Raw genomic sequence first — 57,671 nt, forward strand, 5'->3', positions numbered from 1 at the left:
CGGGCCGCTGGTGCATCGGTTAGACTGCCAAGTCTACGGCCGAGTAGCCAAGCCCGGAAGGGATAAACGCTGAAGGCATCTAAGCGTGAAGCCCCCCTTAAGATGAGATATCCCATTCGAAAGAAGTAAACCCCCTTGAAGACGACGAGGTAGATAGGGCAGAGGTGGAAGTGCAGTAATGCATGGAGCTGACTGTTACTAATCGGGTGAGGGCTTGACCAAGAATCGCAGGAAGTAATGATCTCAGGGAAATGTCAGCATGTATGTAGTTTTGAAGATATAGTAGAAACCAGCTAGTAGTTAGCTGGTTTTTTTGTGCGCAAAAATAAAAGAAAGTCTGTTATATTGACTGCAAATATGCGAAGAAATCCTGCCGTTAGAAGAATGTAGAAAATTATATAATTGCATTACAGAAAATTATAGAAAGTGGGATTAAAAATATATTGTATTGCAGAAAAAAGCACTTTAAAATTAGTAGCAAAGTTTATAGAATCTAATTTATTTAAAAACATATATGGGAGGGTTTTTCATGAAGATTTATGTAAATGGAAAAGCTGGTCATGACGGAAATGGTACAGAGCAGATGCCATTTCGTCATATCAATGATGCGGCAAAAATTGCACAGCCGGGGGATGAAGTTCTGGTAGCGCCTGGAGTTTACCGGGAATATGTAGATCCGATTCATGCCGGTACAGAAGATGCGAGAATTACTTACAGGAGCGTAGAGCCTCTCGGTGCAGTTATCACTGGTGCAGAACGTATTCAGACATGGGTTCCTTATAAAGAAGATGTATGGGTATGCCGTGTAGCGAACAGTCTTTTTGGCAGCTATAATCCATATACAACTATGGTTTATGGTGACTGGTATTTTGCCAAAGCTGACAAACATACAGGATGTGTATATTTGAATGACCGTGCTCTTTATGAGGCTGGAAGTGTGGAAGAATGCATCAAAGCCGAGGTTTATGAGTGCAGCTGGGTTCCGGAAGAGTCTACTTATAAATGGTATACAGAACAGGATCAGGAGAAAGACGAGACAGTCATTTATGCGAATTTCCATGGAGCAGATCCAAATAAAGAAAATGTAGAGATCAATGTACGCCGTGAGTGCTTTATGCCGTCCAAAACCGGTGTGGGATATATCACAGTCAGTGATTTCGTAGTTACAAAAGCAGCAACTACATGGGCTCCGCCTGCAGCTTATCAGGATGGTATGATCGGACCTCACTGGAGCAAAGGATGGATCATTGAGGACTGCGAAATTTCTAACAGCAAATGTGCAGGTATTTCTCTTGGAAAATATTATGATGCAGAAAACGATCATTATTTTACAAATAAATATGTGAAGAGTCCAACTCAGATGGAAAGAGATGCAGTATGCCGCGGACAGTATCATGGCTGGCTTAAAGAAAAAGTAGGAAGCCACATTATCCGTCGAAACAATATTCATCACTGTGAGCAGGGTGGTATTATCGGCCGTATGGGCGGTGTATTCAGTATTATTGAGGACAACCATATTCATCATATCAACAATATGATGGAACTGGGTGGTGCAGAGATTGCCGGAATTAAGATGCATGCTGCAATTGATGTTATTATGAGAAGAAATCATATTCATCATTGTACAATGGGAATCTGGTGCGACTGGGAAGCTCAGGGTACACGACTCACTCAGAACTTGCTTCATGATAATCAGCGACCGGCATTTGCAAAACAGTTGAAAGGCGGTATGATGTGCCAGGATATCTTTGTTGAAGTAGGTCATGGACCGACTCTTATTGATAACAATATCCTTCTGTCAGACGCCAGCCTGCGTTTTGCTACTCAGGGTGTTGCTATGGTACATAACTTGATCTGCGGTGCTTTAACCTGTGTAGGTGATGGAACCGGATGGCGTTATACACCTTATCATATGCCTCATCGTACAGAGGTCAGAGGATTTATGACAATACTTCATGGAGATGACCGTTTCTATAACAATATTTTTGTTCAGAAATGGCCTTCAGAAGATTTTATCACAATGCATGATTCTGATGATGGATTTGATTCTGAGAACAGAAAAGTTGGAACCTGGATGTTCGATGAGTATCCAACTTATGATGAATGGATCTCACAGTTTGATTTTACAAAACCTGCAGATATGAAGAAACTGGAGCCGGTTCACTTTGACCATTTACCGGTATGGAGTGAGGGAAATGTTTACCTTAATGGTGCAAAGGCATGGAAACATGAGAAAAATGGACTCGTTTCTTCTGAGAATGTGAAGGTAGAATTAACAGAGAAAGACGGAAAATATATTCTGGATACAAATATTTACGAGATTCTTGGAGATTTCTCCGGACGTATGATCAATACAGAAGTTTTAGGAAAAGCTTTTGAGCCGGAAGAATTCTTCGAAAATCCGAATGGAACACCGATAACATTTGACGCTGATTACTTTGGTGGACACAGAGGTGCTAAGGTGATTCCTGGACCTTTTGCAGCGAAAGAAGATGCTGAGAAAAATGTCAATATTTGTGCTTTTTAACCGAATCAAGTAAGGAGCGAAGCGGATGATTTTATCCGTTTGACTTAAATTAAGGAAATAGAGAAGGCCAGCTGGATGTCAGCTGGTCTTTTTTGACGTTTTTTTGATTGTTTGTCTTTAAATGAAAAAATTTATATATTACTACATTTGTAGAAAAAACAGCTTGACACTAATCTTCTACAGATGTAGTATATGATTAACTTCTACAAAAGTAGAAGAAACGGATAAAAATGGAGTTACAATTAATGACGAAAGGGGAATTCTTATGAACAGAAAAAGATTTATTACGGTTGTTGCTTCGTTATCGGTGTTTTGCATGTCCATGACTGGAATGAATGCTGTATGGGCCAGGGATGGAGGGAGTGAGAAGTTTGATCCGCAGCCAGTGAGTTCTGACTGGGAGCAGAAGGATATGAAGGGAACATATGCTTATTTTGTGAGCGGTAAGGACTGGGTTGGTGTTTATAAGTATGATGCAGATGATGATACCCCATTGTTTGCGAAAGCAAGTGATCAGTATGCGGCTTGTTACGAAACGGCTTATTCTGTTGGCAGTGATCTTTATGTGGTGAAGGGATTTGCGAAAGATGTAGATGATATCGGTAAGGTGCGTGAGATGGTGGAGAGTATTTCCTATCCGGGAAATCCGGCATTAGATACACAGGAGGGTTCTGACAATAGTGGAAGTGATCAGGATGATAAGCAGAATGAAGATCAAAATTCAGAGGCAGGAGAAACAGAGACTTCCAATGAGGTAAATGTGGATACAGATGAGGACAGTGGCAATAATATTTATCTTGAGACATTGACACTTGTGAGAGAGGATGGAAGTACTTTTACGATTACTCAGCAAACAAATGGGGATTATTGTTACCGGGATGATGATGGTGTAGGATATACGGACAATGGTGATGAGAGTTATACAGATGAGTATGGAAATACTTATAGGGCTTTAAATGATGCAACACATTACCTGGGAATAACATTGGAGCAGCATACACTGGAGTCTTCTGATGGAAATACGGTTACAGTTACACAGACGACAAATGGAGATTATTATTATCGGGATGATAATGGAACTGGTTTTACTGACAATGGAGACGGAACCTGGACAGATGAAAATGGGAATGATTATATAGAGATAAATTAGCATTGACGGATTATTGTGTGGTTGCTACAATAAAATTATTCCTACAATTGTAGAAGAAATGAGGTGATTTTATTGAAAAAAGCATATCAGCGTTTGCCGGAGTCAGAGTTGGACATTATGCTGGCTTTATGGAACGGGACGCCGCCGATGACCCGGGCGGAGATTGAGAAGCTGGTGAATGTGAAGAAACAGCTGGCTCCGACTACGATCTTGTCACTGCTGACCCGATTAGAGAATAAGAATTTCGTTTCTGTAGAGAAGCAGGGAAAGATGAATCTGTATACTCCTCTGGTATCTCAGGAAGATTATCAGGCAAATGAAAGTAAGAGTGTATTGGAGAAACTTTACGGGAATTCTCTTAAGAAGTTTGTGACTTCTCTTTATCAGGGAAAGAAGATAAGTTCAGAAGAAATACAGGATCTCAGTGATTTTCTGAAGGAGTTGGATGAGAAGGAGGAATAAGTGATGGCGGAATTTGCATTACATATTTTGAAGCTTAATATTATTTCCGCAGTTGTTATTTTTCTTGTGCTGGGTTTATCTGTTTTGTTAAAAAACAGATTTACAGCGAGATGGAAGTATGTGGTCTGGCTGGCTGTTGCAATGAGTCTGCTGGTTCCTGCGCGGTTTCCATCGAATTTTTCCCTTATAAATTTCAAAGTGCCGGGGATTGAGAGCAGTGGGAATGAAAAGATAACTGCAAAGAGAATAATTTCGGCAGATGCAGATTCTGCGAATGTAAATTCTTCTAAGGTAAATTCAGAGGATAGCAGTACTGCAGATTCAAAAATGCAGGATACGGCTGTGACGGGCAAAGCATTCACAGGTGCAGTATTGAAAGATGAAGTGCAGTCTGACTCAGCATCTGCATCATTGTCTGGAAGACATATCGTACCGCTGGCTGCAAAGATTTTTATGATCGTGTGGCTGGCAGGGGCGGTTATAAAGTTACTGGCAGAGATATGTGCATATTGCTTTTCCATGAGAAGCCTGAAACGGATGAGTCTTCCGGTGAATGATCTGATGAAATGGAAAATGTATAGGGATGTGTGTGAACAGAAAGGGATTCGGAGAAGACCTGAACTGATGCAGAATGCAGGACTCAGTACGCCGCTTCTGGCGGGATTATTTAGAACAAAATTATATCTTCCGGCAGTTAGCTATTCTGCGGAAGAATTGAAGCTGGTTTATCATCATGAGCTGACGCATTATTTACATAGGGATTTGTGGTATAAGATGCTTCTGAGAATCTGTGCATCTGTGTACTGGTTTAATCCGGCATTGCTGTTTATGCTGTGGGAGGCTGATAAAGATATCGAGAATCTTTGCGATGCGGAAGTTGTCCGTGTCTGCAGCAGGGCAGAACGTAAACTGTATCGGAAACTTCTGTTGAGAACAGTTGCCATAGATAATCAGGTGCCTTATGTAACGGCAAGCCTGAATGACAGCAGTATGGTTTTTAAAGACAGGATTCTGTATATGCTGAATATGAAGAAACTTCGGAAAAATGTTCTTCCGGGAGTGATCTTGGCGATGGTGCTAGTCGGAGGAAATCTGGCATTTGGCTTTTCAGGAGAAACAATTTCCGGGGCACAGAATACACAGCAGCAGGCACAAAAAGACGGAGATTCATCAGGACAGGATTCCGGAGAAGATGCTAAGAAGCGAGAATTGGTTGATATGGTGGCATCACATGGAACTTCCGATGAGCAGCAGCTGGCAGGAAAGGGAGATAAACTGGAGAATTCAAACAGTGCTGGTTTGGCAGAGAATTCAGGACAGGGTGATGTTGCAGATCAGGAAGGAAATCAGGATCAGACAGGAGTGAATTCTTCTGATGAGACAGGGGAAAATTCTGACGGTCAGAATCCTGATCCGGATAATTCGGGAGGTGGTTATTCGGATACAGATAATAATGGAACCCCTGGAGATGATACTACAAATAAAACGGTTATTAATACATCATCATTGACATTACGAGGAAGTGGCGGCAGTACATTTGAAGTTGAAAGGGTGTTGTATTCTGATTATTCTGTTGAGTATAGAGGATATGATGGTGTTGGATATACTGATAACGGAAATGAAAGTTATACAGATGATTATGGAAATACATATTCTGCTTTAAATGATTCAACTCATTATCTGGGAACAACCTTGGAACAGCATACATTGACTTCTTCTGATGGAAATACAGTTACTGTTACACAGACAACAAATGGAGACTACTATTACAGAGATGATAATGGTACTGGTTTCAGTGATAATGGTGATGGAACCTGGACAGATGAAAATGGGAATACTTATACGGAATGATACCATTAGTTTAACCGAATTAAGTAAGTCTCCCTGCTTCAATTGCGAATATCCGCTTGATTCAAAACAGGTAAGTTCTTTCTTTCAATTGCAAATATCAATTTAAGTCAGGCTCAGAGAAAATCGGCTTGCAAAATTTAAAATAAGCCCTTCACTGTTACTTAACCAGACAGTGAAAGGCTTGTTTTTTTGCTGGACTTTTTCAGCTGAAATTATTTATAGAATAACTCAATAATCTTTAATCCCACTTCAACAGCAATATCCATTCCTTCCACAGTGATATGTTCATAAGGACCATGGAAAGCGTGTCCGCCGGTTCCAAGGTTCGGGCATGGGACGCCCATGAAACTTAAGCGTGCACCGTCTGTACCGCCGCGGATCGGAGTGATAAGTGCAGGTGTTCCACATTCTTTGCAGGCTGCAGTTGCGCAGTTGATCAGTTCCATGCAGGTATCAATAACTTCTTTCATGTTTCGGTACTGTTCTGTAATGGTAAGCTTTACAGTGTCTTTGCCCCACTTTTCATTGAGGATTTTGGTGATGTGTTCCATGGTTTTGATCCTGCAGTCAAAAGATGCTGCATCGTGGTCACGGATAATATAGTCTAACATAGCAGTGGAGACATTGCCGTTCATGGCATCAAGATGGAAAAATCCTTCATATTCTTCAGTATCTCTTGGGGTATCTGCGGATGGGAGCATGGAGTTAAATTCCATGGCAACAAGTGCTGCGTTTACCATTGTATTCTTGGAAGAACCCGGGTGTACGTTTACACCGGTAAATTCTACTACTGCACGGCCTGCATTAAAGTTCTCATACTGGATTTCACCTTCTGTATCGCCGTCAAGAGTATAGGCATAGTCTGCATTGAATTTCTTTACATCAAAATAATCAGTGCCTCCTCCGATTTCTTCATCCGGAGTAAAAGCAACAGAGATTGGGCCGTGGGCAATTGTTCCGTTATTTAAGTGCTCGATCATTGTCATGATCTCTGCAACACCTGCCTTGTCATCTGCACCAAGGATTGTGGTTCCATCGGATGTGATGAGGGTTCTGCCTTTTAATGAAGACAGGTGCGGGAACATTTTCGGAGAAAGTACTCTTCCACTGGTTCCAAGTGTAAGTTCTCCGCCGTCATAATTCGGAGTGACAACCGGAGTAACCGGATGATCGCAGAAGTCAGATACTGTGTCCATGTGAGCGATAAAACCCAGTTTTTTACGGGATTCGTATCCCTCAGTTGCCGGAATATGTCCGTAGACATAGCAATGGTCATCTACGCTGGCATCTTCCACACCCAGGTCCTTTAATTCCTGCACCAACTGTCTGGCGAGGTTAAACTGGTACTGTGTGGATGGAGAAGTTCCAGTTTCTTCACTGCTTGGTGTGAAAACTTTTACATAAGATAATAAGCGTTCGTATGCTTTCATGATAAACCTCCTGGTATCGGGCTGAGCCAGATTTTTTAACTCAGCATTGTATGTTAAGTATAACACGTTATAGGAATTACGTAAAAATATTTCTTGTATTTTGGTTTTGCTCTGTATCTAATTTCTCTTTTTTATCTTTCTGGAAGATATGGAAAATGTATGCTAGAATAAAAATAGTAGTTCATATTAAAAATATTCAGGAAAGGTAACGGGGGAAATGGAGAAAGAAGAAAAGCGTGCAGTTCAGGAGAATGGCACGGAGGAACGAAGCACGGAAGAGAAAAGTCCGCTGAAAGGGAAATTGCAATATTATAGCGGAGAGATTCAGCGGGATGTGACGAATCTTGTGAAGTGGCTGATGCTGGCGGTGCTTGTGGGAGGTATTGTGGGAGCAGCGAGTACGCTGTTTTCTTTTGCACTGAAAGGTGTGACGAATTACAGGAAAGAGAATGGATGGATGTTTTATCTGTTGCCTGTAATGGGTCTGATCATTGTGTTTCTGTATGAGAAATTTGGCAAGGAAGATGGAGGTACGAATCAGGTGCTTTCTACGGTGAGATCGCAGGATGATGTACCGATTCTGTCTGCACCGCTGATCTTTATTTCTACGGCGCTGACACATCTGGCAGGCGGTTCTGCAGGACGTGAGGGTGCGGCGATTCAGCTTGGCGGAAGTATTGCGAATCAGCTTGGACGGTGGATCCATCTGGATGAGGAGGACCGCCATGTGATCGTTATGTGTGGTATGAGTGCGGCATTCTCTGCGCTGTTTGGAACTCCGATGGCAGCGGCTGTGTTTGCATTGGAAGTTGTGAGCGTTGGTGTTATGTATTATACGGCGCTGATGCCGTGTATGATCGCATCATTGATCGCATCTGGATTTGCGGCTGGTATGGGAGTTACGCCGGAGGCTTTTCATGTGGTGGATATTCCGGAACTGACCATTGAAACGGGACTGAAGATGGGAGTTGTTGCTGTTGGATGTGCTGTGATCAGTATTGTGTTCTGCATGGTGCTGAATGGAGTGGCAGGAGCGTATGGAAGATATTTTAAGAATCCGTATGTTCGTGTGGTTGTGGGAGCATGTCTGGTGATTGGAATTACGCTGCTGTTGGGAACTACAGATTATATGGGGGCCGGTGCGGAACTGATTGAGAAAGCAGTAGAAACAGGACAGGCAAGACCACTGGATTTCTTTTGGAAACTGGTGCTGACAGCATTGACCATGCGCGCCGGATTCCGCGGCGGTGAGATTGTGCCATCGTTTTGTATTGGTGCGACATTTGGATGTGTGATGGGAAACTGGCTTGGACTTTCCCCGTCTATCTGTGCAGCATGCGGAATGGCAGCTGTATTCTGTGGCGTGACAAATTGCCCGATTACATCAATTCTCATTGCATTTGAGATGTTTGGATTTAAGGGAGTTTCCTTTTATCTGATCGCAGTTTCTATCAGTTATGCGGCTTCCGGATATTATGGACTGTATAAGGACCAGACGATTGTTTATTCTAAGTATAAGGCTAGATATGTGAATAAGCATACGAGATTTTAAGCTGAACAGACGCAGGGTATTTATTGCATTTGTCAATAAATGCCCTGTTTTTATTGTGTTTTTGAATTTTTGATTATCACCCGAAAAGGGTATAATGGAAGTTACAGTAAACAGAATCTGTAAGAAAAATGTCAGGATAAAGGGGAGGTGAGAAAAGTTGTATTATGTTGGAATTGATATTGGGTCAACTGCATCGAAGACAGTTGTGACTGGTGATAAGGAAATGAAGTTTGTGCTGCCTACGGGATGGAGCAGTAATGAGGGACATCGCGCACTGAAAGATTTCTATGAATTAATGAAACTTGATCCGGCACCGATGAAGGGTGAGAATCTCTATAATGTATTATATGGAACTACTTTCAAATTCGATCGTTCTAAAGTTCCAGCAGAGATTGATGCGTTGACAGCAAAGGTGAAAGAAGAATATGCAGCAGGCAAAAATGAGGGCAGGAAACATCGTATTCTGATCACTGGATGTCCAATGGGTGGCGCTACTATGAAAGTAGTGAAGGCGATTGAAGAAAACGGCGGTGTGGTAGTTGCTTTTGAAAACTGTTCCGGTGCGAAGAGTGTGGACAGACTGATCGATGAGAGTGATCCGGATATCTATGAGGCAATTGCAAGACGTTATCTGAGCATTGGATGTTCTGTTATGACTCCGAATCCGAATCGCTTTGAACTGCTGAATGAGCTGATAGATGAGTATCAGGTGGAAGCTGTTGTGGAGATGACTTTGCAGGCCTGTCATACTTATAATGTGGAGGCAGGTAAAATTGGAAGATTTGTAAGAGAAGAGAAACATATTCCGTATCTGCACGTAGAAACAGATTATTCTCAGTCTGATGTGGGACAGCTTAATACACGAATTGCTGCGTTGATTGAGATGTTGTAAGTTGGTTATGAACAAATGATTAAAAAGCATGTGAACAATCTTTGGATTTAGAAAGAGTTTGCATGCTTTTTTCATTGCAGGAAAAGGGAATAGATGTTAAAGTAAATAATACGGCACAGGGCTGGGGAATAATAAAAGTTATTCCGGAAATGTTTTATTATGGAATTATCAGGGATAAAAATGTATCGAAATATGTAAAGAGAGGAAGGATTTTACTTGGGAAAAAATAACCAAAGTACGCAGGAGATAAACTCGCAGGCGCAGAATCCACTTGGCACAGCGCCAGTGGGCAGTCTGATCGCGAAATTTGCGATTCCTGCGATTATCAGTATGATGGTCAGTGCAATGTACAATATTGTGGACCAGATTTTTATTGGACAGGGCGTGGGTATGCTGGGAAATGCGGCTACAAATGTAGCATTTCCGGTTACGACGATTGCTACTTCACTGGCGCTGTTGCTGGGAATTGGCGGAGCTTCGAATTATAATCTGGAAATGGGAGCCGGTCAGGAGAAGAAAGCGAGCGGAATCGCAGGAACAGCTTTATCATCATTGGTGATCAGCGGTGTGATCCTTGCTGTAATTGTTCTGGTGTTTCTGAAGCCACTTCTGACATTGTTTGGCGCAACAACGGATGTAATGCCGTATGCGGTTGATTATACGGGAATCACGGCAGTAGGGCTTCCGTTTTATATTTTATCTGTGGGTGGAAATCATCTTGTCAGAGCAGACAGAAGTCCTACGTATTCTATGACCTGCATTATGGTCGGCGCGATCATTAATACGATTCTTGATCCACTGTTTATTTTCGGATGCGGATGGGGAATTAAAGGTGCTGCATGGGCGACTGTGATCGGGCAGGTTGTTTCCGGACTTCTGGTTGCTTTGTATTTTGCAAAATTCCGGAAAATGTATCTGTCAGGTGCAATGTTGAAGCCGAAAATGTCATATCTCAGCGCGATTATTTCATTGGGACTTGCATCCTGCATTAATCAGATCGCAATGGCTGTTGTGCAGATTGTGTTGAATAATATCCTGCGTTATTATGGCGGAAATTCTGTTTATGGAAGTGATATTCCGATTGCGTGTGTGGGTGTTATTTCCAAGGTTAATATGGTGTTTATGGCAATCTGCATTGGTATCTCTCAGGGCAGTCAGCCAATCTTGGGGTTCAATTATGGGGCACAGAAATACGACAGAGTTCGACAGACATATCGATATTCGGTGACTGCATGTACAGTAATTGCTACTGTATTCTTTGCATGCTTCCAGCTGTTCCCACACCAGATCGTGAGCATATTTGGAACAGGAAGTGATCTGTATTTCCAGTTTGCGGAACGTTATCTGAAGATCTTTATGTTTATGACATTTGCTAATGGAATTCAGCCGATGTCTTCCGGATTCTTTACTTCTATCGGAATGGCAAAGCTTGGTATCGTCATGTCTCTGACACGACAGGTAATCTTCCTGCTTCCGTTGATCATTATCTTCCCGTTATTTATGGGAATTGACGGTGTCATGTATGCAGGGCCAATTGCAGATGCAGCGGCATTTGTGCTGGCAATTGTGTTTGCGAGAAGAGAGCTGGCGAAGATGCGCAAGATAAAAGTCGCATAAAAATAAAATATATGAGACGAGAGTATGTAAAATTCCTCCACTGGTCTACAGAAATGTAGTTGGTGGGGGAATTTGTTATATTGTTTGCTCCGTGTCTTGTAGAGCTTTTCTGTTTCTGTTTACTGATGATATCTCACAAAACGTATTGCAAAGAATGAAATGAATAGCAATGCTTTCTTAATTATCCTGCTAAAAGTATTGGTGATATGATTGTCACGTTTTTTTATTTGTGGTAAAATTTTTACAGGCAAAAAAAGTGATGGAATTCATGAGATGGAATATGAGGAAAAAGAATTTTTGAGATTATAGCTTGAGAAAAAGATCAAGTTGTTGATATGTGATGTGGAGGGATGGATGTGAAGAAAAAAGATTCTGATTTATATCAGAGTGGCAGTGTAAATTTTAATGATAAACAAAGTGGCCAGTTTATTTACAGTGACTTTTTTCAGTCGTTACCTTATCCAGAGGAGTATCCGGCGTTTATTCAGATTCATACGGAATATCCGATTCAGTCAGTTCCGCTGCACTGGCATTTGGGACCGGAAGTTTTATATAGCAGAAACCAGAAGCTGTCTGTGGTGGTAGAAGGAGAACGATTTACAGTTTCTCCGGGTGAATGTCTTCTGATTAGTAGTGGTTCACTGCATTCCATAGAACCGGAAATTAACGAGAAAGGACAGGATGTGCTGTCAATTGGTTTTAATGGAGCATATCTGGGGAAAATGTATCCGGCGATGAGACGCAGTCATATTTGCTATCTGGAGGGAACACCTGAAAGCAGGATAAAATTGAATGAGCTATGTGAAGAAATTCATCAGATTGTGGAGCAGGATGCGATAGATTATCTGAAGTTGAACTATCTTTTATTTGGAATGTTAATCCTTATGTATACGGAGTTTGTCAGAAGGAGTTCTGATAAAGAGGAAGTAAAAGATAAAAGTCAGGAGAAGGTTAGAGATATTTTATTATACGTTAAGCAGCATTTCAGAGAAGAAATAACAACGCAGAGTGTTGCCTCAGAATTTGGATATAGCCGGGAACATTTCAGCCGTCTGTTTAAAAGATTTGCAGATATCAGTTTTAAACAGTATCTGAGTGAGTATCGTCTGTTTCAGGCAGCAAATGATTTGTATACGACAGATAAAAAAATGGCAGAAGTAGCCCTGGACAACGGTTTTCCAGATGAAAAGGGGTTCTATAGTTCATTTAAAAAGAAATATGGGTTGACACCATTGGAATATAAAAAGCAAAAATATTCAAATGCTTAAGTAACGAATGTTTGATCGTTTACTGGCGGTGGCAGTTAAGATAAGAAACTATAAACAGGTAATATTGCATGACTATAGGGAAAATATAGCCATAATATTATCTGTTTTTGTATTTTAGTGGAATATAAAGTAAGGTTTGTCACATTTTGGAAGAAAAAGAGCACAAATACACTGATATACCATTCTCTTAAAATATACACTATATACATATTCAAAAGGAGGAAGGTATTAAAATGGAAGAAACAAAGAAACTTTCAGCAGGAAAACTGAAATTGTTCCAGATTGCTGTGCTGTCTATTTCACTTCTGACAGCCAGTGTTTCGGTAGGGGGATGTCTTCTGGGAGATTTGGCAAAGGAATTTCCAAATGCACCAGTGTGGTATCTGCAGATGTTTGTAACGTTTCCAGTTATTGGTGGAATCATTGCAAATATTATTGGCGGTGCAATGGCATCGAAAGTAGGAAAGAAAAATTTAAGTCTGATTGGAATTGCATTGTGCCTGATCGGTGGATTTTTTCCAATGTTTGCGCCTACACTGGGGTTGAAAATTGCAATCCGTGTGATCGCAAGCCTTGGGGTTGGACTGATCCAGCCACTGACAGCATCTATTGTTGTAGACTGTTTTGAGGAAAAAACAGCAAATACCCTGATGGGATTGCAGTCTTCCTGTGTAGGACTTGGAGCAAGTATTTTTTCATATACGATGGCAGCGATTATGGTGTATGACTGGCATTTTGCATATTGTGCTTATCTTTATGCAGCTGCGATTTTTGTACTTGTACTGTTTGGTATTCCGGCATTTGTGAATGATATTGGGCGTGAGGAAAAAGGGGATGCCAGTCTACAGAAAACAAAGGTAAAAACAAAATTACCAAAAGCAGCATATGTTGGTTTTGTGCTTCAGTTACTTTACTGTCTTGGATATTGTGCAATTGATAATTGTCTTTCTTTGGCAGCAACAGAGACAGGAGTAATTTCTACTGTATCAGCAACTGCAATTGCAAGCTGGGGTGGAATCGCATCTCTGATCGGCGGTCTGTTCTTTGGAATGGTAAAAAACAAAATTGGAATGAAAGTCGGACCTGTTTCTCTGGTATTAAATATTATTGGATTTGTAATCGTAGGATTTACAAGTACAACTGCATTATGGTACGTTGGTGTTACCATATTAAAAGTTGGATTCTGCTGGTGGATGCCATACATAAATTTCCTTGTAACAGAGGATACAGACGAAAGCAATTCTGCAATGGCTGCGTCACTTGGATTTGCAGGGAATTCACTTGGATCTTTTGCATTTGGATATGTTCTGGCAGGAATGGGTATGCTGACAGGAGGAATCAGTTCTCATCAGGCATTCATATATGGAGCCATCCTGATCGCTCTTACTTTTGTTGTGCTGGCTGGATTTAATTTTACAAATAAGAAAAAAGCAGTAAACTGTTGATATGTAAAGTATGGTTACTGTTCACTCCGTGTCCAGCAACACGCTTCGCGATGCACAGAATTTATGCTAATCGCATAAATTCGCGCGGTATGTCTCGGGTTTTCTGTTGCCATGCATCCGTAGGGAGCTGCCAGTGGCAGGTCCTGTAGGTGACCTTCGCTCACAAAAAACACCTCGCGGGATATTGCCAGTGAACAGTAACAAAGTATAATTAGATATATGGACAGATCCGAGATTGTCTGTATGTCTATATGAAAAGAGGTTAAAATGATGTTTGAGTATAAAAAAATTATGAATGAAAGAGAACTGCAGGCACCAATTCCGACACCGGATCCGGCGAAGTTTCCTCATTCTGATGAAGTGCCGGAAGGCTGCAAGGTGATTGATGGATTAAAGGATGACTGGGGATATTATGTAGATATTCATACAGATGTTGTATATGCGGAACGTTCCAGAGGATTTGCATATACAGGGCAAGAAAAGATGTCTCTGAAAATGATCATCCTGGAGCCAAGAGTGCATTTTGGCGCTTCTGAGGAAGAACAGAAAGTAGAAAGAAAATGGCCATGTGTTGCCTATATTCAGGGATCTGCTTTCCACGAGCAGTGGATGTGGAACAATATTTCAAGACATATCCGTCTTGCGGAAAAAGGATATGTAGTGGCGATCATCCAGTATCGTCCGTCAGAAGTAGCTCCTTTTCCAGCGCAGATGCAGGATGCAAAGACAGCAATCCGTTTCCTGAAAAAGAATGCTGAGGAATATCATATAGATGTAGAGCATATGGCTGTTGCCGGGGATTCTTCTGGTGGACATACTGCATTAATGGCAGGTTTTACCGGAGATTCTACACCGGATACAGATTTATATAATGAGTATTCTGCAAAAGTTAACTGCATTGTTGACTGTTATGGACCGACAGTGTTTTCACTGATGAATTATTATGAGAGTTCTCAGAACCATTATCATCCGGACAGTCCGGAAGGATATGAGATCGGACATAAAAATGTGCTGGAAAATCTGGAACTGGCAGCAGAAACAATTCCTATGAATTATCTGTCAGAAGATAAAACAACGCCACCAACATTGATTATTCACGGAAGCAGAGATATGCTGGTACCGTTTAATCAGAGCTGTCAGCTTTATAATTATATGAAAAAGATGGGAAAAGATGTGACATTTTATAAATTAAATGACGCAAATCATGGCTGCCTGGGATTTGATAATGACACAGTTCTGGGAATTGTGCTGGAGTTTTTGAAAGAAAATATTTAATTTGATAAGGTGAATACGTTTTCACAAAACAGGGAAAAAAGCAAAGAAGAGTTCGCATTTACAGTGTATGTGGGCTCTTTTTTGCATTGTTTTTAACTATAAGGGGATATGCTGCAAACGTTTTCAGATATCTTTCTTTTATTTATATAAAAACTGTGTGTATAATAGTTTATTAACGAGAGACGATCAAAATTTACAGAAAAGCAGGGGGAAGAAAGATGTCGATTAAGGAAATTGCAAAACAGGAACACCATCTGGATCTGGATCCGGATTTTGTCATTGAGACAAATCAGACGGAGGCGCAGGGTTATGAGGCGATGGAAAAGCTGCTTGCTCTGCCGGATTATCCTACGGGAATTTACTGTACCAATGACATAAAGCAGTAGCCAGAATGGAACTGGAGTGTAAGCTGGTGGTGCGAAGCAGTTGTATGCCTGCGCAGGAGAGTGTGCAGGAAAAGTCTTTTGCGAAGAGAGCAGAGGAAGAACGGAAAGCACATCCGCATTTCAGACATCTGGATCAGCTTCTGAAATAAACAAAAAATCATCTGTACCGAATCATCTGTCCGTGTTATGATTAACAGGTAAATGACAGACTGCATATATTATAAAAACTCCATAGAATAATGGAACTGATCCAGAAAAAACATATGGATCATATATGCAGAATGTCAGGACAGAAAGGCAGGTTAAATCTGATGAAACAGGAAAATTACATAAAGGGTATGATAATGATCATCCTGTCGGCGTTTTTCTTTGCTTGTATGAATGTAAGTGTACGTCTGGCAGGTGATTTGCCGTCTGTGGAGAAGAGTTTCTTCCGGAATCTGGTGGCGGCTGTGTTTGCGGCGGTGATTCTGATCAAGAATCGTACAGCGCCGAGAGTAGATAAGAAATATTGGGGACCGTTGGTATTGAGATGCGTGTGTGGTACACTGGGAATTCTGTGCAACTTTTATGCAATCGACCATTTGTTGGTGGCAGATGCTTCAATTCTGAATAAGTTATCACCGTTTTTTGCAATTGTATTCTCTTTTCTGCTGTTAAAGGAGAAGATCAAACCAGCTCAGGCTGCATGTGTGGCGTTAGCGTTTATCGGATGTTTATTTGTAGTGAAACCGGGATTTCATAATGCGGCACTTGTTCCGGCGCTGATCGGGGTCTGCGGTGGACTGGGAGCAGGAATTGCATATACGATGGTACGTGTGCTTGGAACTCATGGAGTGAAAGGCCCGGTGATTGTGTTCTACTTTTCATTCTTCTCCTGTCTGTCGGTTGTACCGTGGCTGGTATTTCACTTTACACCTATGAGCATGAAACAGCTTGTAACATTGCTGATGGCAGGACTATTTGCAGCAGGCGGACAGTTTACGATCACGGCGGCTTATACTTATGCACCGGCAGGAAAGATTTCCATCTTTGATTATTCGCAGATTATTTTTGCTACGATGCTAGGATTTATCCTGTTTGGAGAGATTCCGGATAAATACAGCTTTACAGGATATGTGCTGATTATTCTGGCATCCTTGGGAACATTTCTTTATAATATGAGGATAGCTAAGGATTGTAAACTATAAAACAAAAAAGGTTGTCAATAAAAACGCTTTGTGTTAAAGTATCCAATATGTCATAAAAAATTTAAGGAGAAGAGTGCACAAAGATGTCTTTTATAAAAAATATTCCACTACGCCCTCACCATGGAATGTGCCTTGCATATTTCAAGGGTGAGGGATACAGTGATGGATTTTCAGCACATATGCAGGAAATGCTGGATATTTTCCAGAAGGGAGCGAAGATACAGCTTCATGCAGATACAGATGAGATCTGTTCTGCCTGTCCCAATAATGAAAAAGGATGTTGTTCATCTTTTTCGCTGGTAGAGAAATATGATAAGGTAGTGTTGGAGCTTTGCAGTCTGAAAAATGGACAGATTATGGATTTTCAGACATTTACTGACATTGTACAAAAGAAAATCCTGGCATCAGGAAAGAGGAAAGAAATCTGTGGGAATTGTCAATGGAACTCCATCTGTGAAAGTCAGAAGAGCAGATGGGAGAAATGCTAAGAAAAATAGAATAACAGAATGAATAGCGTTCCGGTACAGAACAGAAGCTATGAATAAAAAAGTCAAATGCGCAGATATTGCAGTAGAAAGGACATAACAATAAAAATGGAAAATACAGAATCACGTTTATATTTTGCCAGTGACTACATGGAGGGTGCACATCCTGCGATCATGAAAAAGCTGATGGAGACGAACCTGGAGAAAACAGTGGGCTATGGTCAGGATCCATATACAGAAGATGCGAAAGAAAAGATCAGAAAAGCCTGCAATGCGCCGGAGGCAGAAGTATTCCTGCTGGTTGGCGGAACACAGACCAATGCCACAGTAATCGATGCACTTTTGAAATCCTATCAGGGAGTTGTGGCTGCGGATACAGGGCATATTGCAACTCATGAATCGGGCGCCATTGAATTTGGTGGACATAAGGTTCTGACAGTACCGCAGAAAGATGGAAAAATCTCTGCACAGCAGGTTGAGAAGCTGGTGAAGGATTTCTATGATGATGCCAATTATGAGCATATGGTAATGCCCGGGATGGTATATATTTCCCAGCCAACAGAATATGGTACCCTGTATTCCAGAGAGGAATTAGCAGCTCTCAGCAAAGTCTGCCGGGAAAATCATCTTCCCCTTTATGTGGATGGTGCCCGCCTTGCCTATGCACTGGCAAGCCAGGAGAATGATGTGACACTGACTGATCTGGCAGAACTTAGCGATGTATTTTATATTGGAGGAACCAAATGCGGAGCATTGTTTGGAGAAGCAGTGGTTATACCGCAGAAAGGACGGATTCCTCATTTCTTTACGATCATCAAGCAGCATGGAGCTCTGCTTGCCAAGGGACGGATCGCAGGGATCCAGTTTGGTGAGCTGTTTACGGACGGGCTGTACCAGCGTATCGGCAAACCTGCAATGGAAGCTGCAGAGCAGATTAAGGCTGCACTGAAGAAGTATGGATATCAGCTTTCTCTGGATACTCCCACCAATCAGATCTTCTGTATTGTGTCTAATGATGTAATGAAAAAAATAGCCCAGGATGTGGAGTTCGGATTCTGGGAGAAGTATGATGAGACACACTCTGTGATCCGCTTTGCCACAAGCTGGGCTACTACTATGGAAGATACACAGAAATTGATTCAGCTTCTGGAAAAAAATAAATAAGAGAAAAAATCAGTGGTCAGTTGATTTAGAGGATTGTTACAGGCAGTATCAGGGCAATGGTGCTGCCTTTTTCGCTGCTCTGGGTTACTTTTACCTGGCCGTTGTGCTGTCTGGCAATCTCGCTTACAAGAGCAAGCCCCAGACCTGCACCGCCCATGGCGCGGCTGCGGGATTTGTCCACACGGTAGAAGGGATCAAAGATTTTTTCCTGATTTTCAGGGGAGATACCGATGCCTGTGTCAGTTACCTCCAGGACTGCAGATTCTGCAGAATGAATGTTTACAGTAACGGAACCGGAAGGCCGGTTATATTTGATCGCATTTTCAACCAGATTATAGACTGCCCGGTACAGAAGGATATAGCTGCCTGTAACAGTACAGTCACCTTCTGTCTGAATAAGCCGGATCTGATGCTTGTCTGCAACCGGATCCAGATCGCAGAAAACTTCTTCTGTGAGTGCTGCAAGGGAAATAGTGTCAGAACGCTCTACAGTCTGAAGGCCTGTCATGTCCAGCAGGATTTCCGCAAGATGGGAAAGCCGTCCGGTCTGTTCCTGAAGCATGGTGAAAAGCCTGTCGTATTCCCGGGGGGCATGTTCCGGCTTCTTATAAAAAACTTCCAGATTTGTCTGCATTACAGCTAGAGGAGTACGAAGCTCATGTGCTGCACTTGCCACAAACTGTTTCTGTGCAGAGAATGCATTGTCCAGACGGGCAAGCATGTCATTAAAGGATCTGGTCAGACGTGAGATTTCATCCTCTGAGAGTGGGACTTCCAGCGGTTCAGACAGATTCTGTGCCTGTACCTGACTGATTCTGTCGCTGAATTTGCGCAGAGGGGTCAGGGCTCTTCTGGTGACAAACCAGGTACAGATACTGCTGAGAAGAATAATGATACCTGTGGCGATCATGCTCTGGAACAGAAAGTTGTTTTTGGTATTCTGGATCTGGTTTTCCAGATCAGGGATGAGGATTTTTGGATCTACATTGATGGAGATCGGGCTTGAATTGTCGGGGGTGACCAGAACTACATAGTCGGAGATCCCTTCCAGACCGGTCACAGCAGAACGGCTGATGAAGAAATACATCAGTGCACAGGCTGTGATAACCAGCCCGGAGATCAGCAATGTGAGCCGCCACTGGAGAGAGAGCCTGCGGGGGGAAAGTTTTTCTGAATAAAATTTCATAGATTTAGTCCTCCATAATATATCCTTGTCCGATCTTATTCTGTATAGGATCATATCCAAGAGCAGTTCTCAGTTTTTTTCTTAAGGAAGAAATGTGCACCCGGATGGAGTTACTGAAGCTGTTCACGCTGCCGTCCCAGAGATGCTCGATCATTTCCTCAGGGCTGATGATCCGGTTGCGGTGAAGCAGAAAGTATTCCAGAAGTGCGCTTTCTTTTCTGGTGAGAGCCAGGGGTGTGCCATCTACACTGGCTTCTCTTGTGCGCGTGTCAAAGGTAATGCGGCTGCATCTCAGGCAGACATCCTCCTGGATAAATTTACGGCGGGTGAGGCTGCGGATTCGGGCTTCCAGCTCCTCAAAATGAAATGGCTTGGTAAGGTAATCGTTGGCTCCCAGATCCAGACCTTCCACCTTATCCTGAATCTGTACTCTTGCGGAGAGTATGAGAACAGGAGTATTGGTATTGAAGGTACGGAACTGACGCAGGATTTCCAGACCGTCAATTCCCGGCAGGTTCAGATCCAGAAGGATCAGGTCGTAATTCTCTGTCATACATAATTCCAGTCCCTCTTCCCCGTCAAAGCAGGTATCTGTTTCGTATCCGTCCATGCGGAGCCCCTCTGCCATGGAACGGCAGAGCTGTTCTTCGTCTTCTATAATTAAAATGTGCATGATAGTCTCCTTTTTGAATTTTCGGTTTCATAGTTTTATAATATCAAAGTCAAAAGGCCAGAAGATATTTTGCGTTTGTACGAGTCAAGCGGATATTCGCACCCCCCGCAGGAGACTTACTTGATTCGGTTAAATTTCTGACTCTGATATGTTATCAATTTTATCATAGCACACGAAGTATAAAATTCGTGTAAAAAAAAGAAAATGTTTCATATTATAGCAATCCTCTAAAATATCCGATTATAAAGTTCTTTTAACAAGTTTCAGATTTGTCTGTGACTGGCCATGAAATAAAATTTGAAAAAAGTTATTTTCTTAACACAGATTTTATTTCTCAGATGCTATAATGTGTGCATATCAATAAAACGATGCCTGTTATGTGGGGACAAAATCCAAATCTGCAGACAGACACAGGAAATTAATTAAATGTAATATAAAAATCATAGCAGTAAAAAATGAAGGGAGCTTACTTATAATGAAGAACAGAAGAATGAAATTAATGGCGATTTTTGCAGCAGGTGTATTAAGTGTGACATCTATGGGAGGTATTGTAACTGTACATGCAGGGGAGACTCTTGCAGTGCCTGCAGATGAAGCAGGTGTAGTCCAGATGGACGGAGAGGATGCTCAGGCAGCAGAAGATGGCAGTGTGGCAGCTTCCGAAGGTCTGATCGCAGGATCCTTCAAACCGTCAGAGATTGCTCAGCCTGCACAGGATACTTATGAATATCCATTCCTTGGAATGAAATTAGGGATTTCCAAAGAACTGAAAGAGCAGATGGAGAAGAAGAACATTTCCATGTTTACAGATGAGAGATGGAATGACAATGCAGATGCAGTCACATATGCTACAGCCAGCTGGTGTACCCTGACAGACGAGCAGAAGGATGCAGAGGTGGACAAGATGGGCACCGGATATGACGACTGGCTGAAAAGTCTCAGCAGAGTAGGTGTGATCGGAATGTATGATGAGGAATCCCAGAAAGATCTGGATACGATTACCGGTTGCACAGAGCATAAAGAACTGGGCACCAGCAGTGACGGCAAATATAAATATTATCTCAGCACAAACAAAGATGCGGATGCAGATCTGTTAAAGGACGTGGAGGGGATTGAAGTAACACTTACAGAAATGACCCCGTTCCAGATGCTTTCTGCATTTGATCAGCCGCAGGATACTGCTGACAGTACAGATGCAGCTGAAGGAACAAATGTAGGCAAATTTGAAACAACAGGAGTTGATGGAAAAACTTACACACAGGATATTTTCAGCAAATATGATCTGACTATGGTAAATATTTTCACCACCTGGTGTTCTCCATGTGTCAATGAGATTCCTGATCTGGAGAAGCTTTATCAGGAGATGAAAGATAAAGGAGTAGGAGTAGTAGGCGTGACACTGGATACAGTAGGCAGTGATGGAAAACAGGACGAGGAAGCAGTGAAAAAGGCTCAGGTACTTCAGGAGAAAACAAAGGCATCCTATCCATTCCTGATCCCGGATTCCGGAATGATGAACGGACGTCTCAATGGAATTTCCGCTTTCCCGGAAACCTTCTTTGTTGACAAAAACGGAAATATTGTAGGTGAGACCTACTCCGGAAGCCACAGTCTGGACGAGTGGAAAGAGATCGTGGAAAAAGAGCTGGAGAGTGTCACAGAGGGAAAATAAATGGATAAATTAAAAACCAGCAAAATATGGAACAGTAAATGGCCGGCGCTGATTCTTATGCTTGTGGGAGCTTGCTTTATGGGATATGGGATTTTCCGCGGAGAGCTGGCAGTGGTGTTTACAAAAGCCATTAATATCTGTATGGAATGTGTAGGAATAGGATAAATGAGTAATCAAAAGAACAGCGATAACAAAAGTAATAAGAAACAAAACACAAAAAATATGAAGATCAATGAGTGGCCCCGCCACGGAATCCAGGCACTGTGGGCGCTCATTACAAACAGTCATGTTACCGGCTTTGTCACAGGCAAAATTTACACAGGCAAATTGAAAAATGCCTGTGTTCCGGGCCTGAACTGTTATTCCTGTCCCGGTGCTGTTGGCGCCTGTCCTATTGGTTCCCTTCAGGCGGTGATAGGGAGCTGGAATTTCAAAATGGCTTATTATGTGGTGGGATTTCTTATCTTCATCGGGGCTATGGTGGGAAGGCTGATCTGCGGTTTTCTCTGTCCCTTCGGATTGATTCAGGATCTGCTGAATAAGATTCCATTTCCTAAGAAAATCCGCACATTCAAAGGCGACAAACTGCTTCGTAAGCTGAAATATGTGATTTTTGCAGTATTTGTGATTCTGCTTCCATTGTTTCTGGTGGATATTATGGGACAGGGTGCACCGTACTTCTGTAAGCTTATCTGCCCGGCAGGAACACTGGAGGGCGGACTGCCACTGGTACTCCTGAATAAATCCATGCGCAGTGCACTGGGCTGGCTGTATATATGGAAGAATGTGATTTTGCTCATAACGATCATTCTCTCCATTTTGATCTACCGTCCGTTCTGCAAATATATCTGTCCCCTGGGAGCACTTTATTCCATCTTTAATCCTGTCTCTCTGTATAAGTACAGAGTGGATAAAGATAAGTGTATAAAATGCGGAAAATGTGCAAAAGCATGCCAGATGATCGTAGACCCTGTGGAAAACTCCAACAGCCCGGAATGTATCCGTTGCGGCAGATGCAAGAAAGCCTGTCCGACAGGTGCAATCCAGTGTGGAATCAGAAGAACACCTGACAGACTATAAAAAGTAGTCTGCCAGGTGTTTTTGTATATTTTTGTTGGAAAATGTACAAAAATATCGAAAAATATATAAAAAACTGGTAAAATCATATTGTGAAAATACAGAACAGAAAATGAGGTGACTGTATGGCAAAGAAGAGAAGAAAACCGAAGATGGAATTCCGTTATTATCAGATGCCTGCCGGAAGTCCGATCCTGGCTCTTCTGGGACAGAAGTGGGTTCAGAATTATGGAAATGATGTGGATTATCTTCATTTTCACAATTATCTGGAGATTGGTTTCTGTTATGAAGGGGATGGATTTATGGCGTTTGGTGAGGCTGAAATGCGGTTTTCGGGAAGAGAATTTACGGTGATTCCGCCCAATTATGCTCATACGACTAACAGTGATCTGGGTACGGTTAGTAAATGGGAGTATCTTTTCATAGATGTGGAAGGTTTTATGAAAAAATTTCTGAACAATCCGGTAAAGGCTGAAAAAATGATCCAGAGAATATATTCTAAGGCTTTATTTCTGAAAGAGAATGAGTCTCCTTCCATAGCTGCAAAAATTCTTAAGATCATGAATATCATGCGTGAAGGAGAAGAATTTTATATTGAAGAATCCAGTGGAGTTCTTGCGGCATTACTTGTAGAAATTGCCAGACTGAACCGGGCATCACCGGAAGACAGGGTGGAAGAGGAAACAGGAAAACTTACAAATATGATCACCCGCGTACTGGATTTTGTTTCTTATCATTATATGGAAGACATTCGGATTGAGGATCTGGCGAAGATCTGTCACATCAGTGAAACTCATTTCAGAAGAGTATTTACATCGCATATGAAGGTAAGTCCTCTGGAGTATATTAATTCTGTGCGGATTCATACTGCCTGTGAATTTCTGCAGAAAACAGATATACCGGTGGCGGATATTGCGCACAAATGTGGTTTCACGACCAATTCAACGTTTAACCGGAACTTCAGACAGATAATGGGAGTGACGCCGGTTGAATGGAGAAAGCGGCCGGAGAATTATGAACAGCAGCTTTTGGATTTCGATATTCATTCAGAGGAAGGATGGTAAAAAGTTATGAACTATAAGATTGTGGAGCAGGTATCAAGAAAGAAAAAGAGCATGTCCGGAGTCCTGCGTGTGGTAATGATTGTTTTTGCAGTGCTTTTTGTGGTTATGGGAATCACGATTTCCCAGGCATTTATGCTTCCGGGATTTCTGCTTGCAGGGCTGTATTTTGTTTTTGATATATTCAGTCAGAAGGATTATGAATACACGATGGAAAACGGTCAGTTTGAAATAGATGTGATCTATGGCAAGAAGTATCGCAAAACAGCTCATATACTGGAACTGAGTAATCTGGAGACAGTGGCACCGCACTGGCATGAAAGTGTTGCAAGGTACAAAAAGAATGGTGGAACGGAGAAGCTGAAAAAATACGATTATACCTCTTATGATGAAGATACTCCTTATTATACAATGATCATCCGGGAAGACGGGCACAAAATAAAACTGCTTCTTGATCTTAATGAGGAACTGCTTCATGCGATGAAAACACAATATCCTGAAAAAGTCTATTTTGCATAAAATGAATTAAAAACTGTAAAATATGTACAAAAATTGAACGGAAAATTTATGAAATAAGAACAAAGGCCATTTTTAAAGACAAAAATATATATTTTTTTGTCCATGAAAGTGGCTTTTGTTATTAAAATAACATAGTAAATGAGAAAGTGAACAAAAAATATATTTTTAAATATTTTTAATAGTGCAAAATACATAAAATGGTCGAAATTGCACATTATGTGTGCGGTTATGCAAACTATACCTGAAAATCGGATGCTATAATCAGCTTACAAGCGATTCGGAAGAAAGAATAAGCTTAATAAAGGAGGACATAAATATGAGAAAAAAATTACTCGCAGTATTAATGACCGGTGCTATGGTAGCATCCTTTGCAGGATCAGCTACAGTTGTTTCAGCGAAATCTGATGATGACAACAAGTTAACCGTATGGGCATGGGATCAGAACTTCAATATCAAATCCATGCAGATCGCAGCAGATCAGTATGCAAAAGATCATGAGGGATTTTCTGTAGATATTATAGAGACATCTTCTGATGACTGCCAGACTAAACTGACAACAGCAGCAAATGCAGGCGATTACAGCACACTTCCTGATATCGTTCTTATGCAGGACAACAGCTATCAGAAATATCTGAAGAGCTATCCGGATGCGTTCACAGATCTGAAAGATATCAACATTAACTGGGATGATTTTGGTAAACTGAAACAGTCCTATTCCATGGTAGATGATACACACTATGGTGTTCCGTTTGATAACGGTGCTGTTATTGCATGCTATCGTACAGATATCCTTGATGAAGCAGGATATACAATTGATGATCTGACAGATATCACATGGTCCAAATTCATGGAAATCGGTAAAGATGTTCATGAAAAAACAGGCAAATATCTTCTTACAAGTGAAGCTACAGGCGGCGATACTCTGATGATGATGATGCAGTCCTGCGGAGCTAACTTCGTAAACGAAGATGGCGAAGCTTACATCGTAGGCAATGAAGTGGCAGAGAAATGTATCAATCTTTATGTAGATCTGGTTAAGAATGACGTTGTTAAACTTGTAAATAACTGGGATGAATATATCGCTACTATTACAGGCGGTGAGGCAGCAGGTATCGTAAATGGTAACTGGATCACAGCTACTCTGATGTCTACAGAAGACCAGAAGGGTCTGTGGCAGATTACAACAATGCCTAAAGTAGATGATGTTGATACAGCCACAAACTATGCAAACAATGGTGGATCTTCCTGGTATATTACATCCAACTGCCAGAATGTAGAACTCGCAGAAGATTTCCTTGCAAGCACATTTGGTTCCAGTACAGAGTTCTATGATGCAATCCTTCCGGAAGCAGGTGCAATCTCCTGTTATCTGCCGGCAGGTGAATCTGAGGTTTATAACGAGCCAAATGAATTTTTCGGTGGACAGCCAATCTTCTCAACAATTGTAGAATACTCTTCTCATATTCCGGAGTTCACAAAAACACCGTATCACTATGAAGCAAGAGAATGTGTCAACACAGCAGTTGTAAATATTGTAAACGGTACATCTGTAGAAGATGCTCTTCAGGAAGCTCAGGATACTCTGGCATTCAAGATGACTGAATAAATTCTGATCGCAGGATCAGATGATGTCAGGATTGCGGGAACAGTGAAACTGTGAAGCAATCTGTAGACAGTAATTAAGTGAATGAAAACAGGTAAGTGCGGGGGACTGCCAGCAGTCCCCCATTTTACTGCAAAGAGTTGGTAATTGTCCGGCAAAATGCTGAACAGTTACAGAGTTTTTTGAAAGGAGGAGTTCACGTGAATTCCAAGAAAAAAGGTATGTCTCTGCTTGGCAAGCAGAGAGCTGCAGGATGGATGTTTCTGGCCCCTGCAACTATCATGATCGCGATCATGAGCTTTTATCCAATGATACGTGCATTTATCATTTCCCTGCAGACCGGAGCCGGAGCAAATATGAGATTTGCAGATCCGATCTTCAGCAACTATAAACGTATTCTGGCAGACAAGGTATTTCAGCAGTCTATTGCAAATACATTCCTGTATCTGATCATTCAGGTGCCAATCATGCTGATACTGGCAATTCTTCTGGCACAGCTTCTGAATAACAAAGATTTGAAATTTAAGGGATTTTTCCGTACCTGTGTATTTCTTCCATGTGCGACATCCCTGGTATCTTATTCGTTGATCTTCCGTTCCATGTTTGCTACAGATGGTCTGATCAATAGTATTCTGATCAAACTTGGAATCTTATCTACCGGCTATAATTTCCTGGGAAATTCCGCCAGTGCCAAGATTGTAATTATCCTTGCGCTGATCTGGAGATGGACAGGATATAACATGGTGTTCTATCTGGCAGGACTTCAGAATATCGAATATTCTGTATATGAAGCAGCCAAGATTGACGGTGCCAATGGCTGGAAGACTTTCTGGAAGATTACAGTTCCGCTTCTGAAACCGACAATTATCATGACATTCATCATGTCAATTAATGGTACACTGCAGCTGTTCGATGAGTCTGTCAACCTGACAAAGGGTGGACCGGCAAACTCAACAATCACAATGTCCCACTATATTTACAATACATGTTTTATTAACGTACCAAACTTTGGATATGCAGCAGCAATGTCATTTATCATATTCATTATGGTAGCTGTACTTGCATTTATTAATTTGAAAGTAGGTGATACACGTGACTAAGAAAAACAAATCAGCCATTCAGAGAAGATTGATCCCAACTTATATTTTTCTGATCATCGTGTCATTTATTTCAGTATTTCCATTATACTGGATGATCTCAGCCGCAACTAATACATCCACAGATGTGTCACGTGGACGAATCATTCCGGGAAGTCATTTTATGGAAAACTTCCGTAATCTTACAGCCCAGCAGCCACTGTGGAGAGCACTTGGAAACTCTTTCTTTTATGCAATCCTTACTACAGTGATCTGTCTTCTGGTCTGCTCTATTGCAGGTTACGGATTTGAAGTTTACCATGATAAGTGGAAAGACAGAGTATTTTCAATCCTGCTTCTGGCTATGATGGTTCCGCAGGTTGCAACTATGGTTCCGTTGTTCAAAATGTTTTCCAAGGCAGGACTTCTGAATACAGCAGTAGGTTTTATCCTTCCGATTATTTCCACGCCGTTTATGATCATGATGTTCCGCCAGAATGCCAGATCATTCCCGGTTGATATTATTGAAGCTGCACGTATTGACGGACTCAGCGAAGTAAGGATTTTCTTCCAGATGTTCATTCCTACAATGAAATCTACATATGCGGCAGCTGCTGTTATTACCTTTATGAATGCATGGAACTCTTATCTGTGGCCAAAGGTAATCATGACAGACAACAAAGCGATGACCATGCCAATGCTGATCGCCAACCTGATCACAGGTTATGTGACAGATTATGGTATGCTGATGTGCGGCGTATTGTTCTGTTCTATTCCTACAATGATCGTATTCTTTGTATTACAGAAACAGTTTGCAGAAGGTATTACCGGAGCAGTCAAATAAAAAACTGAAAAAGAGAACACCCGGCAGATTACGAAAAGTAATTTTGCCGGGTGTTTTTTGTCTGTCTATAAATACATTTAAATTTCAGTAGGCATACAGGAAAAAATAGGGTAAAATAAGGCATATGCTGAAAGAATGGGAGAAAAGTTATGGGCATTGAATTAAATATTCTGGACTGGTTCCAGACTTTGCACACGCCGTTTCTGGACAAATTGATGGTGTTTATTACAAGTTTGGGAAATGCGGGGATTATATGGATCGTGATGACGATAGTATTTCTTCTGATTCCTAAAATGAGAAAAACAGGTGCAGTTATGGCGGCCGCTTTGATAATAGATTTATTGCTTTGCAATGTAATATTAAAAAATCTGGTGGCGAGGACAAGACCTTATGATGTAAATACAGGAGTGCAGCTTCTGGTATCCAGACTTCATGATTATTCTTTTCCGTCAGGACATACAGCAGCGGCATTTGCTTCGGTAACTGCTTTATATATGGCAGGAGAAAAGAAGCTGTGGAAACCGGTTCTGGTTCTTGCCTGCCTGATTGGGATATCAAGATTGTACCTGTATGTGCATTATCCCACAGATGTTCTTGGCGGAGTCCTTGCAGGTGCTGTATCAGGATATCTGGGATATCGGTTTGTCCATACCAGAAGAAAAGTGCTGACAGGAGGAAAAAGCGAAAGACAGGTATAATAAAAGGGTGCAGGTTATCTATGACCTGTACCCTTTTGTGCGTGTATTGGAGAAATATTACCGTATTCTTTTCTTTATCATTGGTCCGACGATCATGGCGATGATCATTTTTACCAGATCTGCCGGGATGAACGGGATTACGCAGACAGCCAGAGCTGCTTTGAAGGTGTAATCTGCAACCAGACAGAACCATATGGTTCCGAAAAGGTAGCATACGATGGTTCCGACAATCATACCTATAAGCTGGATCCATGGTTTGCGGCAGTTGTCGATTACCAGTCCGGCAATGACTGCCATTACGATAAATCCGATGATGTATCCGCCTGTAGGACCTGCCAGTTTGGCCGGACCGCCTGTGAAGCCGGAGAATACCGGAAGGCCAACAAGTCCGAGCAGAAGATAAATCAGATAACTGATGGTTCCTTTTTTCCATCCGAGAAGATACAGGGACAGGTAGATTGCCAGGTTGGTGAATGAGATTGGAACCGGGCCGATTGGAATAGACAGTGGGGCAAGAATACAGGTGACTGCTGCCATCAGTGCGGTCATGGTTATTTCGTAGGTTTTGCTGCGAGGTGCAGTAATGCTTTGTGTCTGGTTCATGTTAAAAACTCTCCTTTTAAGTTTGTCGATCATGCGGATTCAATTTCGTAAGTAAATCCTGCATCTGTGATAGTTTTTAAAGTATCTTCGATTCCCTGACCGCCTTCTGTCAGATAGCCGGATGCAAAGATGGAATCAACAACGCTGAGTAATTTTTTTTCTTCACCTTTGAAGTAAACTTCTCTTCCGGCAGCGCAGCGGATATCAGATTTTGGTACGAGAAGCCTTGCAAGGCAGAGGACTTTCATGCAATACTCTGTTGTCAGAACGGAGATATCGGCATTTCCAAGCGGAGTTCCCTTAATCGGCAGCAGGAAGTTGATTGGCAGTGCCTCAGGCTGGATTTCGCGCAGTTCGAGAAGCATATCAACCACATCTTCTTTACTTTCACCCATACCAATGATCCCGCCACTGCAGATTTCAAATCCCAGTCCCTGAAGCATATGGATATTCTGTACACGCTGTTCAAAAGTGTGTGTACTGCAAATATTGTGATAATAGGAACGGCTGCTGTTCAGGTTATGGTTTATTCGGTCCAGACCGGCTTCTTTCAGCATTCTGGCCTGTTTTTCTGTCAGGAATCCGATAGAGCAGCAGAGATGTGTTCCATGTTCTTTCATCTTGTGGATTCTGCGTGCAAGTTCTTCAATTTCTTTGTCTGTAAATTTCATACCGCTCAGACCAATGCAGTGTCTGGATAAATGATAATCGTTTACAAAATCATTGTCCTGATACAGCTTATCTTCATCTACCCATTTGTATTTATCAATATCTGCTGTAGAGCGGCAGGACTGTGCGCAGTAAGCGCAGTCCTGTGAACAGTTTCCGCTTCGTGCATTTGTGAGGATATGGATACTTACACGATTTCCTTTATATTTATAACGTAAACTTTTGGCGCGTTCGATCAGTTCGTCAAGCTTCTCATCCGGAGTATTTAAAATAGCAATTGCCTGTTCTCTGGAAATAGAATGACCCTCGTTTTCGTAAAAATCAGGATTCATAGTGATACCTTCCTTCCCTGAAAAAATTTGTACGGATATCACTGTAACATATAAAAGCGAGAAATGTCAACTATATATAAAAATAAAGTTTACAATCCTGGTTGGTTAGTTACTGTTCACACACAATGTCATTAACTTGAGTTATGAATCAGAGAATAGTATTAGAGAGTGGTTGCATTATTTTATGGAATTGCTATAGTTACCGTAGTAATAAATTTGTGGTAGGCATAATGAAAAAAGTACGGTAAAATAGATAGAGTGCAGAAAGTATTTTGCCAAAATAAAACAAAAGGGGGAAGGCCATGTCCGAAATAAAGAATAAGAAAAAGAAATCAAGTATTATTCAGATCAGTATCGGTGTTCTGGCAGTTATTCTGGCTATCCTTATTATCATAATGATGGGAATTGTCTCAGATATTCAGGGAACGGCCCGTATTGTAAATTATACCGGTTTAGTCAGGGGAGAGACACAGAGACTTATAAAACTGGAGCTTTCCACGCAGCAGGAAAATGAGATGATCCATGAGATAAGAACTTTTATTGACGGTTTGCGAAATGGAAATGATGAATTAAATCTTGTGCGTCTCGATGATGTTGATTTTCAGAATAAAATGCAGGAACTGGATGATAAATTCTCTGACCTGTATAAGAAAATTCATCTTGTGAGATTTAAAGGGGCCAGAAACACAGATATTATTCCGGAAAGCGAGAAGTTTTTTGTGATCTGTGATGAAGCAACAGGTCTGGCTGAAAAATATTCGCAGAAAAAAGCCACGTCCTTATCATTGCTTGAAAAATATATCACAGCAGATATAGTTGTGCTGATGCTGCTGATTGGATATGAGTTCATAAAAGCAATACAATATGCTGCAATGAACCGTCTGCTGCAGCGAAAAGTATATCTGGATGATGCGACAGGACTTCCGAACAAAAATAAATGTGAAGAATTACTGAGTGAGGAAGAACCGGATGCAGATACCGGTGTCTGCAGTTTTGATCTTAATAATCTCCGGCGTATTAATGACAGCAGAGGTCATGAAGCCGGTGATGCCTATATCCGTAGATTTGCTATCTGCCTGCGGGATTCCATGCCGGCTGAGCAGTTTGTGGGAAGAGCAGGTGGAGATGAATTTCTTGCAGTTACCCATGGACTGGACAGGGAACAGATGACACAGTGTCTTGAAAAGGTGCGCAGGGATATGACAGAGGAATCCAGAGTGTATCCGGATACTCCTTTAAGCTATGCGGTGGGATTTGCACTGGCCGGCGATTTTCCCGGAAGTACAATGAGAGAGTTGTTTAATTGCGCAGACAAAAACATGTATATCAATAAGAATCATGTAAAAAGGGAAGAGGCTGCAGCAGAAAAGCACCAGGGATATCAGCTGTTAAAGCTGCTTAATCAGCATGGCAGTAATTTCTCAGACTGTCTGTATTGTGATGCCAGGATGGATACCTATCGGGCGATTCGTTCCAGTGAAAATTTTTTCCTGGCCTCTGATGGTGCATATTCCGGTGCTGTGGAACAGATCATAGAGGAACAGATTGAAAAGTCCTGTCAGGCAGATATCCGTGAAGGACTGCAGATTTCGGAGCTTCAAAAGAAGATGCATACGAAGGAAGATGTGCTGGAATATGAGTATAATATCGGAAAACAGGGGGCATATAACCGCCTGACACTGATTCCGGTGGACTGGGATGAGGACAAAAAGCTGCATCATTTTCTTCTGGCATTTGAAACCATCCGAAAGACTTCTGAAGGCCAGACAGGGGCAAAAGAGCAGCTGCAGCTTTATTATGAACAGCTGAAACAGTCTATCCTGGAAAATGACAGCTATGTGGATGCACTTCTGGAATTGTCAGATGTGATCTATACAGTAAATCTGACAAAGGATGTTTTGGAAAGAAGAATCGTACTGAATGGAAAAGAACAGAAGAGCCGGGAGCTTTTTATGGACTACCCGCTTCCATGTTCTTATCAGGATTACTGTTGGGAATATGAGAAAAAAATCACCCAGGAAACAATTGCCGGTTACTGTATGACCGATAATTGTGAAAAGCTGCGTAAGAGGTTTGAAAACGGAGAAACAAATATGTCCGTGGAGTATTGTGCCCGCGAAGATGATGGAAGTATCCGATGGGTACAGAAAACAGTTCTTATGACCAGAGTGGTGATGTTTGATACAGAAATCCTTGCTGAGGTACCCATGATCTATGCAATCATTCTGTTGCAGGATACCACACAGAGGCATGAACGGGATGAGCAGGAACAGGCGCGCCTTCAGGCAGCCTTCAATGAGATGCGTGCCGAGAGCAGGGCAAAAACGAATTTCCTCAGCCGTATGAGCCATGATATCAGGACACCTCTGAATGGTATGATTGGTCTGTTAAAGATTGACGAGACTCATTTTGAGGATAAGGCACTGCTACGGGAAAATCATAAAAAGATGAAGATAGCAGCGGATTATTTGCTCTCCCTTATCAATGATGTTCTGCAGATGAGTAAAATAGAGGAAGGTCATATTGTTCTGACACATGAATATATCTGTCTCAAAGACCTGATCTATGAGATTGAGAGCATTATCACGCACAAGGCAGCAGATGGGGATATTCAGTGGATTTATGAGAAAAATAAGGAGGATATTCCTTATCCGTATGTCTATGGAAGCTCACTGCATCTTCGTCAGATTTTTCTGAATATCTATGGAAACTGTATTAAGTATAACCGACCGGGAGGAAAGATCACTACGGTAATGGAGGCAGCAGATGTACATGATGGAATCTGTACATACAGATGGACGATTTCTGATACAGGTATAGGGATGAGTCCGGAGTTCCTGAGCCATATTTTTGATCCGTTTTCACAGGAAAAAACAGATGCCCGGAGTGTTTATCAGGGAACCGGTCTGGGAATGGCGATTGCCAGGGGATTGATTGAGCAGATGAATGGAAGTATTGAAGTGACAAGTCAGGTGGGAGTTGGGTCTGTGTTTGTCATTACTATTCCTTTTGAGATTGCGCGGGAACAGAAAAAGGATAAGGAAATTGCTGAGAAATATGATATTCGTGGATTGCATCTGCTGGCAGCCGAGGATAATGAGCTTAATGCAGAAATCGTAGAAATGCTGCTGACAGATGACGGTGCCAAGGTTACAGTTGTAAAAAACGGCAGACAGGCAGTGGAGCACTTCGAAAGTAATCCTCCGGGAACCTTTGATGCCATATTGATGGATGTTATGATGCCTGTTATGGATGGCATTGCAGCAACAAAAGCCATACGTGCCATGGACCGGCCAGATGCAAAAACAATTCCGATCATTGCAATGACTGCAAATGCATTTGAGGAAGACGCAAAAAGATGTCTCGCAGCCGGCATGACCGCACATCTGGCAAAACCTTTCCAGATAGAGGATGTGGAAAAAGCCATTGTGGAGTGCTGTGGAAGGTGATGCCATCTGTAAGGTCTGTTGCAATCAGTAAATTATCATAAGCAGAGTTAAAAGTCCGGATGACGAAAATATGAGTAGAGAAAGGCGTAAGTCACAGAACTGAGAGTCCATCACATGAAGGCTGATAAGACTGATTGCTGAAAGAGTTTTCTCTGAGATTGGGCTACTGACATAGAATAAGAGAAGGTGCAAATCATAGAAATGTGGTTTGCACCTTCTTTTTTGCGTTCACCCACTGCAGAATTAATTGGATTAAGATGCATTATTTACGAGGATTGCTATAAGCAAATTATTTTTGAGGATTGTCATGGATTTTACGTAAGGCAGCAGTACTCTTACGTTCCATGATATCATAAGGAAATAATATTTTTAAATGCTTTGTATGCCCGCCTTCAATACGGTCAATCAGCACTTTGGCTGCCATCTGTCCCATTTCATCAAGAGGAATATGTGTGGTTGTTAATGGAGGGGTCAGATACTGAGCGGTATCAATATCATCTATGCTGGCAACTGATACGTCCTCCGGGATGTGAAGTCCATGTTCTTTGATTGCTTTCATTGCGCCGATTGCTGTTATGTCATCCGCACAGAAGAAAGCAGTTGCATCACAGCCATTGTTCAGAAGATGATGAACACCTTTATATCCTTCTTCCGTGGAATGAACAATATTGGCTATATATTTCTGATTGACGGAAATGCCGGCATCGGCTAAAGCAGAACAATAACCGGCATATCGGTTTTCGTTTTGAGTTTCGCCTATGTAAGCGATTTTGGTATGTCCCTGTTCAATAAGACGGGTTACGACATCATAACTGATCTGTGTTCCATCACATATAATTTGATCATATTTTGCGTCAAGATTATTCAGCCCTGAATAAACAACATACTGAAAATGTTTTTTCAGAAATTTCAGAAGTTCTTTATCACAACGACCTAAAACGGCAATGCCGTCAATATTATTACTTGCAATTAATCTTAGAGTAAAAGGGTCGTCGATATCAAAAGCAGAAAAGGTATATTTTAAAATATAATTGTGACGAAACGCCTCCTGTTCAATACTTTTTGCCAATGTAGAGAAAAAATAATCTGAGGCTCCATCCGGAACTCGTGCAAAAAGACAGGCAATGGAATGAAGCTGTTCTGTGGAAGACAGGTCAGATGAATCGGAAGTATTTTTCTTGGAATGCCTTGGGACATAATTAGTACGTTTGGCTATTTCCCATATTCGGTCTTGGACTTCCTTGCTGACAGGACTTTTAGTATTCTGGTTGATCACGCGTGAGACTGTTGAAATCGATACGCCTGCCTCTGCCGCAATTTCTCTCAGTGTCATAGGAGATCTCCTTTCCTGGTTACTAAATCTTTTAGGACGGCATAAAGATGCCGTATTGTTGTGGTAATTTGTAATTACAATGATAAGTATAGCGGATTTCAGAAGAAAAAAATAGCTATAATATGGAAAATGTGAGAAAATATAAGGCAAACGTTTGCTGATAAAAAGAATGATTTTTTTACAGTACATGATAAGATAAAATCAGAAACTATAAGAATTTCGGAAAATGTTCGGATTCTTATAAGAATGTATTGAAATTGGGGGAATCATAATGGAAGAAAAACCAAAAAGTAAAGGATATGTACTACGAAAATTATTTTTTGCATGTCTGTATCTCAGCACATTTACTTTCGGCGGCGGTTATGTAATTGTTACTTTGCTGAAAGAAAAATTTGTGGATCATTATCACTGGATCGAAGAAGATGAAATGCTGGATCTGGTTGCGATCGCCCAGTCTTCGCCTGGAGCAATCGCAGTAAACGGAGCGATTATTGTGGGGTATAAGCTTGCCGGCATACCGGGAATGCTGGTATCTGTCATTGGAGCGATCATTCCTCCTATGGTGATCTTATCTGTCATTTCTGTATTTTATGATGCGTTTTGTTCCAATTATTATATAGCGGCATTATTAAAAGGAATGACTGCGGGAGTTGGAGCAGTTATTATGTCTGTAGTGTATGATATGGGGAAAAATGTTGTAAAGTCAAAGGACTGGGTTAATGTGGTGATAATGATTATCAGCTTCTGTCTCAGCTATTTCCTGAATATTAACATTATCTATATAATACTTTCGGTAGCTGTATTTGGAATGGTACGGACAATAGTAAAAGGAGGCAGAGATAAATGATCTATATTCAGCTTTTTTTAAGTTTCCTTCAGGTCGGTGCATTGAGCTTTGGCGGAGGATATGCTGCAATGCCGCTGATACAGGAACAGGTGGTGAATCTGCACAGCTGGCTTTCCATGAGTGAATTTACGAATCTGATAACGATCGCTGAAATGACACCGGGACCGATTGCGGTAAACTCTGCCACCTTTGTAGGGATGCAGATAGCGGGAATCTTAGGTGCAGTAATTGCTACATTGGGATGTATTCTTCCATCCTGTATTATTGTAACCTTGTTGGCATATGTTTATATGAAGTATCGGAATATGTCCTTACTTCAGGGAACACTGGCATCTCTCAGACCGGCAGTTGTATCGATGATCGCCAAAGCAGGGGTAACGATTTTAATTTCTGCATTTTTTATTGATGGTACTGTAAATCTTATACGCCAGAATGTATGTGTGGAAATGATTATATTTTTTGTGATCGCGTTGGTACTGCTTCGTAAATTTAAAATAAATCCTATACTTGCAATGGTTTTGTGTGGTGTGGCAAATGTGGTTTTGAGCGCTGTAAAAAAAGCGTAAATCACTATATGATAAAGCAAACGTTTGTGTAATGACGGACTGCAAATAGTCAAATTAATCAGGTATATAACAACAGAAAATAAAGAGGTCAAAAAGATCAGAGTCTTTTTGACCTCTTTATCTTTTATAAACCGGTAAAATGGGTACAGATCTTTGAAAAAAAGTGAAAACGGACGGAAAAATAAAGAATAATATAAAATAATAATAAAAAATAGACAAAAAATAACATGACAAATTATACAAAATATCCAGATAACGTTTTCTTTAATTGTGCTTTTGTTTTTGAAAAAATATGTTAAGATAAGAATACAAAGTAAAAATAAATAAAACATATTCAGGAAAAACAAAAAGTTTATTGTAAAATGCACAATGAACAAAGAAAGGAAAATGGAATATGTCACAAAATGTATTAGTGGTACATGGAGGTGGGCCTACAGCAGTCATCAATGCATCCCTTTACGGTGTGATCGAAGAAGCAAAACGAAATCCGGAGGTTGGAAAAGTTTACGGAGCGATTGGTGGAACCGGAGCAATTTTTTCAGAAACTTTCATAGATTTGACTTCGTTTGATGATGAAAAATTGAAACTTCTTTTGCATACACCTGCTTCGGCAATTGGATCTTCCAGATATCCTCTATATGAAAAAGATTATGAAAAAATGGTGGATATCTTTAAAAAACATGATATTAAATATGTTCTTCTGAATGGCGGAAACGGAACTATGGATGCATGCGGACATATTTATGAGGTCTGTAAGGATCAGGATATCAAAGTTGTTGGAATTCCAAAAACGATTGACAATGATATCGCAATGACAGATCACTCACCAGGATATGGAAGTGCGGCAAGATTTATTGCAGCTTCTACCCAGGAAGTTGGTGAAGATGTAAAATCCCTTCCCATTCATGTATGTATTATGGAAGCCATGGGAAGAAATGCAGGATGGATCACAGCAGCTTCCGCACTTGCAAGAAGGAAACAGGGAGATGCTCCTCACCTGATCTATCTGCCGGAACGAAACTTTAATGAAGATGAGTTTCTTGAGGATGTATCCAGACTTCAGAAAAAGCAGGGTGGAGTAGTAGTTCTGGTAAGTGAGGGACTTCATGATGCAAATGGAGAATCTATTGTTCCTCCGATCTTTAAATCAGAAAGAGCTGTTTATTATGGAGATGTAAGTTCACATCTTGCGAATCTGGTAGTTAAGAAACTTGGCGTAAAAGCAAGAAGCGAAAAACCCGGACTTTGCGGAAGAGCTTCTGTAGCACTTCAGTCACCGGTGGACAGAGAAGAAGCAAGACAGGCCGGCACAGTTGCACTGAGGAGTGCTGTTGAAGGAAACAGCGGAGTGATGGTAGGTTTTGAACGGGTCCCGGGAACGGTGTATCAGATGAAAACAAAGCTTGTTCCTATCAAAGAAGTTATGCTTTATGAACGGAAGATGCCTGACAATTTTATAAATGAAAGAGGTAACGATGTAACACAGGAATTTGTTGACTGGTGTCGCCCGCTGATCGGAGATCCACTTCCGGAATTCCTGAACTTCAAGGATTATCTTTAAAACGAAAAATATACAAAACAAAAATGAAAATGTTCCATTGAAAGGAGAGTAACTATGGAAAAAAAGAAAAAAGGAGTAATGCAGTCTATCCCGGGATGGGCATGGGTACTGATTTCCCTTGCAGCAGCAATCCTGTTATGGTATGCATTATCCATTAATCCAAAAACAGCACGAAGCTTCCCGTTTATTCCGGCTATTCTTGAGGCAGCCAAACGAATGATTGATAATGGGGCACTGGGACAGGATTTTTGTAGTTCAATGATTTCAATCCTGGCCGGATTTGCACTCGGCTTTATAACCGCAGTACCGGTTGCATTTCTTATGGCATGGTACCTGCCGGTCAGAGGAGTTCTGGAACCATGGATTCAGTTTATTCGTAACATCCCACCTCTGGCATATGTACCGTTGGTAGTTATTACAGCTGGTGTTGGTAGAAAACCACAGATCATCGTTATCTGGATCGCAACATTCCTGATCATGACAGTTACAATCTATCAGGGTGTAAGAAACATTGATAATACTTTAGTAAAAGCAGCCAGAGTTCTTGGCGCAAAAGACAGAGATATATTTGTAAAAGTTATTTTCCCGGCAACAACCCCGTTTATTTTAACAGCTGTTCGACTTGGTATTTCCGTTGCACTGACAACATTGATCGCAGCAGAAACAACAGGAGCTACTGCCGGACTTGGAATGAGAATCCGTTCTCTGGCAAACAGTTTTGAAACAGCAGGCATGCTGATGTATATCATCATCATTGGTATCATCGGACTGGTAATGGAAAAAATCATTAAATTCTTAGAAGGAAGGTTAACAGGATGGCAGGAGAAGAGAGAGTGACAAAACTTAAGATTGATAACGTTAAAAAGATTTATCAGACCCGTAAGGGCGAGATGACTGCATTAAACGGAGTTAATCTTGATATTAAAGAAAATGAATTTATCTGTGTGGTAGGACCTTCCGGATGCGGTAAATCTACATTGCTGAATATTATCGCAGGACTGGATACTCCAACCAGTGGAGCTGTATACATTGACGGCAAAAAGATCGAGGGAACAGGTACAGAGAGAGGCGTTGTATTCCAGCAGTATGCATTGTTCCCATGGCTGACAGTTCTGAAAAATGTTATGTTTGGCTTGAAACTGCAGGGCAAGAGCGATGCTGAAGCAAAAGAAATTGCAATGAAATATATCAAGATGGTACAGCTTGAAGATTTCGTAAATCATTATCCAAAGGAACTCTCCGGTGGTATGAAACAGCGTGTTGCAATTGCAAGAGCCTATGCTGTAAAACCTGAAGTTCTTCTTATGGATGAGCCATTCGGAGCTCTGGATGCCCAGACAAGAACCCAGCTGCAGACAGAACTTCTGAAAACATGGGAAAGTGAAAGAAAAACATGTTTCTTTATCACGCATGATGTAGATGAGGCAATCATTCTGGCTCAGAGAGTTATCGTTATGAGTGCCAGACCTGGACGTATTAAAGATATTGTAGATATCGATATTCCATATCCACGTGATCAGGAGACAAAGATGAGCCCGAGATTTATGGAATTGAAAAATCATATCTGGAGTCAGGTATATCAGGAATATCTGGAAGTAAGAAAATAATGAATTTTGGCCGTTGCCGGTATGGGACGGTTTAGAATAAAGAGAAACTATTAAATACTACCCTAAAAAGCGGAAAAGAAAGGAAGTAGGACAATGAGAAAAACATGGAAAAAGTTAGCAGCAATGGCAGTAACAGCATCTATGGTCATTTGTGGCGGAGCAATGGGCGTAAGTGCAGCGACAGAGGAAGAACCGGAAAAAGTAACTGTAAATGTAGCTTATATGCCTGATTATGCAAGCTTAAATGGTCTTATCTCTGCAATTGAACTTGGATATTTTGATGATGAGAACATTGATGTACAGCTTACAGAGTTCTCCGATGGACCGACAATCATTCAGGCTATGGAATCAGGATCTATTGATGTAGGATATATCGGACAGGGAGCTCATAAACTCTGCATCAACGGTAAGGCTGATATCTTTGCACTGGCACATGTATCCAATGGTGATGCTGTAATCGGAAGCAAAGAAAAAGGAACAGATACAATTGAAGGATTAAAAGGAAAAACAATTGCTTATTCCTCTGGAACATCCAGTGAAGATATCCTGAATAAAACCCTTGCAAAAGGAGGTATGACGATGGATGATATCACAGCAATGGATATGGATGCAACAAACATTGTAACAGCAATGCTTTCTGGCAGTGTTGATGCGTGTGCAACATGGGTACCGAACTCTTTGAAAGTTCTTGAGGAACTTGGAGATGATGGTGTACAGCTGACAGATAACAAAACATTTATTGATCAAACTGTATCTCTTGCAAGCTGGATTGCAATGCCGAAATATGCTGAAGAAAATCATGACGTACTTGTAAGATTTGCAAGAGCTCTTTACAAAGGATTTGACTATCGTGCAGACCACAGCCATGATGATGAAGTGTGCGGCTGGATTGCTGACAAGATTAAACTTGAAAAAAATTCCCTTCTTGATCAGGTAGAAGTAGCAGACTGGACAACAAGTGAATTCATCAGGGATCATATGGATGATGTCAAAGGCTATTATGAACTACAGCAGAAATCATTTGTTGAGAGCGGTGACTGTGAAGAAACACCAGTTGATAATTATGTTCTTTTCGATGTAATGGAAGAAGCTTGCGCAGAAGAATAATAAAGATTACAGGATTACACAGACAGCAATGTCTGTGTAATCTTTGAGAAAATATACACTCGTGTGTATATCGGAAATAAAGAAAATGCTCCGGAAAGGAACAAGACGGTGGAAAGCAGACAAAGGAAAGTAACGAGAAAAGATGTCGCAGAAGAGGCAGGGGTATCTGAAACTATTGTTTCGTATGTACTTAATAAAAATCGTTATGTAAAAGAAGAAAAAAGACAGCGTGTCCTTGAAGCTGTGGAAAAGTTACAGTATCAGCCTAATAATATTGCCAGGGCTCTTCACGGAAAGGGCAGTCTGCAAATTCTTTTTATTGCAGAAGAACTGAGCAGTGGCTACTTTTCTGAAATGGTAAGCCAGATGAGCCGGGATGCCTACAGACAGGGGTATATGATTTCTCTTTGTGAAAGTCAGAAGGAAGATGAATTTGTAAGCCATATTCTCAGCAGACAGTTCGATGGTCTGTTTGTCAGTGCATCCGGTGTAACAGACAGTCAACTGAAACTTCTGGTAAAGTCAGGGATTCCTATGGTACTGTTTTTAAACCGGGAGATTAACTGCGAACTTCAGGATACGGTTCTGGTGGACACGGGACTTTATGAAGGCAGCAGGGAGTGTGTCCGACATTTGTCAAAAAATGGATGCAGAAATTTTATTTATCTTGATAAACTGGGAAAACCTTGTGACAGGGATATTCATTTGAAGGGATTTTTGGATCAGGTAAAAGACCTGGGAATTGTTTTTGCACCGGAACAGAAGATTTCCGGATGTGAGAATATAAAAGAACTTGAAGAAAAGCTGCGGTCTTTGCTGGAAAAAAATTCTTCTATTGATGCAGTAGTGGCGCGATATGATGAGCTGGCAGCTGTAGCGCTTTCTGTAGCGCGAAAGATGGGAAAAAAAGTGCCGGATGATCTGTTGGTGATAGGATTTGATAATGATTTTATAAGTAATTATGTAAGTCCGACTCTTACAACTGTAGAGATTCAAAAAGAAGAAGTGGGAAGAGCTGCAATGGAAGCACTTCTTGCATTGATTCGAAATGAAAAATTGGATAAAGAAATAAGTTTTGCAGCGAGACTTATTATACGGGAAAGCACAGAGAAAAACAAAAATAAATAAAACCTGCTGTAAAGGCAGGAGAAAGAAGTGAAGGTATGTTAGTTACAAGCAAGGAAATGCTGGAAAAGGCACGCAGAGAACATTATGCAGTACCGGCAATGAATACACAGGGTGGAAACTATGATATTATCTGGGCAATCTGCAGAGCAGCGGAAGAAATGCATTCACCTGCGATCCTGGCTCATTATGTAGCTACAGGAGCATATTCCGGAGATGACTGGTTTGTAGAAGTATGTAAATGGTGTGCAAATAAAGTAAGTGTACCGATTGCGATCCATCTGGATCATGGTGACAGCTTTGATATCTGCATGAAATCATTAAAGAATGGATTTACTTCTCTGATGATCGATGGCTCTACAAAACCGATTGAAGAAAATGCCAGACTCACAAATGAAGTGATCAAGGTGGCAAAATGTTTCGATATTCCTGTGGAAGCAGAGATCGGAGAACTTTTAAGATTAGATGAAGCCGGTGCTCAGATGGAGAATAAAAATGTAGCAAATCCGGAGCAGGTTCGTCAGTTCCTGAATCTGTGTCAGCCGGATTCTCTGGCTATTGGAATCGGAAATGCTCATGGATATTATAAGGGTGAACCGGATATCAAACTGGAAGTTCTGGAAGAAGTAAGGAAATTTACAGATATTCCATTTGTTCTTCATGGATGTACAGGTATGAGAGAAGATATCATCAAAGAAGCTATTAAACTTGGTGTTGCGAAAATTAACTTTGGTACAGAAATCCGTTATAAATATGTAGAACATTATGAAGAAGCATTGAAGACAAATCATCAGGGACATTCATGGAAACTGTCACAGCTTGCAAATGATGCTCTGACAGAAGACATCAAAAAGATCATCCGTCTTGCAGGTTCAGAAGGAAAGGCCTGAGAAGATAAAAGCAATTAAAATAAAATCACAAGGGAAAATTAAATTCAGGAGGAAATATAAATGAAAAAAAACAGTGAACTGACTTATAAAGAAATGTATCAGCAGCCGGCTTCTTTTCAGGCTGTCAATGATACTCTGGAGGATATTTTCAAAACTCTGGACAAGGTATTCTTCGATGAGAAAAAATATGATGAGCTGATCTTTACAGGATGTGGAACTTCTCTTTACCTGGCACAGGCTTCAGCAGCAGCTTTTTCCACTTATACAGGAATTCCGGCAAAGGGAGTTCCATGCTCTGAGCTGTATTATTTCCCGGAAACTTATGTAAAAGAAGGAAGAAATGTGCTGATCCTTCCGATCACCAGAAAAAGCTATACTACAGAAGTAAGAATGGCTATTGATAAAGTTCGTACTTATCCTCAGGTTACTACACTGGCTATTACCTGTGATAAAGACAGTGAAAAATATAATGACTATTACATTCTTTCACCGGATACAGCTGAAGACAGTGTTATCATGACCCGTTCTTTCACAAGTATGTTATATATGGCAGTTATCATGGCTATGTATATAGGTGGTAAGAAAGATGAAATTGCTGCAATGAAAGATTATGCTCCATATTCTGAAAAGGTTCTGAAAGAAATGGATGAACTGTCTGCAAAAATCATGAATGAGCATAAAAACCTGAATCTCTACATTATTCTTGGACAGGGTATTTATTATGGTGTTGCCAATGAATGTATGAATAAGATGAAAGAAATGGGACTCAGCAATTCTGAAGGATATTATGATCTGGAATACCGTCATGGACCAATGAGTCTTGTAGATGAAAATACACTGATCGTGTGCTTAAGCAATAAAGCCTGCAGAGATGGTGACAAAGCACTTATGGAGCAGATGAAGAGTTACGGTGCAACAGTTGCAGTTCTTGGCGGAGAACTGGGAGATACCTTTGATCAGATCGCTGATTATGTATATTCCATGGATAAAGGCTGGAATGATATGCAGTACAGTGCGATCATCGGATTTATCGGACAGCTTCTGGGATATTATATTGCAGACAGCAAGAATCTGGATGCAGATTCACCGAGACACCTGACACAGGCTATTGTATTGAAATAATTAAAGAAAAGACTCCCGGCAGGAAGAAGTGATACCGGGAGTCTTTTCTATTACTGAGGAGGAAGACTTGCAAAAGTCTTACGTCTTCTGTTAAGTTTTCCGCAACTGTCTCTTTTGGCAATGTAAAATGGAAGAGAGATACGCATGGGAAGGCGATGTCCGCCGTTAATACGGTCGATCAGGGTTTTTGCAGTTATTCTTCCAAGTTCCTCCAGAGGAATATGTACTGTGGTCAGCATGGGAGAAAGATACTGAGCTGTCTCTATATCATCTACGCTGATAACAGAAATATCTTCCGGTATTCGAAAATTTTTTTCTTTTAATGCGTGAATGACTCCGATAGCAGTGGTATCGTTGGCACAGAAAATTGCAGAGATATCTGCCTTATTGTGCATCAGGATATTAGCACCTTTGTAACCGCCATCTGCAGAAAGATGTACATTACTGGTATTTTTCTGCAAAAACGGAAGACCAAGTTTAGCAAGTGCATCTTTATAACCGCTGAAACGTACTTCATTATTCTGTTCACCTACATAACCGATTTTCGTATGTCCGAGTTCCACAAGATAGGAAAGGGCACTATAGGAAATATCACTTCCGTCACAAACTACCTGGTCATATTGGGTTCCCATTGGATTCAGACCTGTATAAATCACATTTTTATAATTTTGAGTAAAGAAGCGCAACAGCTGTTTCTCATATCGTCCCAGAATTACGATTCCGTCTACAGGAAATTGAGCAAGTTGTCGTGCCATATCGGGATTTGCAATATCCATGGCTGTAAATGACTGACGGATAAAATAGTTGCTTTTGAAGGCCTCCTGTTCAATCGCTTTTGCAATCTGTGAGAAGAATGGATCGGAAACAGCGGAATTACTTCTTGCATAAATACAGGCAATGGATTTGGGCGTTGTATTCTGAATTTGAGCTTTTTGTCCTAATTTGAGGCTTCGGGCTGTCGCATTGGGAGTATAACCGCTTTTGCGTACGATTTCCCATATACGTTCCTGAACTTCCGGACTTGCCGCTTTTGTATTTTTCTGGTTTATTACTCTGGAAACCGTAGAAACAGAGACATTTGCCTGCCTGGCAATTTCTTTTAATGTCATAATAACTCCCCGCAATCTTTTATACGACTATTTTCTAAAACTATGTGCAAAACAGAAAATCAGAGTCTTCTGTTTTAAAAAAGTCGTTCAGAACCCCGTCGGGGGGTTCTGAACGACTTTAATTATACAGTAAATTTATAAAAAAAAACAATAAAAAGAAAGAAAACGTTTGCGTACTTTGAATGCAAAATCAACTCAAAGTTATTGATAAAAAAGTAAAAACTTATATAATTTTTGATAGAGTACATAAAACTAAAGTGGAGGTGCTTAAATTTATGGGGAAAACATTGTATTTAGAGTGCTATTCAGGGATTAGTGGTGATATGACTGTCGGTGCACTTCTTGATCTGGGGGCGGATAAGGCAGTTTTGGACAGGGTACTGCAAAGTCTTCCTGTATCAGGGTTTCAGATAAAAACCGGCAAAGTGGTAAAATCCGGAATTGCAGCCTGTGATTTTGACGTTATGTTAGATAAAGATCATGAAAATCATGATCATGATATGAAGTATCTGCATGGTCATAATGAGAATACTGCGGGAGAGTCTGAGATTCATATACATGAACATATTGCTGCAGACCATGTATGTGCACATGAGACAGAATCTGCGCATTGTCATCATCACCATGAACATAGAGGGGTGAAAGAAATTGCACATATTATAGAACATAGTGCAATGACTGACAATGCAAAAAAGATTGCTTTGAGAATATTTGAGATTCTTGCAAAAGCAGAGAGCAAGGCACATGATGTGCCTGTGGAGCAGGTACATTTTCATGAAGTCGGGGCAGTTGATTCCATTGTAGATATTGTATCTGTGGCAGTCTGTCTGGATAATCTGGATATTACGGATGTAGTTGTACCTGTACTTTATGAAGGCTGCGGAACTGTCCGCTGTCAGCATGGAATTTTACCAATTCCTGTTCCTGCAGTTGCGAATGTGATAAGCGAAAATCATTTGTGTATAAAGGTGACAGCTGTTGAGGGGGAACTTGTAACACCTACAGGTGCTGCTATTGTGGCAGCAATAAGAACGAAAGATAAGCTTCCGGAGGAATTTGAAATAAAGAAAATAGGGATTGGAGCCGGAAAACGTCAGTATGAATGTCCCGGAATCCTCAGAGCAATGATTATTTCTTAGAAAACGTTTGCGCAGATTCCAGGCAAATTTGCATGGAATTCGTTGATTAAAAAAATTTTATCTACTATAATAAATACAACAATAAAGGTAACGAGCTGGATAATAAATGAAAGGAAGTAAAGCAATATGGGACATAGTTATTATAGCTATACAAAGGAAGAGTTAGTGGGTAATGGACCGAAGCTTCCAGTAATTGTTATGGAAGACAATGCAGAAGTATTTCATTCTATGGCAGTTGAAATGGTGGATGAGATCAGAAAACATAACGAAAATGGAGAAAAAACAGTATTTATCTGTCCTGTAGGTCCTGTAGGACAGTATCCATATTTTGTAGATATGGTTAATGAGCAGAATATCAGCCTGAAAAATGTATGGTTTATTAACATGGATGAATATCTGGATGATGAGAAACAATGGATTTCAAAAGATCATCCGTTAAGCTTCAGAGGCTTCATGCAACGTACAGTTTATGATAAAGTTCGCCCGGAATTGGTAATGCCGGAAGATCAGAGAGTATTTCCGGATCCGAATCATCCGGAATATATTTCTGAACTGATTGAAAAACTGGGGGGCGTTGATATCTGTTTCGGTGGAATTGGAATTAATGGTCATGTAGCATTTAATGAAGCAGATCCATCCCTTACAAATGAAGAATTTCTTGCTCAGAAAACACGTGTTCTTGAAATTACCAAAGAGACAAGAACAGCAAACGCAATCGGTGATTTCAACGGAGCACTGGAAGATATGCCTCATTATTGTGTTACCATCGGAATCAATGAGATCTCTCATGCAGGAAAGATCCGCCTTGGCTGTTTCAGAAACTGGCATCGTGCAGTAGTACGAAGAGCTGCATATGGGGAAGCAACTTCTGATTTCCCGGTATCTCTTCTTACTTCACATCCGGATATTAACCTGAAGATAACAGAATTTGTTGCAGCACTTGACTGAGATAGTCGATAACAGACAATAGAAAGAAGGAAGAACATGAGCATTCGGATCATAAATGGAAAAGTATATAAGAATGGAACTTTTTCAGAGGAAGATCTTGTTCTGAAAGAGGGAAAGATCAGTTCTGCTGAAGATGAAAACGCAGATGAAGTCTATGATGCAAAAGGGAAATATGTAGTACCCGGTTTTATAGATGTACATACTCATGGCGGTGCAGGGGTAGATGTAAATGCGGCTGATCAGCAGGGATTTGAAAAAATTGGACATTTTTTTGCAACTCAGGGAACTACGTCATGGCTTTCATCCATATTGACAGATACGAAAGAACAGACGTTGAAAACAATAAATGAAGCTGTGAAGCATCAGGAGGCACAAAAGAACGGACATGAAAACTGTGCAGATCTTCTGGGGATTCATCTTGAGGGACCATTCCTTGCGCCGGAATATAAAGGAGCAATGCCGGAGCATTTGCTGATTTCTCCGGATCTGGAGCTTCTGAAAGAATATCAGAAGGCAGCAGACGGTAATATTCGCTATATTACTGTTTCGCCGGAAGTAAAAGGAGTGCCGGAAGCAATTAAGGGAATGACGGATCTTGGTATGAAGGTTGCTATCGGTCATTCAGGCGCAGATTATGAGACTTCATGGAAATGTATTAATGAGGGGGCTGTAGCAGCGACACATACATTTAATGCGATGAAACTTCTTCATCAGCATTTTCCAGCTATCATGGGGGCTGTTCTGGAATCTGACATCTATTGTGAAGCTATCTGTGACGGACGGCATCTGCATCCGGGAACCGTTCGTTTTCTTCTGAAAATGAAAGGTCTGGACAAAGTAATCGCCATAACTGATTCTATCATGGCTGCCGGACTTCCGGATGGAGAATATATGCTGGGCGTTAATCCGGTTATCGTAAAAGACGGAGACGCAAAACTGAAATACGGAGATTCCAGAGCGGGAAGTACGCTTACAACAGGATGTGCACTTAAGAATCTGATCAAATTTACAGGAAGATCTCTTGAAGAGATACTGCCGCTTCTTACATGCAATCCGGCTAAGATGCTGGATGTATATGACAGGATTGGAAGTCTTGATACCGGAAAAGATGCGGATGTGGTTATTCTGGATGAAGAATATTCTGTCATTGATACATTTGTAAAAGGTAGAAAAATAGAACAATAAGGGAGAGAAGATTATGCCATTAATACCATTAAGACCATTACTAGAAACTGTAGATAAATATCACTTTGCACAGGGGGCGTTTAATGTAAATGCAGTAGCACAGGCAAAAGCAGCAATTGAAGTTCATGAAATGTTCCGTTCTGCAGCAATCCTTCAGGGAGCAGATCTTGCAAATGGATTTATGGGTGGAAGAACAGATTTTCAGAATGCTACTCTGGAAGATAAAAAAATCGGTGCAAAGAATATCGCAGATGCTGTAAAGAAATATGCAGAAAATTCTCCGATTCCTGTTGTTCTTCACCTGGATCATGGTAAGAATTTTGATTCCTGTAAAGCAGCAATTGCAGGCGGTTATACATCTGTTATGATTGATGGCTCCAGCCTTCCGTTTGATGAAAACGTGGAACTGACTCGTGAAGTTGTCAAATATGCGCATGAAAGAGGTGTTTCTGTAGAGGGTGAACTGGGAGTTTTAGCCGGCGTGGAGGATCATGTATTTTCTGCTACATCTACTTATACCAATCCTTTAAAGGCTATTGAATTCTTTAAGAAAACAGGTGTTGATGCATTGGCTATTTCTTATGGAACCATGCATGGCGCTTCTAAAGGAAAAAATGTTAAATTAAGAAAAGAAATTGCCATTGCCATCAAAGAGTGCATGCTGCATGAGGGTATTTTTGGTGTACTGGTATCTCATGGATCTTCAACAGTGCCAAGATATATTGTAGATGAGATCAATGCTCTGGGTGGAAATATCCAGAATGCCTATGGAATTTCTATTGATGAACTGAAAGCGGCAATTCCATGTGGTATTGGAAAGATCAATGTAGATACAGATATCCGTCTGGCTGTTACAAGAAATATGAAAGAATTTTTTGCAGCTCATCCTGAAAAAAGAGAAAGCCAGTCGATTGGTGAGGTATATCGCCTTCTGGAGGCAAAGAAAGAACAGTTTGATCCACGTGCATTCCTGACTCCTATTATGGATACAGTTATGTATGGCGTTATTCCGGATGAAGATGTTGCTGCTCTTATGGCTGTTGTTGAAAAGGGCGTAAAAGAAGCAATCGGTACTCTGATCGTAGAATTTGGTTCTTATGGAAAAGCACCGCTGGTGGAGATGACTGGTCTGGATGAAATGGCAGAGCGCTATCGTAAAGGGCTTTGATCTATATATTAACAGCACTGGTAGCTTTGGCAGGAAGTTGTGTGCAGAGCAGCAGTGGATTTGGCTATGCAATTATCTGTATGGCCATCTGGCCAATGTTTATGCCTTTTTACACAGCTTCCATACTGGAAGCGATTGCAGCTTTTTTTATGGTAATTTACATTGCAGTAAAGTTGTGGAAATTTATTGACTGGAAACTTCTTTTGCCACCTGTGATCATGGCTACGGTAACCAGCCTTCTGGGGGTGAATACGCTGATGGCTCTGGATGAAGCTGTTTTGTCAAAGATCATGGGAACAGTTCTTCTTGTTCTGGCAGTTTATTTTATTTTCTTCAGCAGTAAAGTTCATTTAAAGGCAGGTTTGGTTTCCGGATTGGCAGCCGGTGCAGTCAGTGGTTTTTGCGGAGGACTTTTTAATATTGGAGGTCCACCGATGGTAGCGTATTTTTTGTCCGTGACAGATGATAAAGAAAAATATAATGCTACACTTCAAATGTTTTTTACAATTAATACGGTCAGTGTTTTCCTGATCCATGTGTTTCAGGGTCATGTATCAGGAGCTATGCTGCCTTTGGTTGGAGCGGCACTGGCAGGAACGGCAGTTGGAACAGCAGTTGGAATGTTTTTGTTTCGCCGGCTTACTATGACAGGGATCAAAAAAGTGGTATATATTTTTATGATGTGTGCCGGAAGCTATCTCCTTTTATCCTGAATCTGTTTGCAGAGACTATAGGCAGACTGCACATTGTATGATGATTATTTGTCTGTTAATTTTGTTAAAAGAAAGGTAAGAATTTTATGAAACACATTTATCTGAATTTAAAAAGATTTGATGTTCCGGTGGAATTCGGAGGTGTAAACCGTCTGGCTCCGGTTGCTGACTGGGCATCCTGTATTGTAAAGAATACACAGGAAGAATTAAAGACATATGATCCTTCTGAAGTGGAATTTGGTATGTATTTTCCGGAAGTACATCTTCTGAATGCAGCAGCAGCAAAAACAGAAGGAAGTCCTGTTCAGATAGGCTGCCAGAGTGTATTCAGAGCAGATACTGCAGTTGGCGGAAATTTTGGCGCATTTACTGCAAACAGACCGGCTTCGGCTATGGCAGCGGCCGGATGTGAGACTACGATCATCGGACACTGTGAAGAGAGAAATGATAAAGCAGGAATCCTCGCAGAGGCAGGTGTCACAGATACAGATGCTGTAAACCGCCTTCTGAATCAGGAAATTAAATGTGCGATTGCAAGAGGAATGAAAGTTCTTTACTGTATCGGTGAGAAAAGTGAGGAACAGGAGCAGTGGCAGGAAGTTCTTGGAAAACAGCTTGAGATCGGACTTAAGGATGTAGACACTTCAAAGGTTGTGATCGCATATGAACCGATCTGGTCTATCGGACCGGGAAAAACACCGGCCGGAAAAGAATATATTACTAAGATCGCGAAATTTGTAAAAGAAAAGACAAATGGTATGGACATCGTATATGGTGGTGGTCTGAAGCAGGACAATGCAGAAATGCTTGCGTCCATTGATGAGATAGATGGTGGATTGATCGCATTGACAAGATTTCAGGGTGAAATTGGATATTATCCGGAGGAATATCTTGAGATTATTCGTCTTTATATGGGTAAGGTAAATAACAGATAATAAATTAAGTACGTATAATGAAGGGAGATTTACTATGAAATTTGATTTTGAGTATGGACAGGGAACCATGTCTGCTGAATTGCCGGATAATACTGATATTTTTATCCCGGGAGAAACTGTAAAGGATCCTGATCATATTCCGGAAGATCAGCTTGAGGCTGCTTATCTGGAAAGTCTGGCTCATCCGATCGGTATGCCTACTTTAACAGAACTGGCAGGACCCGGAAAAACAGTTACTATTGTTGTTCCGGATCGTGTAAAAGGTGGCGAGCAGGCTACCAGCCACAGAAAGTTAAGCATTAAATATATTTTGAAAGAATTATATGCTGCCGGTGTTGAAAAGAAAGATATTCTTTTCATTATTTCTAACGGACTTCATCCAAGAAGCACAGAAGCGGATGCAAAGGCTATCTTTGGAGAAGAATTATTTAATGAATTCTGGCATACAGGACAGATCATCAGTCATGACAGTGAAGATCAGGAACATATGGTAGATCTTGGAACCACTCACAGAGGCGATCCGGTGTACATGAATAAATATGTCTTTGAGTGTGATATTCCGATTCTTATCGGTCATGTACAGGGAAATCCTTATGGTGGATATTCAGGCGGATACAAACACAGTGCAACTGGTATTACAAACTGGAAATGTATTGCAAGCCATCATGTACCGTCTGTTATGCACAGAGATGATTTTACACCGGTTAATGGTGGAAGCCTGATGCGTAATAAATTTGATGAGATCAGTATGCATATGGAAGAAAAAATGGGACATCCTTTCTTCTGCTGTGATGCTGTACTGGATACACAGTCCAGACAGATCGCAATTTACTCAGGCTATGCAAAGGAAATGATGCCGATCAGCTGGAAGCTTGCTGACAAGAGAACCTATGTACACTGGGCAGAGAAGAAATATGATGTACTTGTATTTGGTATGCCGCAGAAATTCCACTATGGTGATGGAATGGGAACCAATCCTATCATGATGATGCAGGCTTTAAGTGCACAGGTACTTCGATTCAAGAGAGTTATGAGTGATAACTGTGTAATTATCTGCGCATCTACATGCAATGGTTATTTCCATGATGAGCGTTGGCCATATTTAAGAGAATTATATGATCTGTTCCAGCATGATCATATGAATACGCTGCCGGATATGAACCGCCTTGGTGAGTATTTTGCTACGAATGAAGAATATATCCGTAAATATCGTTATACGAATGCATTCCATCCATTCCATGGCTTCTCTATGATGTCCTGCGGACATATTGCAGAAATGAATACCAGTGCAATCTATATCGTAGGCGCTGAGGAACCGGGCTATGCAAGAGGAATGGGCTTAAAAACAAGAGCTACATTTGAAGAAGCACTGGAAGATGCCAAGAAGAAATATGTTGGTCAGGAACCAAATATTCTGGCACTGCCAATGACATTCAAAAAAGCAGCTGTACATCTTTGCATGAAAGATCCTGCACAGGATTGTATGGATGAATATGGACATCGTCATCCATGTTGCTGTTGATGTAGCATCATTAATTAGTAGGGTATAGTATTTATAATATAAGCATCCCTGTCCAGAGCTGTTTTGTGTTTCTGACAGGGATGTTTTGTTATATCACTGGCATTTTTATACTGAAAGAGAGAATTTGGGATATGAAAGAAAATACAGCTTTAAGAAAAAGAATTTTAGCAGCATTGTTTCTTGCGATCGGACTGATCCTTCCATTTATCACAATGCAGATACCGGCAGTAGGGAAAATGCTTTGCCCGATGCACATACCGGTGTTATTATGTGGATATATCTGCGGATGGCCATATGGTTTACTTATTGGGATTATTACACCTCTTTTAAGAGGAGTGGTGTTCGGAATGCCGGCAATTTTTCCGAATGCCTTCTGTATGGCGTTTGAACTTGCCACTTATGGGCTGGTGGCAGGAATTTTATCAGAAAAAATGAAAAAAGATATAAAATCCCTGTATATTTCACTCATAGCAGCAATGCTGTGTGGACGGATCGTATGGGGACTGGTTTCGGCAGCAGTATATGCATTTACAGGAGGGATCTTTACCTGGGAACTGTTTCTGATGGGAGGATTTATAAATGCGTTGCCGGGAATTCTGATTCAGCTTGTTCTGATCCCGTCCCTGGTAGAACGTTTGTATAATATGGAAGGAACAGTAGAATGGAATTAAAGGCATGCTGCAAAGAAAGATTTGAACCGGTAGTTCAGGCAATCAGAAAATTGCAGAAAGAGAAGGAAGGACTGGATGAGCCTCTGATCGTTGCAATTGATGGCAGGTGTGGAAGTGGGAAAACTACATTGGGAGAATATCTGGAGCAGGTATTCGACTGTAATCTGTTCAGAATGGATGACTTTTTTCTGCGCATGGAACAGCGTACGCCACAGCGTCTGAAAGAAACAGGAGGAAATGTGGATTATGAGCGGTTTGAGGAAACGGTATTAAGACCAATCTTTCAGAAGCAGACTGTTTTTTATCAGCCGTTCAGCTGCCAGAAATGGAATCTGCTGGAGGGATATCCTGTTCCTTATAAAAAACTCAATATTATAGAGGGTTCTTACAGTATGCATCCATATTTTAAGAACCCTTATCAACTTCGTGTATTTTTAAATATTTCTCCCAAAGATCAGATGGAAAATATAAAAAAGCGCAATGGCCCGGAAAAGGCAAAACAATTTCAGAATATGTGGATCCCAAAGGAGGAAGCCTATTTTAAAAAATTCCATGTGATGGATGGTGCAATACAGGTCATGTGGAATCTGAAAACTGAAGAATAAAAGATTATTCTATCAGAGAAATCTCAAGATGATATGCTTTTTCTTTTCCGGATTCCAGTGTGAGGATCCCATGCTTATGCGCAAAAATATCATCATCCTGATGAAAAATGCCGGAACCGTTCCATGGCTCCAGACAGAGAAACGGAGCCTTTCCTCCGGCCGGTGTCCAAATTGCAAGGGATTCAAAATCAGGATAATATACGGAAACACCTTTTCCTGTAATTGCATTTACGAAAGAAACATAGTGTGAATTCGTGTGTTCAAAGAAAACAGCATCCTGATCAAACATGGAAATTGTGAGAGGAAGTGTGTTGCCTTCTGCTTTCTGGGATACTTTGTGATTAAAATTAAATTCCAGATTCTTTATATCATATTCATAAGAAATAAAATTCTCTTCTTTTTCAAATCTTAAAATACAATTTTCAATATTTTCTCCATTATTGACCGGACACATGAAACCGGGATGTGCACCAATATGATAATACATAATGTCGGAATCTTTGTTTATTACTCTATAGTCCATAGACAGAGTACTGCCATTCAGATGATATGACAGGTAAAGTTCAAAATCATAAGGATAATGTTTTAATGTTTCTTCATTTGCTTTAAGTAAAAAAGTGACGGAATTTTCAGTCTGTTCTGTTACTTCAAATTCAGATTCTTTACAAAAACCATGTTTGGGCATCTGGTATATATGATCCTTGATAACAGTTTCTCCGTTGCGGACATTTCCCACAGTCGGAAAAAGAAGCGGAGAAGATCGAAGCCAGTAAGCGGGATCAGAATTCCATACGTATTCATTCCCGGATGGATTGGAATAGGAATTTAATTCGGCACCAAGTGTGTTTAAAAGTACATGATAATTGTCAGATTGTAATTTAATCTGCATAGTAAAACCCTCCCTGATAAATACATAATAGTAATATGCTGCATAAAACAAGCGTATCATAAAAACACTGTAATGGAATAGAAATTTGGACAAACGTTTGGGGATGAAAGATAGAGGGTGGAGTTGATTTATGTTTAAATGCAAAACTTTTGTTCCTACAAAAACACAAAAATCAATAGTTTTGGGATTATAATCCAAAAACTATTGATTTTTATATTGCTTTTGGAATATAATTAGTAAAAAAGAAGGGAGCATTATTATGATTATAGAAAGAAAAGAATATTTAGAAAAACTGATAGCCTGGAAAGATAAGCAGTTGATTAAAATTGTTACAGGTGTACGACGTTGTGGAAAATCTATGCTTCTGGAAATTTATCGCAATTATTTAAAAGAGCATGGGATTGAGGAAGAACAGATTATTTCTATTAATTTTGAAGATCTTGATTATGAAGAACTGACAGATTACAGGAAATTATATAAATATTTAAAGGAACGTCTGATTGATGGAAAAATGACATATATTTTCCTTGATGAAATTCAGAATGTAACAGATTTTCCGAAAGTGCTGGACAGTCTTTATATTAAAAAAAACATAGATATTTATGTGACTGGTTCCAATGCATATATGTTGTCCAGTGAGATTGCAACTATGATTTCAGGAAGATATATTCAGATTGAAATGTTGCCGTTGTCTTTTAAGGAATATATGGAGAGCACTGGCAGTATGAATGACAGAGGAATCAAATATGCTGAGTATTTGCAGAATAGTTCATTTCCGTTTACACTGGAATTAAAAAATCAGCCAGATGAGATCAGAGATTATCTGGAAGGAATCTATAATACGATTGTTGTAAAGGATATTATAAACAGGAAAAAAATCACAGATACTATGATGCTTAAGAGTGTCTTAAGATTTGTGTTTGATAATATAGGAAATCCATTGTCATCAAAAAAAATTGCAGATACGATGACTTCAGAAGGGCGAAAAATTGATACAAAAACGGTGGAAAAATATCTAGAGGCTTTTAGCGAGAGTTATATTATATATCAGGCAAAACGTTATAATATAAAGGGAAAACAATATTTAAAAACTCTTGAAAAATATTATATAGTTGATATTGGAATGAGGTATATGCTTTTAGGGTCGAGGCAGGCAGATGCAGGACATGTTCTGGAAAATATAGTCTATCTGGAATTGTTACGTCGAGGATATGATGTGTATGTTGGAAAAATCAATTCATATGAAGTGGATTTTGTGGCACAGAATAAAAAGGGAACAGTATATTTCCAGGTGGCACTGACTGTACGAGATGAAAATACACTTTTGAGAGAATTAAGACCATTACAGGCGATACGAGATCATTATCCAAAGATTATCTTAACAATGGATGAAGAACCAGAAGAACAATATGAGGGAATTCGACGTATTAATGCCAGAGACTGGTTATTGGGGATTGTAGACTGAACAATGCAAATTCATGGTAATAATATATAAAAACAGAAGATAATCATATTGCAGAGAAGTTTCATGTGGAGAATAAGATGTCTAAAATGAACCTGCCAGAAACTGTGACTGCTGTGGTATAAACTTTTGTCATTTTGCATGGCTCGTAGAGTTCACAAATTCTTCACAAAAAAATTAGCACTCACCTCTTGACAGTGCTAATAATAAGTGTTATATTACAGCTAGAACAAAGGAAGGGGAACAAAAAGAGAACAAAGAAATAAGTTCTATGAGATTCCTGATAACCTAAGTTCCAAAGAAACAAGGTAAAGATACATAACTGAGAGTCCATCACATGTAGATGGACGGTATAGAAAAGGAGAGATGACTTATGTTGATGCCTAGTATTTTTGGAGAAAATTTATTTGATGACTTTTTTGGAGATTTTCCATTTTATTATGATGACAGAGCAATGAAAGATACAGAGAAGAAACTTTACGGACGCAGAGCCAGCCATATAATGAAAACCGATATCAAGGAAACTGATAAAGGCTATGAACTGGTCGTAGATCTTCCGGGATTTACCAAAGATGAAGTAAAGGCTGACCTGGAGAATGGTTATCTGACTATCAGTGCAGAGAAAGGTCTGGATAAAGATGAGCAGGAAAAAGAGACAGGACGTTATATCCGTAAGGAACGTTATGCAGGTGCCTGCAGCCGTAGCTTCTATGTAGGTAAAGAAGTTGAGAAAGAAGACATTAAAGCAGAATTCAAACATGGTATCCTCACATTATTTGTACCAAAGAAAGAAGCAAAACCAGCAGTAGAACAGAAGAAAACAATTGCCATTGAAGGCTGATGAATAAAAATATTCTGACTGACCCGTTAAGGGTCAGCCAGAGATTAAAAACAGATATAAAAATAAAAGCTTGCGCTAAAAGATTGAAGATAAAAGGTTGAAAAAACCTGTAAAGATAGATTTGGAAAGTAAATCTGGCGAACAGATTTGACATATATAAAATATATTAG

General features: G+C 40.6%; 53 protein-coding genes, 1 rRNA gene and 1 pseudogene. 47 read left to right on the forward strand and 8 right to left on the reverse strand.

Going from position 1 to position 57,671, the window contains the following annotated elements:
* The 5 genes from KQI87_RS15320 to KQI87_RS15340 form a co-directional block, all read left to right on the forward strand.
* Window positions 1-222, forward strand: a 23S ribosomal RNA gene (locus tag KQI87_RS15320); the annotation flags it as partial.
* A 307-nt stretch (window positions 223-529) separates the two neighbouring features.
* Window positions 530-2,527 carry a right-handed parallel beta-helix repeat-containing protein gene (locus KQI87_RS15325; protein ID WP_216460868.1) on the forward strand — a complete coding sequence of 666 codons (1,998 nt, stop codon included), beginning with the start codon at window positions 530-532 and terminating at the stop codon, window positions 2,525-2,527.
* Between the two features lie 265 nt (window positions 2,528-2,792).
* Window positions 2,793-3,677: a hypothetical protein gene (locus tag KQI87_RS15330; protein ID WP_216460869.1), complete on the forward strand. Its 885-nt coding sequence runs from the start codon at window positions 2,793-2,795 to the stop codon at window positions 3,675-3,677.
* Between the two features lie 63 nt (window positions 3,678-3,740).
* Entirely contained in the window at window positions 3,741-4,139 is a 399-nt protein-coding gene (locus tag KQI87_RS15335) for a BlaI/MecI/CopY family transcriptional regulator (RefSeq protein ID WP_334300752.1), read from the forward strand.
* Window positions 4,140-4,142: 3 nt separating this feature from the next.
* Window positions 4,143-5,990, forward strand: a complete 1,848-nt coding sequence (locus tag KQI87_RS15340; RefSeq protein ID WP_216460871.1) for a M56 family metallopeptidase — start codon at window positions 4,143-4,145, stop codon at window positions 5,988-5,990.
* A gap of 212 nt (window positions 5,991-6,202) precedes the next feature.
* On the opposite strand, the gene pepT is transcribed toward KQI87_RS15340, so the two are convergent.
* Window positions 6,203-7,420, reverse strand: a complete 1,218-nt coding sequence (pepT, locus tag KQI87_RS15345; RefSeq protein ID WP_216460872.1) for a peptidase T — start codon at window positions 7,418-7,420, stop codon at window positions 6,203-6,205.
* Between the two features lie 217 nt (window positions 7,421-7,637).
* On the opposite strand from pepT, the gene KQI87_RS15350 reads away from it, so the two are divergent.
* The 12 genes from KQI87_RS15350 to KQI87_RS15405 all read left to right on the forward strand — a co-directional run bounded on the left by KQI87_RS15350 (window position 7,638) and on the right by KQI87_RS15405 (window position 18,694).
* Window positions 7,638-8,972, forward strand: coding sequence for a chloride channel protein (locus tag KQI87_RS15350; protein ID WP_216460873.1), 1,335 nt, complete (start codon window positions 7,638-7,640; stop codon window positions 8,970-8,972).
* A gap of 157 nt (window positions 8,973-9,129) precedes the next feature.
* Window positions 9,130-9,864 carry a 2-hydroxyacyl-CoA dehydratase family protein gene (locus tag KQI87_RS15355; protein ID WP_330655913.1) on the forward strand — a complete coding sequence of 245 codons (735 nt, stop codon included), beginning with the start codon at window positions 9,130-9,132 and terminating at the stop codon, window positions 9,862-9,864.
* 41 nt (window positions 9,865-9,905) lie between these two features.
* Complete coding sequence (locus tag KQI87_RS15360; protein WP_216460874.1) at window positions 9,906-10,094, forward strand: hypothetical protein; 189 nt, start codon at window positions 9,906-9,908, stop codon at window positions 10,092-10,094.
* Window positions 10,081-11,481: an MATE family efflux transporter gene (locus KQI87_RS15365; protein ID WP_253292555.1), complete on the forward strand. Its 1,401-nt coding sequence runs from the start codon at window positions 10,081-10,083 to the stop codon at window positions 11,479-11,481. The genes KQI87_RS15360 and KQI87_RS15365 overlap by 14 nt, the downstream gene beginning before the upstream one ends.
* A gap of 356 nt (window positions 11,482-11,837) precedes the next feature.
* A complete protein-coding gene (locus KQI87_RS15370; RefSeq protein WP_216460875.1) occupies window positions 11,838-12,749 on the forward strand; it encodes an AraC family transcriptional regulator in 912 nt (303 codons plus the stop codon).
* A gap of 233 nt (window positions 12,750-12,982) precedes the next feature.
* Window positions 12,983-14,194 carry an MFS transporter gene (locus tag KQI87_RS15375; RefSeq protein WP_216460876.1) on the forward strand — a complete coding sequence of 404 codons (1,212 nt, stop codon included), beginning with the start codon at window positions 12,983-12,985 and terminating at the stop codon, window positions 14,192-14,194.
* A gap of 267 nt (window positions 14,195-14,461) precedes the next feature.
* On the forward strand, window positions 14,462-15,469 hold the full coding sequence (locus tag KQI87_RS15380; RefSeq protein WP_253292557.1) for an alpha/beta hydrolase: 1,008 nt from the start codon (window positions 14,462-14,464) through the stop codon (window positions 15,467-15,469).
* Between the two features lie 218 nt (window positions 15,470-15,687).
* Window positions 15,688-15,855, forward strand: a complete 168-nt coding sequence (locus KQI87_RS15385) for a hypothetical protein (protein WP_216460877.1) — start codon at window positions 15,688-15,690, stop codon at window positions 15,853-15,855.
* Window positions 15,856-15,860: 5 nt separating this feature from the next.
* Window positions 15,861-16,004: a hypothetical protein gene (locus KQI87_RS15390; protein WP_216460878.1), complete on the forward strand. Its 144-nt coding sequence runs from the start codon at window positions 15,861-15,863 to the stop codon at window positions 16,002-16,004.
* Between the two features lie 162 nt (window positions 16,005-16,166).
* Window positions 16,167-17,045: a DMT family transporter gene (locus tag KQI87_RS15395; protein WP_216460879.1), complete on the forward strand. Its 879-nt coding sequence runs from the start codon at window positions 16,167-16,169 to the stop codon at window positions 17,043-17,045.
* Between the two features lie 83 nt (window positions 17,046-17,128).
* Window positions 17,129-17,533 carry a DUF1284 domain-containing protein gene (locus tag KQI87_RS15400; protein WP_216460880.1) on the forward strand — a complete coding sequence of 135 codons (405 nt, stop codon included), beginning with the start codon at window positions 17,129-17,131 and terminating at the stop codon, window positions 17,531-17,533.
* Window positions 17,534-17,638: 105 nt separating this feature from the next.
* The gene (locus tag KQI87_RS15405) at window positions 17,639-18,694 is read left to right on the forward strand and encodes a threonine aldolase family protein (RefSeq protein WP_216460881.1); all 1,056 of its coding nucleotides are present in this window, start codon (window positions 17,639-17,641) and stop codon (window positions 18,692-18,694) included.
* A gap of 25 nt (window positions 18,695-18,719) precedes the next feature.
* Here KQI87_RS15405 and KQI87_RS15410 read toward each other — a convergent pair whose 3' ends face one another.
* Together KQI87_RS15410 and KQI87_RS15415 are read right to left on the reverse strand one after the other, a co-directional pair.
* Window positions 18,720-19,880 carry a sensor histidine kinase gene (locus tag KQI87_RS15410; RefSeq protein WP_216460882.1) on the reverse strand — a complete coding sequence of 387 codons (1,161 nt, stop codon included), beginning with the start codon at window positions 19,878-19,880 and terminating at the stop codon, window positions 18,720-18,722.
* Between the two features lie 4 nt (window positions 19,881-19,884).
* Window positions 19,885-20,553 carry a response regulator transcription factor gene (locus KQI87_RS15415; protein ID WP_019160352.1) on the reverse strand — a complete coding sequence of 223 codons (669 nt, stop codon included), beginning with the start codon at window positions 20,551-20,553 and terminating at the stop codon, window positions 19,885-19,887.
* A 475-nt stretch (window positions 20,554-21,028) separates the two neighbouring features.
* On the opposite strand from KQI87_RS15415, the gene KQI87_RS15420 reads away from it, so the two are divergent.
* The 9 genes from KQI87_RS15420 (at window position 21,029) to KQI87_RS15460 (ending at window position 29,103) form a co-directional block, all read left to right on the forward strand.
* The gene (locus KQI87_RS15420; protein WP_216460883.1) at window positions 21,029-22,225 is read left to right on the forward strand and encodes a TlpA family protein disulfide reductase; all 1,197 of its coding nucleotides are present in this window, start codon (window positions 21,029-21,031) and stop codon (window positions 22,223-22,225) included.
* Window positions 22,226-22,390, forward strand: coding sequence for a CD1871A family CXXC motif-containing protein (locus tag KQI87_RS15425; protein ID WP_216460884.1), 165 nt, complete (start codon window positions 22,226-22,228; stop codon window positions 22,388-22,390).
* Window positions 22,391-23,305, forward strand: a complete 915-nt coding sequence (locus tag KQI87_RS15430) for a 4Fe-4S binding protein (RefSeq protein WP_330655915.1) — start codon at window positions 22,391-22,393, stop codon at window positions 23,303-23,305. It begins immediately after the preceding gene.
* Window positions 23,306-23,427: 122 nt separating this feature from the next.
* Window positions 23,428-24,366 (forward strand): helix-turn-helix transcriptional regulator, encoded by a 939-nt coding sequence (locus tag KQI87_RS15435; protein WP_253292558.1) that lies wholly within the window; start codon window positions 23,428-23,430, stop codon window positions 24,364-24,366.
* 6 nt (window positions 24,367-24,372) lie between these two features.
* Window positions 24,373-24,882, forward strand: a complete 510-nt coding sequence (locus tag KQI87_RS15440; RefSeq protein WP_216460885.1) for a hypothetical protein — start codon at window positions 24,373-24,375, stop codon at window positions 24,880-24,882.
* 316 nt (window positions 24,883-25,198) lie between these two features.
* A complete protein-coding gene (locus KQI87_RS15445; protein ID WP_118137245.1) occupies window positions 25,199-26,488 on the forward strand; it encodes an ABC transporter substrate-binding protein in 1,290 nt (429 codons plus the stop codon).
* A gap of 197 nt (window positions 26,489-26,685) precedes the next feature.
* Complete coding sequence (locus KQI87_RS15450; protein WP_117675981.1) at window positions 26,686-27,585, forward strand: carbohydrate ABC transporter permease; 900 nt, start codon at window positions 26,686-26,688, stop codon at window positions 27,583-27,585.
* Window positions 27,578-28,405: a carbohydrate ABC transporter permease gene (locus tag KQI87_RS15455; protein WP_178762164.1), complete on the forward strand. Its 828-nt coding sequence runs from the start codon at window positions 27,578-27,580 to the stop codon at window positions 28,403-28,405. The genes KQI87_RS15450 and KQI87_RS15455 overlap by 8 nt, the downstream gene beginning before the upstream one ends.
* A gap of 149 nt (window positions 28,406-28,554) precedes the next feature.
* Complete coding sequence (locus tag KQI87_RS15460; RefSeq protein WP_216460886.1) at window positions 28,555-29,103, forward strand: phosphatase PAP2 family protein; 549 nt, start codon at window positions 28,555-28,557, stop codon at window positions 29,101-29,103.
* 57 nt (window positions 29,104-29,160) lie between these two features.
* Here KQI87_RS15460 and KQI87_RS15465 read toward each other — a convergent pair whose 3' ends face one another.
* Window positions 29,161-29,706 (reverse strand): biotin transporter BioY, encoded by a 546-nt coding sequence (locus KQI87_RS15465; RefSeq protein ID WP_216460887.1) that lies wholly within the window; start codon window positions 29,704-29,706, stop codon window positions 29,161-29,163.
* Between the two features lie 29 nt (window positions 29,707-29,735).
* Window positions 29,736-30,707 (reverse strand): biotin synthase BioB, encoded by a 972-nt coding sequence (bioB, locus tag KQI87_RS15470; RefSeq protein ID WP_216460888.1) that lies wholly within the window; start codon window positions 30,705-30,707, stop codon window positions 29,736-29,738.
* Between the two features lie 302 nt (window positions 30,708-31,009).
* On the opposite strand from bioB, the gene KQI87_RS15475 reads away from it, so the two are divergent.
* A complete protein-coding gene (locus KQI87_RS15475) occupies window positions 31,010-34,156 on the forward strand; it encodes an ATP-binding protein (protein WP_216460889.1) in 3,147 nt (1,048 codons plus the stop codon).
* 289 nt (window positions 34,157-34,445) lie between these two features.
* Here KQI87_RS15475 and KQI87_RS15480 read toward each other — a convergent pair whose 3' ends face one another.
* Window positions 34,446-35,489 (reverse strand): LacI family DNA-binding transcriptional regulator, encoded by a 1,044-nt coding sequence (locus KQI87_RS15480; RefSeq protein ID WP_216460890.1) that lies wholly within the window; start codon window positions 35,487-35,489, stop codon window positions 34,446-34,448.
* 271 nt (window positions 35,490-35,760) lie between these two features.
* On the opposite strand from KQI87_RS15480, the gene KQI87_RS15485 reads away from it, so the two are divergent.
* The 9 genes from KQI87_RS15485 to KQI87_RS15525 all read left to right on the forward strand — a co-directional run bounded on the left by KQI87_RS15485 (window position 35,761) and on the right by KQI87_RS15525 (window position 44,314).
* Window positions 35,761-36,336 carry a chromate transporter gene (locus tag KQI87_RS15485; RefSeq protein ID WP_118611040.1) on the forward strand — a complete coding sequence of 192 codons (576 nt, stop codon included), beginning with the start codon at window positions 35,761-35,763 and terminating at the stop codon, window positions 36,334-36,336.
* The gene (locus tag KQI87_RS15490) at window positions 36,333-36,902 is read left to right on the forward strand and encodes a chromate transporter (RefSeq protein WP_055152218.1); all 570 of its coding nucleotides are present in this window, start codon (window positions 36,333-36,335) and stop codon (window positions 36,900-36,902) included. Before KQI87_RS15485 ends, KQI87_RS15490 begins: the two co-directional genes overlap by 4 nt.
* A 394-nt stretch (window positions 36,903-37,296) precedes the next feature.
* On the forward strand, window positions 37,297-38,463 hold the full coding sequence (locus KQI87_RS15495; RefSeq protein ID WP_055200301.1) for a diphosphate--fructose-6-phosphate 1-phosphotransferase: 1,167 nt from the start codon (window positions 37,297-37,299) through the stop codon (window positions 38,461-38,463).
* Window positions 38,464-38,517: 54 nt separating this feature from the next.
* On the forward strand, window positions 38,518-39,300 hold the full coding sequence (locus tag KQI87_RS15500; RefSeq protein WP_118569765.1) for an ABC transporter permease: 783 nt from the start codon (window positions 38,518-38,520) through the stop codon (window positions 39,298-39,300).
* A complete protein-coding gene (locus KQI87_RS15505; RefSeq protein ID WP_055152213.1) occupies window positions 39,279-40,070 on the forward strand; it encodes an ABC transporter ATP-binding protein in 792 nt (263 codons plus the stop codon). Before KQI87_RS15500 ends, KQI87_RS15505 begins: the two co-directional genes overlap by 22 nt.
* A 93-nt stretch (window positions 40,071-40,163) precedes the next feature.
* Window positions 40,164-41,177 (forward strand): ABC transporter substrate-binding protein, encoded by a 1,014-nt coding sequence (locus KQI87_RS15510; protein WP_216460891.1) that lies wholly within the window; start codon window positions 40,164-40,166, stop codon window positions 41,175-41,177.
* 108 nt (window positions 41,178-41,285) lie between these two features.
* Window positions 41,286-42,305, forward strand: a complete 1,020-nt coding sequence (locus KQI87_RS15515) for a LacI family DNA-binding transcriptional regulator (RefSeq protein WP_216460892.1) — start codon at window positions 41,286-41,288, stop codon at window positions 42,303-42,305.
* A gap of 35 nt (window positions 42,306-42,340) precedes the next feature.
* Entirely contained in the window at window positions 42,341-43,192 is an 852-nt protein-coding gene (locus tag KQI87_RS15520; RefSeq protein WP_216460893.1) for a class II fructose-bisphosphate aldolase, read from the forward strand.
* 60 nt (window positions 43,193-43,252) lie between these two features.
* Entirely contained in the window at window positions 43,253-44,314 is a 1,062-nt protein-coding gene (locus KQI87_RS15525) for an SIS domain-containing protein (protein ID WP_216460894.1), read from the forward strand.
* A 50-nt stretch (window positions 44,315-44,364) separates the two neighbouring features.
* On the opposite strand, the gene KQI87_RS15530 is transcribed toward KQI87_RS15525, so the two are convergent.
* Window positions 44,365-45,423: a LacI family DNA-binding transcriptional regulator gene (locus tag KQI87_RS15530; RefSeq protein ID WP_216460895.1), complete on the reverse strand. Its 1,059-nt coding sequence runs from the start codon at window positions 45,421-45,423 to the stop codon at window positions 44,365-44,367.
* A 275-nt stretch (window positions 45,424-45,698) separates the two neighbouring features.
* Here KQI87_RS15530 and KQI87_RS15535 point away from each other — a divergent pair.
* From KQI87_RS15535 to KQI87_RS15575, 9 genes and pseudogenes are all read left to right on the forward strand, one after another.
* Window positions 45,699-46,556: pseudogene (locus tag KQI87_RS15535) on the forward strand (LarC family nickel insertion protein); the annotation flags it as partial.
* 132 nt (window positions 46,557-46,688) lie between these two features.
* Window positions 46,689-47,510: a glucosamine-6-phosphate isomerase gene (locus KQI87_RS15540; RefSeq protein ID WP_216460896.1), complete on the forward strand. Its 822-nt coding sequence runs from the start codon at window positions 46,689-46,691 to the stop codon at window positions 47,508-47,510.
* 36 nt (window positions 47,511-47,546) lie between these two features.
* Complete coding sequence (gene nagA, locus KQI87_RS15545; RefSeq protein WP_025578027.1) at window positions 47,547-48,695, forward strand: N-acetylglucosamine-6-phosphate deacetylase; 1,149 nt, start codon at window positions 47,547-47,549, stop codon at window positions 48,693-48,695.
* Between the two features lie 13 nt (window positions 48,696-48,708).
* On the forward strand, window positions 48,709-49,863 hold the full coding sequence (locus KQI87_RS15550; protein WP_025578029.1) for a class II fructose-bisphosphate aldolase: 1,155 nt from the start codon (window positions 48,709-48,711) through the stop codon (window positions 49,861-49,863).
* 26 nt (window positions 49,864-49,889) lie between these two features.
* Window positions 49,890-50,576 carry a sulfite exporter TauE/SafE family protein gene (locus tag KQI87_RS15555; RefSeq protein WP_243152669.1) on the forward strand — a complete coding sequence of 229 codons (687 nt, stop codon included), beginning with the start codon at window positions 49,890-49,892 and terminating at the stop codon, window positions 50,574-50,576.
* An 86-nt stretch (window positions 50,577-50,662) separates the two neighbouring features.
* Entirely contained in the window at window positions 50,663-51,511 is an 849-nt protein-coding gene (locus KQI87_RS15560; RefSeq protein ID WP_216460897.1) for a triose-phosphate isomerase family protein, read from the forward strand.
* A 34-nt stretch (window positions 51,512-51,545) separates the two neighbouring features.
* Window positions 51,546-53,033 carry a lactate racemase domain-containing protein gene (locus KQI87_RS15565; RefSeq protein WP_025578033.1) on the forward strand — a complete coding sequence of 496 codons (1,488 nt, stop codon included), beginning with the start codon at window positions 51,546-51,548 and terminating at the stop codon, window positions 53,031-53,033.
* 131 nt (window positions 53,034-53,164) lie between these two features.
* A complete protein-coding gene (locus KQI87_RS15570) occupies window positions 53,165-53,704 on the forward strand; it encodes an ECF transporter S component (RefSeq protein WP_025578035.1) in 540 nt (179 codons plus the stop codon).
* Window positions 53,695-54,309: a hypothetical protein gene (locus KQI87_RS15575; RefSeq protein WP_062808273.1), complete on the forward strand. Its 615-nt coding sequence runs from the start codon at window positions 53,695-53,697 to the stop codon at window positions 54,307-54,309. The genes KQI87_RS15570 and KQI87_RS15575 overlap by 10 nt, the downstream gene beginning before the upstream one ends.
* Before the next feature lie 4 nt (window positions 54,310-54,313).
* Here the strand turns inward: KQI87_RS15575 and KQI87_RS15580 are convergent, their stop codons facing one another.
* The gene (locus tag KQI87_RS15580; protein ID WP_055200274.1) at window positions 54,314-55,198 is read right to left on the reverse strand and encodes an aldose 1-epimerase family protein; all 885 of its coding nucleotides are present in this window, start codon (window positions 55,196-55,198) and stop codon (window positions 54,314-54,316) included.
* 259 nt (window positions 55,199-55,457) lie between these two features.
* Between KQI87_RS15580 and KQI87_RS15585 the strand changes: the two genes are divergently transcribed.
* Together KQI87_RS15585 and KQI87_RS15590 are read left to right on the forward strand one after the other, a co-directional pair.
* The gene (locus KQI87_RS15585; RefSeq protein WP_055200272.1) at window positions 55,458-56,663 is read left to right on the forward strand and encodes an ATP-binding protein; all 1,206 of its coding nucleotides are present in this window, start codon (window positions 55,458-55,460) and stop codon (window positions 56,661-56,663) included.
* A 370-nt stretch (window positions 56,664-57,033) separates the two neighbouring features.
* The gene (locus tag KQI87_RS15590; RefSeq protein ID WP_008705428.1) at window positions 57,034-57,501 is read left to right on the forward strand and encodes an Hsp20/alpha crystallin family protein; all 468 of its coding nucleotides are present in this window, start codon (window positions 57,034-57,036) and stop codon (window positions 57,499-57,501) included.
* Window positions 57,502-57,671 lie beyond the last annotated feature (170 nt).

Origin of the sequence: Blautia sp. MSJ-9, assembly GCF_018919065.1 — a bacterium.
GTDB lineage: Bacteria > Bacillota > Clostridia > Lachnospirales > Lachnospiraceae > Blautia_A.

Coding starts and splice junctions, on each gene's coding strand:
- KQI87_RS15520 (WP_216460893.1), top strand. CDS start 42,341: ATGTTAGTTACAAGCAAGGAAATGCTGGAAAAGGCACGCAGAGAACAT.
- KQI87_RS15510 (WP_216460891.1), top strand. CDS start 40,164: ATGAGAAAAACATGGAAAAAGTTAGCAGCAATGGCAGTAACAGCATCT.
- KQI87_RS15530 (WP_216460895.1), bottom strand. CDS start 45,423: ATGACATTAAAAGAAATTGCCAGGCAGGCAAATGTCTCTGTTTCTACG.
- KQI87_RS15420 (WP_216460883.1), top strand. CDS start 21,029: ATGAAGAACAGAAGAATGAAATTAATGGCGATTTTTGCAGCAGGTGTA.
- KQI87_RS15560 (WP_216460897.1), top strand. CDS start 50,663: ATGAAACACATTTATCTGAATTTAAAAAGATTTGATGTTCCGGTGGAA.
- KQI87_RS15440 (WP_216460885.1), top strand. CDS start 24,373: ATGAACTATAAGATTGTGGAGCAGGTATCAAGAAAGAAAAAGAGCATG.
- bioB (WP_216460888.1), bottom strand. CDS start 30,707: ATGAATCCTGATTTTTACGAAAACGAGGGTCATTCTATTTCCAGAGAA.
- KQI87_RS15525 (WP_216460894.1), top strand. CDS start 43,253: ATGAAAAAAAACAGTGAACTGACTTATAAAGAAATGTATCAGCAGCCG.
- KQI87_RS15330 (WP_216460869.1), top strand. CDS start 2,793: ATGAACAGAAAAAGATTTATTACGGTTGTTGCTTCGTTATCGGTGTTT.
- KQI87_RS15490 (WP_055152218.1), top strand. CDS start 36,333: ATGATCTATATTCAGCTTTTTTTAAGTTTCCTTCAGGTCGGTGCATTG.
- KQI87_RS15380 (WP_253292557.1), top strand. CDS start 14,462: ATGATGTTTGAGTATAAAAAAATTATGAATGAAAGAGAACTGCAGGCA.
- KQI87_RS15500 (WP_118569765.1), top strand. CDS start 38,518: ATGGAAAAAAAGAAAAAAGGAGTAATGCAGTCTATCCCGGGATGGGCA.
- KQI87_RS15410 (WP_216460882.1), bottom strand. CDS start 19,880: ATGAAATTTTATTCAGAAAAACTTTCCCCCCGCAGGCTCTCTCTCCAG.
- KQI87_RS15325 (WP_216460868.1), top strand. CDS start 530: ATGAAGATTTATGTAAATGGAAAAGCTGGTCATGACGGAAATGGTACA.
- KQI87_RS15415 (WP_019160352.1), bottom strand. CDS start 20,553: ATGCACATTTTAATTATAGAAGACGAAGAACAGCTCTGCCGTTCCATG.
- KQI87_RS15405 (WP_216460881.1), top strand. CDS start 17,639: ATGGAAAATACAGAATCACGTTTATATTTTGCCAGTGACTACATGGAG.
- KQI87_RS15495 (WP_055200301.1), top strand. CDS start 37,297: ATGTCACAAAATGTATTAGTGGTACATGGAGGTGGGCCTACAGCAGTC.
- KQI87_RS15460 (WP_216460886.1), top strand. CDS start 28,555: ATGGGCATTGAATTAAATATTCTGGACTGGTTCCAGACTTTGCACACG.
- KQI87_RS15400 (WP_216460880.1), top strand. CDS start 17,129: ATGTCTTTTATAAAAAATATTCCACTACGCCCTCACCATGGAATGTGC.
- pepT (WP_216460872.1), bottom strand. CDS start 7,420: ATGAAAGCATACGAACGCTTATTATCTTATGTAAAAGTTTTCACACCA.
- KQI87_RS15540 (WP_216460896.1), top strand. CDS start 46,689: ATGGGACATAGTTATTATAGCTATACAAAGGAAGAGTTAGTGGGTAAT.
- KQI87_RS15575 (WP_062808273.1), top strand. CDS start 53,695: ATGGAATTAAAGGCATGCTGCAAAGAAAGATTTGAACCGGTAGTTCAG.
- KQI87_RS15475 (WP_216460889.1), top strand. CDS start 31,010: ATGTCCGAAATAAAGAATAAGAAAAAGAAATCAAGTATTATTCAGATC.
- KQI87_RS15590 (WP_008705428.1), top strand. CDS start 57,034: ATGTTGATGCCTAGTATTTTTGGAGAAAATTTATTTGATGACTTTTTT.
- KQI87_RS15570 (WP_025578035.1), top strand. CDS start 53,165: ATGAAAGAAAATACAGCTTTAAGAAAAAGAATTTTAGCAGCATTGTTT.
- KQI87_RS15385 (WP_216460877.1), top strand. CDS start 15,688: ATGTCGATTAAGGAAATTGCAAAACAGGAACACCATCTGGATCTGGAT.
- KQI87_RS15485 (WP_118611040.1), top strand. CDS start 35,761: ATGGAAGAAAAACCAAAAAGTAAAGGATATGTACTACGAAAATTATTT.
- KQI87_RS15375 (WP_216460876.1), top strand. CDS start 12,983: ATGGAAGAAACAAAGAAACTTTCAGCAGGAAAACTGAAATTGTTCCAG.
- KQI87_RS15465 (WP_216460887.1), bottom strand. CDS start 29,706: ATGAACCAGACACAAAGCATTACTGCACCTCGCAGCAAAACCTACGAA.
- KQI87_RS15430 (WP_330655915.1), top strand. CDS start 22,391: ATGAGTAATCAAAAGAACAGCGATAACAAAAGTAATAAGAAACAAAAC.
- KQI87_RS15480 (WP_216460890.1), bottom strand. CDS start 35,489: ATGACACTGAGAGAAATTGCGGCAGAGGCAGGCGTATCGATTTCAACA.
- KQI87_RS15435 (WP_253292558.1), top strand. CDS start 23,428: ATGGCAAAGAAGAGAAGAAAACCGAAGATGGAATTCCGTTATTATCAG.
- KQI87_RS15395 (WP_216460879.1), top strand. CDS start 16,167: ATGAAACAGGAAAATTACATAAAGGGTATGATAATGATCATCCTGTCG.
- KQI87_RS15445 (WP_118137245.1), top strand. CDS start 25,199: ATGAGAAAAAAATTACTCGCAGTATTAATGACCGGTGCTATGGTAGCA.
- KQI87_RS15550 (WP_025578029.1), top strand. CDS start 48,709: ATGCCATTAATACCATTAAGACCATTACTAGAAACTGTAGATAAATAT.
- KQI87_RS15350 (WP_216460873.1), top strand. CDS start 7,638: ATGGAGAAAGAAGAAAAGCGTGCAGTTCAGGAGAATGGCACGGAGGAA.
- KQI87_RS15505 (WP_055152213.1), top strand. CDS start 39,279: ATGGCAGGAGAAGAGAGAGTGACAAAACTTAAGATTGATAACGTTAAA.
- KQI87_RS15585 (WP_055200272.1), top strand. CDS start 55,458: ATGATTATAGAAAGAAAAGAATATTTAGAAAAACTGATAGCCTGGAAA.
- nagA (WP_025578027.1), top strand. CDS start 47,547: ATGAGCATTCGGATCATAAATGGAAAAGTATATAAGAATGGAACTTTT.
- KQI87_RS15425 (WP_216460884.1), top strand. CDS start 22,226: ATGGATAAATTAAAAACCAGCAAAATATGGAACAGTAAATGGCCGGCG.
- KQI87_RS15565 (WP_025578033.1), top strand. CDS start 51,546: ATGAAATTTGATTTTGAGTATGGACAGGGAACCATGTCTGCTGAATTG.
- KQI87_RS15580 (WP_055200274.1), bottom strand. CDS start 55,198: ATGCAGATTAAATTACAATCTGACAATTATCATGTACTTTTAAACACA.
- KQI87_RS15340 (WP_216460871.1), top strand. CDS start 4,143: ATGGCGGAATTTGCATTACATATTTTGAAGCTTAATATTATTTCCGCA.
- KQI87_RS15390 (WP_216460878.1), top strand. CDS start 15,861: ATGGAACTGGAGTGTAAGCTGGTGGTGCGAAGCAGTTGTATGCCTGCG.